Annotated in this window: 42 protein-coding genes and 1 pseudogene (1 of these 43 cut by a window edge); 17 read left to right on the top strand and 26 right to left on the bottom strand. The window is 72.8% G+C overall.

What is annotated here, in order from left to right; all coding sequences use genetic code 11:
• The 3 genes and pseudogenes from ACFW9Z_RS02930 to ACFW9Z_RS02920 form a co-directional block, all read right to left on the bottom strand.
• Positions 1 to 1682: pseudogene (locus ACFW9Z_RS02930) on the bottom strand (ABC transporter permease) (its annotated part extends 8 nt beyond the left edge of the window); the annotation flags it as partial.
• A gap of 1 nt (position 1683) precedes the next feature.
• Positions 1684 to 4995, bottom strand: a complete 3312-nt coding sequence (locus tag ACFW9Z_RS02925; RefSeq protein ID WP_384633307.1) for an FtsX-like permease family protein — start codon at positions 4993 to 4995, stop codon at positions 1684 to 1686.
• 221 nt (positions 4996 to 5216) lie between these two features.
• Complete coding sequence (locus ACFW9Z_RS02920) at positions 5217 to 5621, bottom strand: globin (RefSeq protein ID WP_384633305.1); 405 nt, start codon at positions 5619 to 5621, stop codon at positions 5217 to 5219.
• Positions 5622 to 5731: 110 nt separating this feature from the next.
• Here ACFW9Z_RS02920 and ACFW9Z_RS02915 point away from each other — a divergent pair, with 110 nt between their 5' ends.
• A complete protein-coding gene (locus ACFW9Z_RS02915; protein ID WP_384633303.1) occupies positions 5732 to 6838 on the top strand; it encodes a methyltransferase domain-containing protein in 1107 nt (368 codons plus the stop codon).
• Positions 6839 to 6862: 24 nt separating this feature from the next.
• Here the strand turns inward: ACFW9Z_RS02915 and ACFW9Z_RS02910 are convergent, their stop codons facing one another.
• From ACFW9Z_RS02910 to ACFW9Z_RS02845, 14 genes are all read right to left on the bottom strand, one after another.
• Positions 6863 to 8302 (bottom strand): FHA domain-containing protein, encoded by a 1440-nt coding sequence (locus ACFW9Z_RS02910; RefSeq protein ID WP_384633300.1) that lies wholly within the window; start codon positions 8300 to 8302, stop codon positions 6863 to 6865.
• A gap of 82 nt (positions 8303 to 8384) precedes the next feature.
• Positions 8385 to 9746 carry a VWA domain-containing protein gene (locus ACFW9Z_RS02905; protein WP_384633297.1) on the bottom strand — a complete coding sequence of 454 codons (1362 nt, stop codon included), beginning with the start codon at positions 9744 to 9746 and terminating at the stop codon, positions 8385 to 8387.
• 81 nt (positions 9747 to 9827) lie between these two features.
• Positions 9828 to 11429 (bottom strand): PP2C family serine/threonine-protein phosphatase, encoded by a 1602-nt coding sequence (locus tag ACFW9Z_RS02900; protein WP_384633294.1) that lies wholly within the window; start codon positions 11427 to 11429, stop codon positions 9828 to 9830.
• Between the two features lie 2 nt (positions 11430 to 11431).
• Entirely contained in the window at positions 11432 to 14338 is a 2907-nt protein-coding gene (locus ACFW9Z_RS02895) for a tetratricopeptide repeat protein (RefSeq protein WP_384633291.1), read from the bottom strand.
• Positions 14335 to 15711: a hypothetical protein gene (locus tag ACFW9Z_RS02890; protein ID WP_384633288.1), complete on the bottom strand. Its 1377-nt coding sequence runs from the start codon at positions 15709 to 15711 to the stop codon at positions 14335 to 14337. The genes ACFW9Z_RS02895 and ACFW9Z_RS02890 overlap by 4 nt, the downstream gene beginning before the upstream one ends.
• A 101-nt stretch (positions 15712 to 15812) precedes the next feature.
• Positions 15813 to 16784, bottom strand: coding sequence for a glutamate ABC transporter substrate-binding protein (locus tag ACFW9Z_RS02885; protein WP_384633390.1), 972 nt, complete (start codon positions 16782 to 16784; stop codon positions 15813 to 15815).
• Between the two features lie 113 nt (positions 16785 to 16897).
• Positions 16898 to 18301 (bottom strand): hypothetical protein, encoded by a 1404-nt coding sequence (locus ACFW9Z_RS02880; protein ID WP_384633285.1) that lies wholly within the window; start codon positions 18299 to 18301, stop codon positions 16898 to 16900.
• A gap of 444 nt (positions 18302 to 18745) precedes the next feature.
• A complete protein-coding gene (locus tag ACFW9Z_RS02875; protein WP_384633283.1) occupies positions 18746 to 19720 on the bottom strand; it encodes an N-acetylglucosamine kinase in 975 nt (324 codons plus the stop codon).
• Positions 19711 to 20976, bottom strand: a complete 1266-nt coding sequence (locus ACFW9Z_RS02870; protein ID WP_384633281.1) for a 6-phospho-beta-glucosidase — start codon at positions 20974 to 20976, stop codon at positions 19711 to 19713. Before ACFW9Z_RS02870 ends, ACFW9Z_RS02875 begins: the two co-directional genes overlap by 10 nt.
• A 2-nt stretch (positions 20977 to 20978) precedes the next feature.
• Entirely contained in the window at positions 20979 to 21878 is a 900-nt protein-coding gene (locus ACFW9Z_RS02865; protein WP_384633278.1) for a carbohydrate ABC transporter permease, read from the bottom strand.
• A gap of 3 nt (positions 21879 to 21881) precedes the next feature.
• A complete protein-coding gene (locus ACFW9Z_RS02860; RefSeq protein WP_384633275.1) occupies positions 21882 to 22823 on the bottom strand; it encodes a carbohydrate ABC transporter permease in 942 nt (313 codons plus the stop codon).
• A gap of 6 nt (positions 22824 to 22829) precedes the next feature.
• Positions 22830 to 24161, bottom strand: a complete 1332-nt coding sequence (locus ACFW9Z_RS02855; RefSeq protein WP_384633273.1) for an ABC transporter substrate-binding protein — start codon at positions 24159 to 24161, stop codon at positions 22830 to 22832.
• Between the two features lie 135 nt (positions 24162 to 24296).
• Entirely contained in the window at positions 24297 to 25520 is a 1224-nt protein-coding gene (locus ACFW9Z_RS02850; protein ID WP_384633270.1) for an ROK family protein, read from the bottom strand.
• A 191-nt stretch (positions 25521 to 25711) separates the two neighbouring features.
• Positions 25712 to 26776, bottom strand: a complete 1065-nt coding sequence (locus ACFW9Z_RS02845) for a mechanosensitive ion channel family protein (protein ID WP_384633267.1) — start codon at positions 26774 to 26776, stop codon at positions 25712 to 25714.
• Positions 26777 to 27091: 315 nt separating this feature from the next.
• Here ACFW9Z_RS02845 and ACFW9Z_RS02840 point away from each other — a divergent pair, with 315 nt between their 5' ends.
• A complete protein-coding gene (locus ACFW9Z_RS02840; RefSeq protein ID WP_031122726.1) occupies positions 27092 to 27628 on the top strand; it encodes an HNH endonuclease in 537 nt (178 codons plus the stop codon).
• Between the two features lie 102 nt (positions 27629 to 27730).
• Here the strand turns inward: ACFW9Z_RS02840 and ACFW9Z_RS02835 are convergent, their stop codons facing one another.
• Positions 27731 to 30730, bottom strand: a complete 3000-nt coding sequence (locus ACFW9Z_RS02835) for a beta-N-acetylglucosaminidase domain-containing protein (protein WP_384633264.1) — start codon at positions 30728 to 30730, stop codon at positions 27731 to 27733.
• A gap of 348 nt (positions 30731 to 31078) precedes the next feature.
• On the opposite strand from ACFW9Z_RS02835, the gene ACFW9Z_RS02830 reads away from it, so the two are divergent.
• From ACFW9Z_RS02830 to ACFW9Z_RS02800, 7 genes are all read left to right on the top strand, one after another.
• A complete protein-coding gene (locus tag ACFW9Z_RS02830) occupies positions 31079 to 31390 on the top strand; it encodes a hypothetical protein (protein WP_384633261.1) in 312 nt (103 codons plus the stop codon).
• Positions 31391 to 33601: a 4-alpha-glucanotransferase gene (malQ, locus tag ACFW9Z_RS02825; RefSeq protein WP_384633258.1), complete on the top strand. Its 2211-nt coding sequence runs from the start codon at positions 31391 to 31393 to the stop codon at positions 33599 to 33601.
• Positions 33602 to 33639: 38 nt separating this feature from the next.
• Positions 33640 to 33852, top strand: a complete 213-nt coding sequence (locus ACFW9Z_RS02820; RefSeq protein ID WP_384633388.1) for a hypothetical protein — start codon at positions 33640 to 33642, stop codon at positions 33850 to 33852.
• 176 nt (positions 33853 to 34028) lie between these two features.
• On the top strand, positions 34029 to 34940 hold the full coding sequence (locus tag ACFW9Z_RS02815; protein WP_384633255.1) for a LysR family transcriptional regulator: 912 nt from the start codon (positions 34029 to 34031) through the stop codon (positions 34938 to 34940).
• 64 nt (positions 34941 to 35004) lie between these two features.
• Positions 35005 to 36174, top strand: coding sequence for an allantoicase (gene alc / locus ACFW9Z_RS02810; protein WP_384633252.1), 1170 nt, complete (start codon positions 35005 to 35007; stop codon positions 36172 to 36174).
• A gap of 137 nt (positions 36175 to 36311) precedes the next feature.
• Positions 36312 to 36824, top strand: coding sequence for an RNA polymerase sigma factor (locus ACFW9Z_RS02805; RefSeq protein ID WP_384633249.1), 513 nt, complete (start codon positions 36312 to 36314; stop codon positions 36822 to 36824).
• Entirely contained in the window at positions 36815 to 37462 is a 648-nt protein-coding gene (locus ACFW9Z_RS02800) for a hypothetical protein (protein WP_384633246.1), read from the top strand. Before ACFW9Z_RS02805 ends, ACFW9Z_RS02800 begins: the two co-directional genes overlap by 10 nt.
• Before the next feature lie 189 nt (positions 37463 to 37651).
• Here ACFW9Z_RS02800 and pepN (ACFW9Z_RS02795) read toward each other — a convergent pair whose 3' ends face one another.
• Positions 37652 to 40228, bottom strand: coding sequence for an aminopeptidase N (pepN, locus tag ACFW9Z_RS02795; RefSeq protein WP_384633243.1), 2577 nt, complete (start codon positions 40226 to 40228; stop codon positions 37652 to 37654).
• 161 nt (positions 40229 to 40389) lie between these two features.
• On the opposite strand from pepN (ACFW9Z_RS02795), the gene ACFW9Z_RS02790 reads away from it, so the two are divergent.
• Genes ACFW9Z_RS02790 through ACFW9Z_RS02780 form a run of 3 tightly spaced genes read left to right on the top strand, consistent with a single transcriptional unit; the run spans position 40390 to position 41593 of the window.
• On the top strand, positions 40390 to 40974 hold the full coding sequence (locus tag ACFW9Z_RS02790; RefSeq protein WP_384633240.1) for a DUF1203 domain-containing protein: 585 nt from the start codon (positions 40390 to 40392) through the stop codon (positions 40972 to 40974).
• Between the two features lie 54 nt (positions 40975 to 41028).
• Complete coding sequence (locus ACFW9Z_RS02785) at positions 41029 to 41259, top strand: ribbon-helix-helix domain-containing protein (protein WP_384633237.1); 231 nt, start codon at positions 41029 to 41031, stop codon at positions 41257 to 41259.
• The gene (locus tag ACFW9Z_RS02780) at positions 41246 to 41593 is read left to right on the top strand and encodes a type II toxin-antitoxin system PemK/MazF family toxin (protein WP_384633234.1); all 348 of its coding nucleotides are present in this window, start codon (positions 41246 to 41248) and stop codon (positions 41591 to 41593) included. Before ACFW9Z_RS02785 ends, ACFW9Z_RS02780 begins: the two co-directional genes overlap by 14 nt.
• Before the next feature lie 78 nt (positions 41594 to 41671).
• On the opposite strand, the gene ACFW9Z_RS02775 is transcribed toward ACFW9Z_RS02780, so the two are convergent.
• A complete protein-coding gene (locus ACFW9Z_RS02775) occupies positions 41672 to 42700 on the bottom strand; it encodes an aspartate-semialdehyde dehydrogenase (RefSeq protein ID WP_384633231.1) in 1029 nt (342 codons plus the stop codon).
• Positions 42701 to 42865: 165 nt separating this feature from the next.
• On the opposite strand from ACFW9Z_RS02775, the gene ACFW9Z_RS02770 reads away from it, so the two are divergent.
• Together ACFW9Z_RS02770 and ACFW9Z_RS02765 are read left to right on the top strand one after the other, a co-directional pair.
• Positions 42866 to 43393 (top strand): RNA polymerase sigma factor, encoded by a 528-nt coding sequence (locus ACFW9Z_RS02770; RefSeq protein WP_384633228.1) that lies wholly within the window; start codon positions 42866 to 42868, stop codon positions 43391 to 43393.
• A gap of 2 nt (positions 43394 to 43395) precedes the next feature.
• Positions 43396 to 44154, top strand: a complete 759-nt coding sequence (locus ACFW9Z_RS02765; RefSeq protein ID WP_384633225.1) for a hypothetical protein — start codon at positions 43396 to 43398, stop codon at positions 44152 to 44154.
• Between the two features lie 120 nt (positions 44155 to 44274).
• Here the strand turns inward: ACFW9Z_RS02765 and ACFW9Z_RS02760 are convergent, their stop codons facing one another.
• The 3 genes from ACFW9Z_RS02760 to pepN (ACFW9Z_RS02750) all read right to left on the bottom strand — a co-directional run bounded on the left by ACFW9Z_RS02760 (position 44275) and on the right by pepN (ACFW9Z_RS02750) (position 51789).
• The gene (locus tag ACFW9Z_RS02760; protein ID WP_384633222.1) at positions 44275 to 47583 is read right to left on the bottom strand and encodes a S8 family serine peptidase; all 3309 of its coding nucleotides are present in this window, start codon (positions 47581 to 47583) and stop codon (positions 44275 to 44277) included.
• Positions 47584 to 47845: 262 nt separating this feature from the next.
• Entirely contained in the window at positions 47846 to 48931 is a 1086-nt protein-coding gene (locus ACFW9Z_RS02755) for a hypothetical protein (RefSeq protein WP_384633219.1), read from the bottom strand.
• Between the two features lie 236 nt (positions 48932 to 49167).
• Positions 49168 to 51789 (bottom strand): aminopeptidase N, encoded by a 2622-nt coding sequence (gene pepN, locus ACFW9Z_RS02750; protein WP_384633216.1) that lies wholly within the window; start codon positions 51787 to 51789, stop codon positions 49168 to 49170.
• Positions 51790 to 51988: 199 nt separating this feature from the next.
• Here pepN (ACFW9Z_RS02750) and ACFW9Z_RS02745 point away from each other — a divergent pair, with 199 nt between their 5' ends.
• Positions 51989 to 52639, top strand: coding sequence for a DsbA family protein (locus ACFW9Z_RS02745; RefSeq protein ID WP_384633213.1), 651 nt, complete (start codon positions 51989 to 51991; stop codon positions 52637 to 52639).
• 82 nt (positions 52640 to 52721) lie between these two features.
• The gene (locus ACFW9Z_RS02740; RefSeq protein WP_384633211.1) at positions 52722 to 53069 is read left to right on the top strand and encodes a VOC family protein; all 348 of its coding nucleotides are present in this window, start codon (positions 52722 to 52724) and stop codon (positions 53067 to 53069) included.
• Positions 53070 to 53184: 115 nt separating this feature from the next.
• On the opposite strand, the gene ACFW9Z_RS02735 is transcribed toward ACFW9Z_RS02740, so the two are convergent.
• Entirely contained in the window at positions 53185 to 54099 is a 915-nt protein-coding gene (locus ACFW9Z_RS02735; protein ID WP_384633208.1) for an NAD(P)-dependent oxidoreductase, read from the bottom strand.
• Between the two features lie 59 nt (positions 54100 to 54158).
• On the opposite strand from ACFW9Z_RS02735, the gene ACFW9Z_RS02730 reads away from it, so the two are divergent.
• Positions 54159 to 54602, top strand: a complete 444-nt coding sequence (locus ACFW9Z_RS02730; RefSeq protein WP_384633205.1) for a MerR family transcriptional regulator — start codon at positions 54159 to 54161, stop codon at positions 54600 to 54602.
• Between the two features lie 87 nt (positions 54603 to 54689).
• Here the strand turns inward: ACFW9Z_RS02730 and ACFW9Z_RS02725 are convergent, their stop codons facing one another.
• Positions 54690 to 56093, bottom strand: coding sequence for a flavin monoamine oxidase family protein (locus tag ACFW9Z_RS02725; RefSeq protein WP_384633202.1), 1404 nt, complete (start codon positions 56091 to 56093; stop codon positions 54690 to 54692).
• Between the two features lie 68 nt (positions 56094 to 56161).
• Positions 56162 to 57601, bottom strand: coding sequence for an aldehyde dehydrogenase family protein (locus ACFW9Z_RS02720; RefSeq protein WP_384633199.1), 1440 nt, complete (start codon positions 57599 to 57601; stop codon positions 56162 to 56164).
• Positions 57602 to 57671: the final 70 nt, after the last annotated feature.

Here is a 57671-nt window from a genome sequence, read left to right as displayed (position 1 = left end):
CCGCCGAACGCCGCCGTGGCCAGCGCCAGCAGCAGGGCGAGCAGCGGAAGCGCCCCGCTGCCCTGGGCACGGCCCGCACGGGCCAGCGAGAGGAAGCCGATCGCCCCGCGCAGCCGCGCCATGGGGCGCGCGGCGAGCCGCAGGGGCAGCGGGTAGAGACGTACCAGGACGAGCGCCGCGATCAGCGCGACCAGCACGGGCGCGGCGCTGACCAGCAGGTCGGTGCCGCCCTCGGCCGACGTACCGCGCCGGAGCAGCGCCGTCACGGCGCCGACCGCCAGGACGAGCAGGGTCAGTTCGAGGACGGTACGCCGACGGGACGGGCGGGCGCTCACCATGTCCTCGCGCGCGCCGTGCAGCGTGGGCCGGATGTGCTGGAGCGTCGTGCGCAGGGGGATGGCGACGCAGACGAGGACCCCGACGCCCGCCGCCGCCAGCGCTCCCGGCCACCACCGGCCCTCGCTCACGGCGAGTACCGCGAGCAGCAGCCCGAGCGCGGCCGCCGGAAGTACGGTCACCGCGGTCTCCGCGAGCAGCCGCCCGCCGATGCCCCGCAGGGAGCCGCCCCGCGAGCGCAGCAGAGCCAGCTCGCCGCGGCGGCGGGCGCCGGTGAGGGCGCCCGTCATCAGCAGGACGACGGCGGCCACGGCGCCGATCCCGATTCCGGCGACCGCGATCACGGGGCTGATCGCCTCGCGCATCCGGGCGTTGCCCTCCACGACATCGTCGAGTCCGGTGGAGACCACGGCGGTGCCCCCGGCGACCTCCCGCACTTCGAGCAGCCTGGGGCCGCTCTCCAGGGAGGCGATGACGGACCGCAGCCGGGCACCGTCCGGTCCGGTCAGTGGTGCCGGGTCGGGCGGGATACGCCAGTAGAGGGCGGGCTCGGCGGCCGTGCCCAGGAGCACCGGGCCGGCGTCCTCGGCCAGCAGCACCGAGCCGACCCAGTAGTGCTGGGGGACGGGCTTCGTGGGGTCCGGGACGAGGGAGGGGGAGCGCAGCAGCGGATCGGCGGACCAGTAGCTGCCCTGCGGGTCGCGCGGGGCGACGATGCCGGTGATCCGTACGGTGATGTGCTCGTTGTCCGCGGTGGGCAACGCGATGGTCGCGCCGACCTTCACCTTCAGCTCGTGCGCCGTCTCCTCGGTGACCACGCCCTCCACCTCACGGGAGTCCGCCGTCACCGCGCCCGGCGCCGTCGGCCAGGCCCCGGAGCTGAGCGTGGCGTGCTTCTTCAGCCCCGTCTGCGCCGCGTAGGTGAGCTGCGGCGGAAGCGCCTCGGGCCGCGGCAGCCAGGGTTCGGCCGCCACGATCGCCTTCGTGGAGCGCACTCCGTACGCGACGGACGACGCGTCGGCGCGCAGCGGTGCGGGCAGCGCCTTCAGCAGCTTGCCGCCGACGCGTTCCAGCTCGTGGGCGCGCATCTGGGCCTCCCGCTGGTCCTGCGGCAGGTCGAGACCGGGCTGCGGGGCGGCGACCTCCACGACGCTGCGGCTCGCGTCCGCCGTCCGGATGTCGTGGCGCAGCCCCCTCGTCTCGTACGCGTCCACCGCACGCGGGAACGCGGCGGCGAGGAACGCCGTCACCAGCACCAGCACCGCGAGGGCCGCCGCCGCACCGGGCGCGGTGCGCAGCCGGGTACGTATCCACGGGGCGTTGGCCGCCCGATTGCCGTCACTCATGTCAGTGCTCCCCCTGGTGGCGCAGCGTCACGGCCGGGTCGCCGCGGCGGAGGGCGATCGTCGCGACGATCACGAGCGGCAGGGCGGCGACCCCGGCCAGCAGGACCGCGACCTGCCCCACCGGCAGCTCCACCAGCACCGGCGGAACGGGCCGCTCCGCCTGCCCGGTCAGCACGATGAGCGGGACGACGGCCCGGGTCAGCACCGTGCCGAGGGCCGCCCCGATCAGCAGGGCGAGGGCGATCAGCACGCCTTGTTCGGCGGCGATCATCCGGGCCAGCTTGCGGCGCGGTGCGCCGAGCGCCCGCAGGACGCCGAGCTCCGCCGACCGTTCGCGCCGGGACCCGGAGGCGCTGACCGCGAAGCCGACGGCGGCCAGCGCGGCGGCGACCACGGCGACGGCCGGGAGCGCGGACTGCGGTCCCGCCCCCAGCGGGTCGTCGACCAGCCGCTGGGCGGCCTCCTCGCGGACCAGGACCTGGGCCGGGTCGATGTCCGGCAGGGCGCGCAGGGCCGAGGCCACCTTCGCGGCGTCGCCGGGGGCGGTGCTCAGCCACCATTCGGTCACCTCGACGGAGGCGCCGGGCCGCTCGGCGAGGAGATCGGTCACGGCCTTGAGGTCGAGCAGCAGCCCACCGCCGCCCGCCGACGCGTCCGACGGGTTGCTGAGCTCCCCGGTGCCGGTGGTCGGCAACTGCCGCACCGCCTTCACCAGGGTCACCCGGACCGTGTTCCCGGCCACGGTGAGGTCGACCTTGTCACCCAGCTTCGCGCCCGTGCTCTCCAGGTACGCGTCCGTCGCCACCGCCTTCAACGGCGCGGCCCGCGGCCTCTCCGCCCCGACCCGCAGGGTGGTGGTCGAGTCCCCGGGGAAATCTTCGTTCCACCCCTCGTTCTCGTACGTGAAGACCGGGGCGCCCAGCGTTCCGCCCGGCACCGGAGGCTTCCCCGTCCGCCCCTTGCCGTCCCCGCTGGTCTTCACCACGGCCTGCCAGCGCAGGCCGCCGGAGGGCTCCACCGCACGTTCGTCGCCCGCCGCGGTGACCACCCGGATACCGCTCACCGCGACCCGGCGCTGCTCGGTGCGGAACTGCGGCGGTGCGCCGTCCACCTCGAAGCCGGTAACGGACAGGCCCGCCGCCGACACCGGGATCGATACCGGCAGTGTGCGGCCGTCGACGGGCACGGGGCCGGTCACGACCCGGTGGTGGAGGCCGAACCGGTCCTCCAGGAGCACGGTGAACACCGGCGGCTGGTCCTTCATCCAGAGGTCGGCGTCGATGTCGGTGGGCCTCGGCGGCGGGTCCGTGGTGATCCGCAGGTCCAGCTTCAGCAGGGTGCTGTCCTCGGGCAGGAGGAGACCGGTGCGGGGGCCGGGCTTCGGGGCTATCGCCTCGAACATCTCGCGGCCGGTCCCGTCGGTGAGGTCGGGGCGGATCAGCATCCGCTCGTCCGCGTGCGCGGTGTCCAGGACGACGACCTCGGCCTTGCGCCCGCCGGAGACCTCCACCTCGGTCCGGTAGGCCGGGGCCGCTTCACGTACGCCCTCCAGCGCACGGTAGGCACCGGCTGTGGCCGGGCTGCTTCCGTGGGTGCCCACGAGCCGGACCGATGCGCCGGAGCCGAAGTCGGCCTGGTCGGCCTGCGAGCGGTTCCAGGAGGCGCCCTGCCCGATCGCCAGCATGCCCATCGCGACCGACAGGACCAGCAGCAGCACCGGTCCCGCGCCGCGCAGGGGGCGTCGGCTGAACTGCCAGCCCGCCAGCGCGACGGGCAGCCCGCGGCCCCTGGCCGCCCACCGTTCGGCGAGCTTCGCGGCGGGCGGCAGCAGACGGAGCGTGAGGACCGTTCCGGCGAGCAGGGCCAGCGCCGGGGCGACGACCAGCAGGGGGTCGATCCCGAGGTTGCCGTCCTGGTCGCCGCTGAGCGCCCCGCTGCCGGACTTCGTGGTCTGCCGGTCGAGCTGCCAGTACGCCACCGCCGCGATCAGCAGCAGCCCGAGGTCGGCGCCCGCCCGTACCGGCCCCGGCAGGGAAGCCGCCCGGGCCTTGCGGCCGCCCGCCCCGCCCGCCCCGGCCGTCAGCGACGGCGCCACCACGGCCAGGGCGCAGGCCAGCGCGACGGCGGCGGAGACCAGCCACACGGTGCCGGTCGTGGCCCCGCCGATCTCCAGCCCGATCCGGGAGAGGGTGCTGTGCTCGGCCAGCAGCCCGGTCAGCGGCCCCGCGAGCAGGGGGGCGATCACGGCGGCGGGCACGGCGAGCAGCAGCGCCTCGACGGCCGCCAGCGAGGTGATCCGGCCCCGGGAACCGCCCCGGGCCCGCAGCAGTTCGCGTTCCCCGTCGCGCTCGCTGTTCAGCAGCCGGGCCACGAGCAGCAGCGCGTACGCCGCGAGCAGCACCAGCTGTACCGCGACGATCATCAGCGTGGAGCGGGAGACCAGCAGCGCCCGGTCGAGCTGGTCGAGCACGGTGGGCAGCGACGTCCGCGCGGTGAGCCCGGACGCGAACACGGGCGCGGCGGCCAGGGCCTTGGGGGCCTCGGAGGAGGCCCGGTGCAGGTCCGCCATGGAACCGGTGGTCAGCGTGGAGAAGTCGGCGGTGGCCAGCCAGGCGGTGTCCCCCTTGCCGAGGGCGCCGGAGGTGAGGACCGCGGGGTCGGTGAGCAGGGGACCGTACGTCGTGAAGGCGAGCTTGCGCACCCCGCGCCCGCCCAGCGGGTCGAGCTGCCAGTACGGGTCGGACCGGTCGGCGGCCTCGTAGACGCCGGTGATCAGGACCTTCTGCGGCTTGCCGCGCAGCCGGTCGGTGACGGTGAGCCGGGCGCCCGGCTTCAGCTTCAGCGTCTCGGCGGCGACGGTGGGCAGGGCCACCTGGACCGGCCCGGTGCCCCCGGCGGCGGGCGCCTTGCCCTCGGTGATCCGGATCCGGCCGGGGTCCAGGGCGGCGAAGTGGGTGAGGTCCGGCTCGCCGCGCCGGGCGGCCGGGTCCTGGAGGCTGCGCGGCAGCGCGTACGAGGGGGAGCTCTCCAGCTTCCCCACCGTCACGGGCAGCCCGTCGAAGGCGTCGCGGGCGGCCTTGCGGACGGTGTCATCGGCCTCCGCGCGCTGTTCGTGGTCGACCGAGGCGGAGACGGAGAGGGCCGCGGAGGCGGCCGACCCGTGGGTGAGCGAGTGGCGCAGGGCCGCGTCGCCCACGGAACCGGAGAACGAGGTGAGCGCGGCCAGCACGGAAGTGGTCAGCAGGACGGCGAGGACGGCTGCGGACAGCAGAAGGCGATGAGCCCTCACCCGCAGAAGGACAAAAACCGTCACCTGATCCCCCACCCCGTGAACACCGCATACACACGCCCCCCGACGTAACGGTGATGCTTTCAGAGGCGACAGGGTTCTGGTAACCGCTTACCGGTACACCTTGATCCGATCGTGATCGTTATCCGGAGGAGGAACATCGAATTGCGGAGGCATTCCGGAGATATTTCGGTGGCATCCCTGAGGAATTCGGAGGTATTCAGGGGTATTACGGTCGGAAGTGATCAGTCGGCGGTGTTGACCATCGAGGCGGCGGCGTACGTGAGGTAGTCCCACAGCTGCCGCTCGTGCTCGGGCGCCAGCTCCAGCTCGTCCACCGCGACCCGCATATGGGCCAGCCAGGCGTCATGGGCCGCCCGGTCCACCCGGAACGGGGCGTGCCGCATCCGCAGCCTCGGGTGGCCCCGGTGGTCGCTGTAGGTGCGCGGGCCGCCCCAGTACTGCATCAGGAACAGGGCGAAGCGCTCCTCGGCCGGGCCCAGGTCCTCCTCCGGGTACATCGGCCGCAGCAGCTCGTCGCCCGCGACCCCCTCGTAGAAGCGGCGGACCAGGCGCCGGAAGGTCTCCTCGCCGCCGACCTGCTCGTAGAAGGTCTGCTCCTGAAGCGTGTCGCGCGGAATCTCTGTCACCCGTCCATGGTCGCAGACGCACCGGCGGAGGTCAGGGGTCCTAGGACCAATGGCCCGGACCGCGGCGGCGACGACTCGCCTCCGCCGTCCCGCCGCAGGAGAGTGGAGGCATGGGTGCACACCCGGAAAGCTCCGACCGTCCCTACGACCCCGAGGCCGATCCCGGGGTCGATCCGGGGGCCTCCTCCTCCGAGGCCGGTCCCGAGGCCGGTCCCGGGGCCGGTCCCGAGGCCGATCCCGGGGCCTCCGCCGAAGCCGACCCCGAGGCCGACGAGGCGCGACAGGCGCTGGTGCGGGGCATCGTCGCGCAGGGCGGGCTGACCGACCCCGCCTGGCGTGCGGCCTTCGAAGAGGTGGAGCGCCATGTGTTCGTGCCGTACTACTACGTGCACGGCATCCGGGGCTACGAGCGCCTCTGGGGCGAGGACCCCGATCCCGTACGGCGCCGACGCTGGCTGCGCGGGGTGTACGGGGACGAGGCGCTGGCCACCCGGATGCGGGACGGCGAACTCATCTCGTCCTCCAGCCAGCCCTCGCTGATGGCCCTGATGCTGGAGGCCCTGGACGTACGGGACGGGCAGAGCGTCCTGGAGATCGGCACCGGCCCCGGCTACAACGCGGCGCTGCTCTCCCACCGGCTCGGCGACGCGGCGGTGACCAGCGTCGATCTGGACCCGGAGATCACGGAGTCGGCCCGCGCCCATCTTGCCGCCGCCGGGTACCGCCCGACGGTCGTCACCGCCGACGGGGCCCGGGGCTGCCCGCAGCAAGCCCCGTACGACCGGATCATCGCGACCTGCACGCTGCCCTCCGTACCGCCCGCCTGGCCGGAGCAGTGCTCCCCGGGGGCGCTCATCCTGGCCCCCGTCGCGACCGGACTCGTCCTGCTGGAGGTGGGCGCGACGGCGCACGGCCCGCGCGCCGAGGGGCACTTCCTGCACACCCCGGCGTACTTCGTGCCCCTGCGCGGGGCCTCACCGCTGACCGAACCGGCCGCGCGCCCCGGCGGAGTGCCGAGGCGCGCGATCGGGGACGAGCTCTTCCGGTTCCTGCTGACCCTGACGGCGGGCAGCCTCGACCCGCACGAGGCCCTCTCCCTCTGGGAGCGCGAGGAGCGCCCGCAGCGGGAGAGGTACGGCGTCACGGTCGCGGACGGCGGGCAGTGGGCCTGGCTGGACGACCCGCGGGGGCCGTACACCTGGCCCCTGGGAGGCTGATCTCCGGCTCGTCGAGGACGGGTCTCAGTCCCGGCGGATCGTGATCGTCGTCCACGCCCCGACGTGCACCTGGTCGCCGTCCTGGAGGGGGACGGGGACGTACGGCTGGATCGGGTCCTCGGCGCCGTTGAGCGTGGTGCCGTTGGTGGACTTCTGGTCGACCACCGCCCAGCCGCCGTCCGGCTGCTGGACCAGCACCGCGTGCTGGTGGGAGACGCCCGGGTCCTCCGGCGGCACCGACAGGTCGATGTCGGGGGACTCGCCCGTGCTGTGCCGGCGGCGGCCGATGGTGACCTGGCTCCCGGTGAGCGGCAGGCGCTGCTCGGGGGAGTACGCGGGCAGGTTCAGCCCGGTCGCCTCGGGGCCGCTGCGCTGCATCATCGCCAGGAAGTACTCACGGTCCGGCGCGATGACGGCGGTCCAGGACACAGCCTGCTGCGGCTGGCCCTGACCGGGGCCTTGGCCGGGGCCTTGGCCGTGCTGCGGGCCGCCCTGGCCGAAGCCCTGGTCCTGGCCGCCCTGCTGGTAGCCCTGGTCCTGGCCGTACCCCTGGCTCTGGTCGGGGTGCCCGCCCGGGCCGCCCTGCTGCCGGCTCGGGTACGGGTCCTGCTGCTGGAACGCCTGGGGCGGCTGCGGCGCCTGTGCCTGGGAGGGCGGCGGCAGCATCCAGTCGTCGCCGCCACCGCCACCGTGCGGGGACTGCTGCTGCGGCGGGGCCGACTGCTGCCGGGACGGCGGGAAGGGCGAGGACTGCTGCGGCTCGAACGGCGAGGGGGCCGACTGCTGCTGGTGCGGGGGAGGCCCCTGCTGGAAGACGGGCGGGGGCGGCGGGCCGCCCTGCTGCTGGTTCTGCTGGTTCTGCTGGAACGCGGGCGGCGGGCCGCCGGGGCCGCCCTGGCCGCCGCGCTCGTCCTGGCCGCCGTGCCCGTTCTGCTCCGGGGCGAGCGGTTCGGCGGGACGGTTGACCTGCGAGGGGCGCGAGGCCTGGAACTCGAACGGGTCGTGCTGCGGGGACGCGCCGCCGGGACCGCCCTGACCGCCTTGGCCCTGCTGGTTCCCGGGACCGCCCTGGGACAGGAAGCCGGGCGGCAGGTTGAGACCGGGCGGCGGGCCACCAGGGCCTCCGGAGCCGCCGGGGCCTCCGGAGCCGCCGGGCGTCCCGTGCTGCGGGGCCAGCGGCGTGTACGAGGTCGCCGTGTTGGTGAGGAAGTTCCAGCGGCACTCCTCGCAGTACGGCGCCATCGCCTCGCGGGGCGTGCGGCACTGCGGGCAGAGCTCGGCCTGCATCGTCGGCGGACCGCCGTCGCCGCCGGCGGGCGGCGGGTAGCCGTAGCCGGGCGCGGGGGGCGGAGGAGGCGGCGGGGGCACGGCGCCCGCGGGGGCGCCCGTTCCGGTCATGCGGTGTCCGCAGACCTCGCACCAGTCCTCGGAACCCGACTGGTGTCCGTTCGGGCAGGTCGGCATGTCGGCGCTTCCCCCTCTCCTCGTCCGGCCCCGGGGGCCGTCATGCTGTCGATCGATCGTGACCGTTTGGCCACCGATGCTGCTACTTCTTGACGCGAACGGTCTTGGTCGAGCGCGTTTCGAGGGTCATCTCGTCCGCTTCCGCGACCTTCGCCTTCAGTCGCACAGTACCTGTCGCCGCATCGACGACGTCGACCACCTTCGAAAGCAGTTTCGCAGTGTCCTGGTTCCCGGACGCCGAGGCCAGTTGCACCGCACGGCCCAGCTTCGCCGTCGCCCCGTCGAAGTCGCCCGACTTGCGGGCGTCCAGCCCCTGCTGGATGACCTGGGCCAGCTCCGCCTGCCCCGTGTAGTGCGCGACCTGCGGGTTGATCGAGGTCGACGCCACCATGTCGTCCGTCCACACCGCCCGGACGAGCCCCTGCGAGAGGACCTGCGGAGCGGCCGCGCCCGAGGGGTCGGGCAGGATCAGCGAGACCCGGGCCGCCAGCATCTCCTGGCCGATCCCGGCCTCGGGGACCCGGACGCACACGTGGTAGTCGCGGGACTCGTCGCCCCAGGAACCGGTCGGGTAGTCCCCGGCGCGCGGGCCCGCCTCGGTGCGGCGGCCGGTCAGGTCCTCGACCGTGGGCGCCACCTGTTTCACGAACCGGATCTCCACCCCGACGGGCGTCCAGAGCCGCAGCGCCACATCCGCGACCTCCTTGCCCATCGCGTTCTCCATCATCCGCGTGAAGTCGGCGGCCAGATGCGAGGGGTCGGCGACGATGTCGGCGGTGCCGAGCAGCGCGGAGGCGATGGAGGTGACCTCCTTCACCTCCCAGTCGGTGCCCACGCCCCGGGCGTCACAGGTGAACCGCCCCGCGCAGGAGTCCAGCGCGGCCCGCAGGTCCTCGGGCGCCTCGTGCTCGTTGCGGCCGTCGGTCAGCAGGATGCCGTGGCGGATGTCGACATCGGCGGCGGCCAGCAGCCGGTCGGCCAGCCGCAGCCAGGTGCCGATCGCGGTGCCACCGCCCGCGCTCAGCTTCCGCAGGGCCTCCTTCGCCCGGGCCTTCGTCAGCGCGTCGGCGACCGCGAGCTGCCCGTTGCCCGGGTAGACCTCCTTGGCCACATGCGTCCCCGCGACCACCGAGAACCGGGTGCCCTCGCGCAGGGTGTCGATGGCCGCCGCCGTCGCGTCGCGCGCGTTGCGCATCTTCGTGGGCGGGTAGTCCATCGAACCGGAACAGTCGACCATCAGCACCACCGCGGCGTTCGCCGCCTGCCCCGGCCCGTACCCGGAGGAGGCCGCCGCACCGGCCAGCGGGATACCGCCGGTGGTGCCGCCGCCCGTCGAGGTGACGGTGACGATCGCGTTGACCTCGCGGCCGCCCTCGGGCAGGAACGCGTTCTGGTACACCTCGACGGAGAACTGCGGCACGTTCGACTTGGAGAAATTGGCCATCGGATCGGCTCCTCGAAGCTCCACACGGACAGGGGGCAGTGACCCGGACAGAGAAGGTGACGCGGCTCGGTGCGCGGCGGCTCACACCGTCTCGCTTGCCGATCCTGCCCCTTGCGGCTCCACGGCGAACGGCAGCAGAGCCACTGTTACGTTGTCGTGGCCCCCGCCGTCGAGCGCGTGGCCGACGAGCACCTGGGCACCGTGCAGCGGGCGCCGGTGAGCCTCCGGAGGCACGGCGGCGGCCATCTCCTCGGCGGATTCCGCGTAGTTCCACAGGCCGTCCGTGCAGACCACCACCAGACCGGGGCGGTCCGGCTTGAACGAGGCGGTGTGCGGCTCCAGTTCGTAGGAGTCGGCGCCGAGCCAGCCGGTGATGGCGTGGGCGCGCTCGTCCGCGTACGCCTCCGTCTCGTTCATCAGGCCCGCCGCCACCATCTGCGCGGCCCAGGAGTCGTCCTCGGTGAGCCGGGCGGGCGGGCCCGAACGGTCGTCCGGCACCCAGTAGACCCGGCTGTCGCCGACCCAGCCGACGACCAGCAGACCGCCCGCCATGATCGCGCCGACCAGGGTGCAGGCCGGGGCGTTCTGATGGCGGTGCGCCTCGGGCCCGGCGGCCCCCGGCTGGACCTGGGCCAGGGCGTTGACGGCCTCGGACGCGGCGACGATCGCCTCGTGCATGGCCTGTTGCGGGTGTGTGCCGCGCGGCAGGGACTCCAGCAGCGCCTCGTTGGCGGCGACCGCGGCGGCGGCCGACGCCTCGTCGGGCCGGCTCGCGGAGGAGACGCCGTCGCAGACGATCGCGACGACGGCGGGCGAACCGTCCGGCAGCGCGGTCGAGGAGACCGCGAAGGAGTCCTCGTTACGGTGGTGGCGCAGGCCCCGGTCGCTGACGGCGGCCACCGAGCCGAGCTCCTGCTCCATGTGGTCGCGCTCGCGCGGCTGGGCGTGCCCGCAGTTCTCGCAGTACCCGTCGGGGTCGACCCGGCCCGACCGGCAGGCGACACAGACCTTCGTCCCGGCGGCGGGCGTCGGGGTGGGCTCCGCCGTACGGGGATCGGGAGCGGCCAACGCGAAGTCACCCGAGCCGTCGGGGACTTCGGCGCGAGCCTGCCCGGCACTCGCGCGTTCGGCGTGTGCGTGGGAGGGCTCCGCGGCGGCCGGGCCCGTCGCCGCCCGGTCGTCGTGGCGCACCGGGGGAGTCGTCGGCAGCGGCCTGCCGCCCGAGTCCGTACCGGGCAGGTCCGTCGCCCGGTGCACGGGCGCGGGCACGGCGGAACTGTCCACCTCGGAGGCGGCGGGCCACTGCACGGCCGCCGGGGGCGGCACGGGCGCGTCAGGCGCGTCGGGGGCGTGCGCGGGCGGGGTCGGGGGCGGCCCGGCAGGCGCGGGAGGGGCCGAAGCTGCTGGTGCTGCCGGGGGTGCGGTAGGTGTCGGCGGGGCCGCCTGGGGCCCGGTGGGTGCGGGCGCGGGCGTATGCCGGGCCGCCGGTGGTCCGGCGGGTGCGGGCGGAGCCGCTGGTGCCGCCGGGGGCACCGTGATGGCCATCGTCGGCCGGTCGTCGGGGCGGGTCGGCACGGCCGAGAGGTCGTAGCCGCACGCGCCGCAGAACCGGTCGCCCGAGGCCGGCGGCTCCTCGCAGCCGGGGCACCTCGCCAGGGCGGGCTGCTGGTGGCTCTCTGACATCTTCACACCCACGTCCGGGGGCGGAAACGGTTGGCCCGCTCCACCAGTTCGATCCTCTCGTCGCCCCGCTGCGCGAGCCGGGCGAGCATGCGGTACGAGCGCTCCAGGCCCAACCGCAGTCCCCGCTCGTCCAGTTCGGCGTCGAGCAGCTTCCGGACAGCCGGAGGTTCGTCGTCCGATTCGCCCGGCGGCGGGGCACCGGGACTACCGGAGAGTACCCAGTCCAGCGCCTTGCCCAGTACCTCGGTCGTCAACTGCTCGCGGCGCACCGGGTCCAGACCGAACCCGGTCAGCGCCGCCACCTGCGCCCCGGCGGCCGTCAGATCGGTCAGCAGGGGCTCGGCGGGGTCACGCTCCCGCAGCCGCGCGCGGACGGCGGCGACCCGGGCGGCGGTGTAGTGGATCGACGCCTCCGGCACCGACTCCAGGGAGTGCGCCGAACCCGACCGGTCACCGGCGGCGATCTGCACCCGGGCCAGCCCGAACGCGGCGCTCACGAAGCTCGGATCGGTCGCCCAGACCAGGCGGTAGTACTCGGCGGCGTTGTCCAGCTGGCCCAGCACCTCCGCGCAGATCCCCAGCGCCAGCTTGGGCGCGGGCTCCCCGGGGAACGCGTCGTACACCGCGTCGAAGGAGAGCGCCGCGATCTCGTGGTCACCGGTCACCAGCGAGGTGACGCCCCGGTACCAGACGACCCGCCAGTCGTCCGGGTGCCGCTCCTCCAGAGCGGTCAGCGCCCGGACGGCGGAGTCCAGCTCTCCCATCTCCAGCAGGGCCCACAACTCCCGCAGCCGGGTCTCCAGCGAGCCCACGGGGACCGCTCGCAGGGCCACGATCAGCTCGGCGGGGGCGGCGGCCATCAGCCCGGCGAGGAACCCCGCGTTCGGGTCGTTCGCGTCGACCCGGGGGACCGGCAGCGCCAGGGTGGTGGCCCGCGCGTCGAACAGGGCCAGCCGGACGCCCCCGGCCGCAGCCCCGAACGGGCCGTACGGGCCACCGGGGTTGACCTGCACGCCGGGGCCGGGCGCGGCGGGGCCGGGCGTGGCCTCCCGGGGCGCGGGGACCTGGGCGTGCGGGGGCGCGGGGGCGTGCGGCGGGGGTGCGTACGCCGCTGCCGGGCCGCCCGCCTGGGGACCGGCGTACGCACCGGAGCTCGCGCCCCCCTGCGGACCGCCCCGCACATGGGTCGCCGCCGCCGTCAGCGGAGCCGCCCCCGGCGCGGGCCACGCGCCCGTCCCCGGACCGGACGGCTGCCCGCCCACCGGCAGCGCCCCCGCCACCGCCGACGACACGGCCCCGGGAGCAACCGGCACCGCCCCGCCCTGACCCGGCACCACCCCGCCCTGCCCCGGAATCCCCGGCAGTGGCCCCGCACCGCCCTTGCGGCGGCCGAAGCGTCCGCCACGCCCCGAGGCTGCCGCCCGCGCGCCCAGCCGGGACACGTCGTCCACCTGCTCGGCGAACAACTCCGTGTCCGTCACCCGCAGTTCCGTACCGAACAGCGTCGAAAGCGCCGGTCTCGGCCGCCCGCTCTGGAGCGCCACGACCTCGCGCAGCACCCCCGTCAGCTGCTCGGCCATCTCGGAGGCGGAGGCGAACCGCTGGTCCGGGTCCGGGTCGGTGGCCCGGACCAGCAGGCGGTAGAACGACTCGTAGGTGCGGAACACCTCGATGTTGTCGGGGTCCGGCAGCGAGTCCACGAAGACGTTCGTGTACCCCTGGAAGTCGAAGGTGAGGACCGCCAGCGTCCGCGCCACCGTGTACAGGTCGGAGGCGACCGACGGGCCGACCTCGGCGACCTCGGGGGCCTGGTAGCCGACGGTGCCGTAGATGGCGGACTCGTCGTCGTCCATCCGGCGCACCGCGCCCATGTCGATCAGCTTGAGCTGGTCCTCGGTCTGGATCGCGTTGTCGACCTTGAAGTCGCAGTAGAGCAGGTTGCGGCTGTGCAGATGGCCGAGCGCCTCCAGCGCCTCGATCCCGTACGCGCAGGCCTGTTCGACCGGGAGCGGGTCGCGTTTGCCGGCCGGGGTGCGGCGCTGGTTGGCGATCTCCTTGAGCGCCTTGCCGCCGACGTACTCCATCACGATGTACCCGTCCAGCGAACCGGTCCGCTGGTCCAGGTGCTCCACGAAGTTGTAGATCCGCACGATGTTGGCGTGCTCGATCTCGGCGAGGAAGCGGCGCTCGGAGATGGCCGCCGCCATCGCGTCCTGGTCGCCGGTGTCCAGCAGGCCCTTGAGGACCACCCAGCGGTCCGAGACGGCCCGGTCCACCGCGAGGTAGACCCAGCCGAGCCCGCCGTGCGCCAGACAGCCCACCACCTCGTACTGGCCGTGCACGATGTCGCCGCCGGTCAGCTTCGGCACGAAGGAGTAGGGGTGGCCGCACTTGGTGCAGAACCCCTCGGTGCGGCCCGGCCGCTCCCCGCGCGAACGGCCCACCGGGGCCCCGCAGTCCGAGCGGGAACAGAACCGCTTGCGCTCGGGCACCTCCGGGTTCTCCATCACCGCCGTACGCGGGTCGGGCCGGGGCACGTCCGGGACCTGCACCAGGCCGACGCCGAGCCGGCCCCGGGTGGAGGAGGCGGCCGACGAGCCCGAGGAGCGCACCGAGACCGAACGGGAGGCGGAGGAGCCGGAGAGCGAGCGCGACAGCCGCCCCGACACCGAGCGCCGCGAGGTCGAGGAACGCGACGAGGACCGGGCGGAGGCGCGGGAGCCGGAGCGCTGCGAGGAGCTCTCGCGCCCGGCCGCCCGGCCGCCGCCCGCGATCCCGGTGGGCGGCGAGGAGACCATGCCCGTGGGCGAGACGACCGGGGCCAGGCCGCAGGTGTCGCAGTACAGCTCACCGCCGCCCATGTCCTCGTAGGCGCCCTCGCACGCCGGGCGCTGGCACTGCGTACTCATCGTGTCCCTCCCTGCTCGCCCGGACCGCTGCCGTCCGGCCCGCCGTCGCCCCGCCGGTCCTCGGGCCCCTCGGGCCGCTGCGGTGTCAGCAGCTCGGCCACCGCCTGCTGGTAGCGCAGCACGGTCTGTTCGGCCACCCGCAGATCGCACGGCGCGCTCCACAGCATCCGGCGCGCCACGTCGTACCGCTCGATCAGCAGCGGGTCCTCCGCCAGCCCGTGCCGGGCCACCTTCGCCTTGTACGCGTCCAGCCGGCCGCGCAGCTCCGCGCGGACCGCCAGCGGCGCCGTCACCGAGGTCAGCGACTCGCGGGCACGCAGCAGCTCGTCCTCGGCCTCCTCCTCCAGCGACTCCAGGAGGGGGGAGAGCCGGTGCCACTGGGCGCGCCTGCGGTACTCGGCCGCGGCGGCCAGCCGCTCCTGGAGGGCGGTCGGCGGCCCGCTGACGGCGGGCACCTCGGAGGCCGCGATCTTGGCCAGCACCTCGCCGCGCGCCGCCCGCGCCTCGGTCAGCGTGCGGTCGGCCCGCGAGAGGACGTCCCGCAGCCGCATCAGCCGCGCCTCGGCGTCCTGCCGCACCGCGAGCACCGCCTCGATCTCCCGCCGTACGTCCTCCAGGGCGCGGGCCGCCCGGTCGTAGCGGGAGGTGTCCGGGCGTCCGCCGCCGGGTGCGGCGCTGCCTGGCCCCGGCAGCCAGAACGCCAGCGGGTCGGAGATCACCTGGACCCGCAGCGTGGTGAGCTCCTCGGTGATCTCCTCCAGATCGTCCCCGGCCGGGTGTTCACCGGGCCGCACCCCGACCGAGTGGGCCAGCGAACGGGTCCGGTGCAGCTCGGCGGCGAGCAGGTCGATCCGGGCGGGCAGCGCCGACCAGACGGAGTCGGAGGCGACGACCATGTCCAGCGACCGGGCGTACAGCTCGTTCATCCGGGCCACCAGCTCCTGGAGCGAGAACCGCTCCGAGAGCAGGGCCGGGCCGGTGGCCGAAGAGGCCGGCACCGCACCCGGGTTGGCCACGGTGACCGCGTCCCCGCGCAGCAGCCCGGTCAGGGCGGCCAGGTCCTCCCGGTTGGGGTACCGGCGGCGCGCCCGTATCTCCCTGGCCTCCTCCAACGCGCCCGCGTAGGCGTCGAAATACCCCCACAGCAGCGTGATCGACTGCTCGGTCGTGGCCCAGCGCTCCCGGGTGAGGCCGGTCAGCTCGGCGCCCTCCAGGAGGCGGCGGCCCGCATGGTCCTGCAGGGCGAGGAGCGAGGTCTCGATGGCCTCGTGCTCCGCGCCGAGCCGGGCCAGCGCACGGTCCGCCTCGTCCCGGTCCATGACCGGGCCGGGGGGCCTCCCCGCGAAGCTGGGGAAGGATCCCGCGACACCCATCGATCACCTCTCCGCTCTCGCCGCCGGGCCGGTGGGCCCGGACGGGGTCAGTTGCTCCGGTCCTTCGTGCCCCGGTCCGTACGCGATCCGGCGCGCCGCCGTCACTCGCTGCGGTACTTGGGGTCCGGTGGCGCCGTGATGCCGGGGAGCCCGGCCGCCAGCCACTTGCGGTACGACACCATCCAGGCGCTGTCCTTCCCGCCCGCGCGGTAGTCCACCAGGACCTTGTTGACCCGGGCCACCAGGTCGTCCGCGCCCTTCTTCGCCGCGACGCCGTAGTACTCGGTGGTGAACGGCCCCGCGCCCTTGAGGGCCACCGCCGGATCCTGCGCGGCCTGCCCGGCGCCCAGGGCGTTGTCCGTGAGGACGGCGTCGACCTCGCCGAGCTGCAACCGGACCAGGCAGTCCAGCTGGTTGGGCACGGTCAGCCGGTCCGCGTCGCGCTCGGTGCCGTCGAACTCGTCCTTGAATATCGCCCCGTACGACTTCTTCTCCAGCGCCTCGTACGCGGTGGTGCCCTCGCCGGAGCAGACCCGCCGGCCCTTCAGCGATCCGTCGTACCCCGTGATGGGGGAGTCCTTGGGGGCCAGGATCTGCTGCCCGGTCTCGAAATAGGCGGTGGAGAAGGAGACCTGCTCCAGCCGCTTGCAGTTGATGGTCATCGTCCGCACGACGACATCGACCCGCTCGCTCTCCAGGGCGGCGATGCGCTGGTTGGTGGGGATGGCCCGGAAGATCACCGCGTTCGGGTCGCCGAGGATGTCCTTGGCCAGCGCCCGCACCAGGTCGATGTCGAACCCTTCGAGCTCACCGCTGTACGGGTTGCGGTAGCCCCAGCGGTAGCTGTTCTGGTCGACGCCCGCGACCAGCTTGCCGCGCGCCTTGATCTTCGCGATGCCCGGTCCGTCCGCCGCCGACGGCGGCAGGCTCGCCTCCGGATCGGTGCACGCCTCGGCCCGCACCGGGACCGTCGCCGCCGCGCTGCCCACCGGGCCCTCCCCGGCGCTCCCGCCCTCGTGCCGGGAGAGCGGCAGCAGGGTGAGCGCGGCGGTGATCACGCACGCCACCGCCATCCCCGCCACACCGCCCCAGCCGCGCAGCCGACCGCGCGGCCCGCCGCCCGGCGCGGAGCGGCGCCGCGCCCATGCCCAGGTCCGTGTCTTCGCCCCGGCCATCGCTGCCCCTCTCACCGGTACTCCGAGAGCCTGCGGTTGACCCCGAGGATCGCGGCGACCGCTCCCAGCACCGCCAGCGCGGCGGCCCCTGTCGGCAGCCCGCGCAGGGCCCCGCGCCCGTCCTCGGCGGCCGCGGTGAACTCGCCCTGCTCATGGGCGAGCGCCTTCCGCAGCGCGGTGTCCACCTGGTGGAAGGACTGCCCCGTGGAGTCCTCGGCCCCGATGATCTGCTTCAACGCACCGTCGTAGTCGCCCTGGTCGTCGGTGGCGCGGGCCTTGCGGTGGCGGTCCTGCCATTCGGCGACGCTCTTGGCGGCCTCGGCCACCGGAGCGCGCCCGCTGTCGTTGTCCGCGAGCCGCTCGGCCTTCTTCAGCTGTCCGTCGAGGGCCTTCATGCCCGTGGTGTAGTCCGTCTCGTACTGGTCGGCCGAGCCGTCGGCGGTCAGCACGGCGCCGCGCGCCACCAGGGTGAGATTCTCGTTGGCGCGCGCCTTCAGGGAGTTGATCCGCGCGTTGTTGAGGACATCGAGCGACTGCTGCCCGTGCACCATCGCCGAGCGCAGTTCGGCGCGGGCCACCGTGTGTCCCACCGCCAGCCAGAGCAGCACCACCGATGCGGCGGCCGTCGCCACCAGCAGCCCGTGGTTGAACACCCGGTTGGTACGGCGGTAGTTGCGGCGCTGCATCCACACCAGCGCACCCAGCACCACGAGCCCGGCGGCGAGCGAGAGGAAGGGCCACCGCCGGGCCTCGGCGGCGTCCCGGTCGAGCCGGCCCGTCTCCGCCGCGTACAGCCGCTCGGCGGCCGGCAGCAGCTCGGTGCTCATCTTCTGGTTGGCGTACCGGAGATAGGCGCCGCCCAGCGGCAGCCCCTGCCGGTTGTTGGCGCGGGCCCGCTCGATCAGACCGGTGTAGACGGGCAGCAGCTCGTTGAGCGTGGTGATCTCCTGCCCGGAGCTGGTCGAGGAGTCGGTGTTCGCCGCCGCCTTCACCAGCAGCCGGGCCGCTTCCTCGATGTCCTTGCGGTACTGCTCCAGCACGTCCTTGGGCTCCTGCGCCCCCGCGAGGAAGCCACTGGCCGCCATCGTGTCCGCGTCGGCGAGTGAGCGGTAGATGTTCGCCGCGTCCGCGCTGAGCGGCTGGCTGCGCCCCACCACGTCGTCGGCGGCCGAGGCCCGGTGCGAGATCTCCAGCGCGGTCACCGCCCCGAACGCCACGACCAGCAGCGCCAGGAGGGCCCCGATGATCTGGAGGCGGCCCGGCTCGGTCGTCGCCACGGCGCGCAGCCGACGGCTCTGCTCGGCCCAGGCGGACCGGCGCTGTGCGGGCAGGCGCTGTATGGGCAGGCCGGTGGGAGCGGGCGCCGGCTCCGGCGCGCGCTGCGTCTGCGGGCCGCCCTGCGGCAGCTGTGTCACTCGACCTCCCCCTCGGTCACTGACGGCGGACCGGACCCCGGCGCACGGCCAGAAGTATGGCCGCAGCCAAGGACATCCACATCAAGAACGCCTGGATCCTGTCATCGGTCAACGCATTCGATCAGGGCCGAAGCAGCCGATCAAGGCGATCGGCGCAAGGTGCCCCGATACATCCCCATAAGCGAAACCGGCACCGTCGCCGGGCTCTTCGCACCGCTCCGGGTCCGCCCCGAGCCTCCCCCGACCGTCCAGCCATCCCCACGCGTTGCGGACTCCCCATCAGGTACACGAGCGGGGCCCCCGATCGGTTCCCCGCCCGCTCGCGTTCCCCCGAACGAGGGGCGCCCGCCGCACGGACGCGACAGGGCACCTCGCCGCGCAGACGCGACAGGGCACCCCGCCGCACGCATGCGACAGGGCGCCCCCGACCCGGAGCCTCCGTGCTCAGGCGTACTGCTCCCGCAGCCGCCGGTGGACCTCCGGCGCCGCCCCCGTACGGTCCAGGCCCAGCAGCGCGGCCCCCAGCACCGGCGGTTCGGACACCACCCGCACCACCGCCTTCGGGGCGCGGGCCGCGAGCAGTTCGGCGATCCGGTCGTTCAGCTGCGGATGGCGCGCGGCCAGCACACTGCCGCCGAGCAGCACCGGCGCCTCCTCCTCCAGCAGTCCGAGGCGGGTCAGCGCCACCGACGCCATCGCCACCACCTCCTCGGCCAGCCGCTCCACCAGCGCGGCCGCCACCGCGTCCCCGGCGGCGCCCGTCGCGAACAGCACCGGCGTCAGCTCGTGGCGCCGGGTCAGGGGGATCGCGCCCCGGTGCAGCGCCTCGATCAGCGCGTACATCGAACCGAGCCCGAAGTGCCCCGGCAGCGTACGCACCAGCTCGGTCGGCTCGCCGCGCCCGTCCTCGGCGCGGGCGGCGAACCACAGCGCCTCCTCCGCCAGCCCCGAACCGCCGCCCCAGTCACCGGATATCCGGCCGATCGCGGGGAAGCGGGCGGTCCGCCCGTCCGGCACCATGCCCACGCAGTTGATCCCGGCCCCGCAGACCACCGCGACGCCCCGGGGCTCGTCCACCCCGGCGCGCAGGATCGCGAAGGTGTCGTTGCGCACCTCGACCGACGCGCCCCAGCCACGGGCCTCCAGCGCCTCGGTCAACTCGGCCTCCTCCACCGGAAGATCGGCGTTGGCGAGACAGGCGGAGACATGACCGAGGGCACCGGGCGGGGAGGTCAGGGAGGCGACGGCCCGCTCCAGCGCCGAGCCCAGTACGTCGAGCGCCGCGTCCACCCCCACCACGGGCGGCTGGAACCCCCCGCCGCGGGCCGTGGCGAGGACCGTGCCGTCCGTACCGATCAACGCCACATCGGTCTTGCTGTTGCCCGCGTCGACGGCGACGACCGAGACGTTCACGCCCACGCCAGGTGCTCCCGGTTGTGCGCGATCAGCCGGTCGGTGAGCTGGTCGGCGTAGTCGTACTGTCCGATCAGCGGATGGGCGAGCAGTGCCTTGAAGACCCGGTCCCGGCCTCCGCGCAGCGCGGCTTCCAGGGCGAGGTCCTCGTACGCCGTCACGTTGGCGATCAGACCGGCGTACAGCGGGTCCAGCGCCGGGACGGCCAGCGGCACCGCGCCCTCGTGGCCCACCCGGGCCTGCACCTCGATGACCGCGTCGTCCGGGAGGAACGGCAGCGTCCCGTTGTTGTACGTGTTCACCACCTGGACCGGTGAACCGCCGCCGCCCAGCAGGGAGGCCGCGAGGTCCACCGCCGCCTCCGAGTAGAACGCGCCGCCCCGCTTGGCGAGCAGCTCCGGCTTCTCGTCCAGCGTGGGGTCGCCGTACAGCGCCAGCAGCTCCTTCTCCATCGCCGCGACCTCGGCGGCCCGGGACGGCTTCGTCCCCAGCTCCCGTACGACCTCGTCGTGGGCGTAGAAGTAGCGCAGGTAGTACGAGGGCACGACACCGAGCCGGTCCACGAGCTTCCGTGGCATGTGCAGGTCGTCGGCGATCGCCTCGCCGTGCTCGGCCAGCAGCTTCGGCAGTACGTTCTCGCCGTCCGGGCCGCCCAGGCGCACGCCCAGCTCCCAGGTGAGGTGGTTGAGCCCCACATGGTCGAGGTGGACCTCGGAGGGGTTGACGTCCAGCAGCCGGGCGAACTTGCGCTGGAAGCCGATCGCCACGTTGCACAGCCCGACCGCCTTGTGCCCGGCCTGGAGCAGGGCGCGGGTGACGATGCCGACCGGGTTGGTGAAGTCGATGATCCAGGCGTCCGGGTTGGTGCGGCGCACCCGCTCGGCGATGTCCAGGACGACCGGCACGGTCCGCAGTGCCTTGGCGAGGCCGCCGGCGCCGGTGGTCTCCTGGCCGACGCAGCCGCACTCCAGCGGCCAGGTCTCGTCCTGGTTCCGCGCGGCCTGTCCGCCGACGCGCAACTGGAGGAGCACCGCGTCGGCTCCGGCCACGCCTGCGTCCAGGTCGGTCGTGGTGGTGATCCTCCCGGCGTGGTCCTGCTTGGCGAAGATCCGCCGGGCGAGGCCCCCGACCAGCTCCAGCCGGTCGGCCGCCGGGTCGACGAGGACGAGCTCCTCGACCGGCAGCGTGTCGCGCAACCGGGCGAACCCGTCGATCAGTTCAGGGGTGTAGGTGGATCCGCCACCCACTACTGCGAGCTTCATTATCAGCCCTTTACTCCGGTCAGTGTGACGCCCTCGACGAATGCCCTCTGGGCGAAGAAGAAGACGGCGATCACGGGGGCCATGACCAGAACGGTCGCGGCCATGGTCAGGTTCCAGTTGGTGTGGTGCGCGCCCTTGAAGGACTCCAGTCCGTAACTGAGGGTCCAGGCGGCCGGGTTCTCGGAGGCGTAGATCTGTGGTCCGAAGTAGTCGTTCCAGGCGGCGAAGAACTGGAAGAGGGCGATGGCCGCGATACCCGGCTTCGCCATCGGCAGGACGACCTTGATCAGCGTACGGAACTCACCGCAGCCGTCGACCTTGGCCGCGTCCAGGTATTCGTTCGGGATGGTCAGAAGAAACTGCCGCAGCAGGAAGATGGAGAACGCGTCACCGAACGCCATCGGGATGATCAGCGGCCACAGCGTGCCGGAGAGGTCCATCTGCTTCGCCCAGAACAGGTACATGGGGATGATCACGACCTGCGGCGGCAGCATCATCATGGAGATGACGAGCATCAGCGACAGCTTGCGGCCCCGGAAGCGGAACTTCGCCAGCGCGTACGCCACCGGGATCGACGACACCACGGTGAGTACGGTGCCGAGCCCCGCGTAAAGGAGGGTGTTGCGCCACCAGATGAGGAAGCCCGGTGTCTCGAAGACCTGTTTGTAGTTGCCCCACTCCCAGGTGTTGGGGGTGAGATCGCGGGTCAGCGCCTGCTGGTCGCTCATCAGCGAGGTGAGGACCACGAAGACGAACGGCAGCACGAAGAAGAGCGCGGCGGCGACCCCGAGCGAGTGGACGGCTATCCAGTGCAGCAGCGCCTTGCGGCGCGCGGTGCGGGCGGCGGGCGTCGGCGGGTCGGCCGCAAGAGGTGCGCCGGGCTTGTCGAGGAGTTGGGTCATGGCTCAGTCACCGGCCTGGATCAGGTTGTTGCGGCCCCGCATGAGCAGCGCGGTGAAGGCCATGGCCAGGGCGAACAGGATGAGGGCGACGACACAGGCGGCGCCGTAGTCGAAGCGCTGGAAGCCGAGGTTGTAGACGAGCTGGGGGAGCGTCAGTGTCGACTTGTCGGGGTAGCCGGGTTCGAAGGACTGGCCGGAGCCGCCGATGACCCCGGAGGCGACCTTTCCGGCGACGAGTGGCTGGGTGTAGTACTGCATCGCCTGGATGACGCCCGTCACCACCGCGAACAGCACGATCGGCGAGATGTTCGGCAGCGTCACGAAGCGGAACTTCTGCCAGGCGGAGGCACCGTCGAGCTCGGCCGCCTCGTACTGCTCGGTCGGCACGTCCAGCAGCGAGGCCATGAAGATGACCATCAGGTCCCCGATGCCCCAGACCGCGAGCATGGTGAGGGCCGGTTTGGACCAGGTGGCGTCGTTGAACCAGCCGGGCGTGGGCAGCCCCAGGTCCCCGAGGATGGAGTTGACGGGCCCGGTGCCTGGGTTGAGCAGGAAGACGAAGGCGAGCGTCGCGGCGACCGGCGGGGCCAGGTAGGGCAGGTAGAACAGCGTCCGGAAGACGCCCGTACCCGTCTTGATCTTTGTGATCAGCAGGCCGATCCCGAGCCCGAAGACGACCCGGCAGGTGACCATGACGACCACCAGCCAGAGCGTGTTCCACAGGGACGGCCAGAACATCGGGTAGTTCTCGAAGACGTACGTCCAGTTCGTCAGCCCGTTGAAGACCGGCGCCCCGAACCCGTCGTACTCCGTGAAGGAGAAGTAGACCGTCGAGACCATCGGGTACGCGAAGAAGACCGAGAACCCGATCAGCCACGGCGACATGAAGGCCGCGTTCCGCAGCGCCGATCTGCGGCGCTTGGAGCGGAGTGTGTGCGTCGTCATCGGGTGCTACTTGGCCTTGGCGATGTCGGTGTCGATCTGCTGCGCGGTCTTCTCCAGACCGGCCTGGAGGTCCTTCACCGCGCCCTTCTCGTACTGGTAGCCGAAGTCCTGGAGGGTCAGCTGGTACGTGGCGCCGTTGACGGCTCCGTCGGAGGTGCTGGACTCCGGGTGCTGGGCGATGTCCAGGAAGGTCCGGAAGCGCGGGTCGAACTTCAGATCGGGCGACTTCAGCGCCTCCAGGGTGGAGGGCACGTTGCGGATGCCGTTGGAGAAGGCGACGACCGCCTCGGTGTCGCTGGTCATGTACTTCACCAGCTCCCACGCGGCGTTCTGCTTCCTGCTGGCCGGGGCGATGCCCACGATGGTGCCGGAGAGGTAGCCCTTGCCGTAGCTGTCGGCCTCGTCGTCGGCGACGGGCATCGGGGCGACCCCGATCTCGAAGTCGGCCCCGGCGTCCTCGGCCATCCCCAGCCGCCACTCGCCGTCCAGCTGCATGGCCACCTGGCCGGTGTGGAAGGGGTGCTCGGCGCCCCACTCGTCACCGAAGGTGCCGCGGTACTTCTCCAGCTTGTCGTAGCCGCCCAGGTCGTCCACGAGCTTCTTCTGGAACGTGAACATCTTGGCGAACGCCGGGTCCTTGGCGATGTTGGACTTGCCGTTCTCGTCGAAGTACGCGTGCTTCCACGAGGGCATGTAGTGGCTGACGACGGTCTCGTAGCCGTGGAAGTTCGGCATGAAGCCGAGCTGCTGGTAGCTGTCGCCCTTCTCCACCGTCAGCTTCTTGGCCACGCTCGCCAGTTCGGACATCGTCTTCGGCGGCGCGGTGATCCCGGCCTTCTTGAAGGCGTCCTTGTTGTAGTAGAGGCCGTAGGCGTCCGTGAGCAGCGGCAGGGCGCACCGCTTCCCCTCGAACTGGGTGTAGTCGAGCAGGATCTGCGGGAACGTCTTCTCCAGGTCCAGCTTCGACTTCTCGATGAACGGCCCCAGATCGGCGAACGCGCCCGACGAGCAGAACTTGCCGACGTTGGCGGTGGTGAAGGAGGAGACGACGTCGGGCCCGTTCGAACCGCCCGCGCGCAGCGCCTGGTTGAGCTTGTCGTCGTTGATGTTGCCGGAGACGTTGACCTTGATGTTCGGGTGGGCCTTCTCGAACCGGGCGATGTTGTCCTTGATCGCCTTCACCTCGGCGGGCGAGCTCCAGCCGTGCCAGAAGTTGATGGTGGTCTTCGCCTTGGGGTCGTCGGTGGCCCCGGCCTCGCTCTGGCCGGTACACGCGGTGGCGAGCACCGAGATCGCGGCGACGGCGACAGCGGTGGTGGTGAGACGGTTTGTGCGCATGACAGAACTCCCAGGGACGGGGAAGAGACGCAGACGGCAGGGACGGGGCGGTGCGTGGTTCCGTGCGAGGCGGGGACGGCGTGGGGCGTGGTTCAGCGCGTGGCAGGGACGGTGTGGGGTGGCGCGGTGCGGGGTTCAGCGCGAGGTGTCGAACACTTCGTCGCGGGTGTCGGCCAGCGCCCTCTCCAGGGCGCCGCGCAGCACGGGGGTGCGGTCGATCTCGCCGACGACCAGCCGGGGCCGGGAGGCGGCGAGCTCGGCCAGCTCGGACTGGATGAGGGAGCGCAGGACCTCGCCGCCCGCCGCGACCGCCCCGCCGGAGAGCACGATCAGCCCGGGGTCCAGGACGGCGGTGACGGAGGCGAGGCCGGTGGCGAGCCGCTGGGCGTACTGGCGCAGCAGCTCGGTCAGCGCCTCGTCCCGCCCGTACGCTTCGGCCGCCCGCTCCAGCAGGGCGGCGGCGGCCTTGGCGTGGGGCTGCTGCGGGGTGTCGATGCCCAGCGACTTCGCGATCCGGGGCACCGCCTGGGCGCCTGCCAGCTCCTGGAAGCCGCCGCTGTTGGCCTTGACGACCTGGCGTACGAGAGGGGTGCCGGGCACCGGCAGGAAGCCGACCTCGCCCGCGCCGCCGGTGAAGCCGCGGTGCAGGCGCCCGTTGATGACGAGGGCGGCGCCGAGGCCCTCCTCGTTCCAGAGGAGTACGAAGTCCTCATGGCCCCGGGCCGCACCGAGGCGCTGCTCCGCCACGGCGACCAGGTTGACGTCGTTCTCGTACTCCACCGGCATCGGCAGGAACGCGGCCAGCTCGTCCAGGAGGGTGGGGGAGTGCCAGCCGGGCAGGTGCGAGGCGTACCGCAGCCGCCCGGTGCCCGGGTCGAAGGCGCCCGGGGTGCCGATGACGACCCGGTGGATGTCGGCGCGGGTGAGCCCGGCCTCCTTCGCCGCGCCGTCCAGCGCGTCGGCCACCTGGCGCACCACGCTGTCGGCGCGCCGCCCCGGTGTCGCGAGCTCGAACTGCCCGACGCTCGCCCCGGTCACGTCCGCGACGGCGGCGACGATCCGTCGGCTGTTCACATCGAGCCCGGCCACATGGGCGGCGCGCGCGTTCACCGTGTAGAGCTGCGCGTTGGGCCCGGGGCGCCCCTCGCTGGTCCCGGTGGCGACGACCAGACCGGCCGCCTCCAGCCGGGCCAGGAGCTGGGAGGCGGTGGGCTTGGAGAGGCCGGTCAGCTTGCCGATCCGGGTGCGGGAGAGGGGGCCGTGTTCCAGCAGCAGATCGAGGGCGGCCCGGTCGTTCATGGCCCGCAGCACCCGGGGGGTGCCCGGTGTGCCGGGAGTGCCCGGAGTGGTTCCCGCCATCGTGGATGCACCCACCTCTGTTAGGAAAGTTTCCTATTCTGTGAGGACCGTAGGACGTGGGCCACCGGACCGTCAATGGGGACCGCCCGTCCGGCAGTCAAAGTGTTACCTCGCACACGGACGCCCCCGCCTGTCTCCCGGGGTTCCGGGGCGGGCGGGGGCGTCCGTGTGCGAGGCCGTCTGCGGCGGGCCTACTTGCTCAGCCTGGTGGGCGGCGGTATCGGCGTCGCGGCCAGGGACTGCGGGGAGGTCGCCGAGGCGTACGCCGAGGGGGCGGCCACCGCGGCCGTCGGGTCCGCCGCGGACTCGGCCTCCGCCGAGGGCTCCGTGCCGATCATCCGGATGCCCGCCTCGTCCAGCGCCTGCTTGATGCGCCAGCGCAGCTCGCGCTCCACGCCCGTCGACTTGCCCGGCATCGTCTTCGCGGAGACCCGGACCGTCATGGAGTCCAGCAGGACCGCGTCCAGGCCGAGCACCTCCACCGGACCCCACAGCCGCTCCGACCAGGGCTCCTCCTTCGCCATCGCCTCGGCGCAGGTGGTGATCGCCTCGCGGACGTGCTCCAGGTTCTCCGTGGGGCGCACGGTCACATCGACCCCGGCGGTGGACCAGCCCTGGCTGAGGTTGCCTATCCGCTTCACCTCGCCGTTGCGGACGTACCAGATCTCGCCGTTGTCCCCGCGCAGCTTGGTGACCCGCAGCCCCACCTCGATGACCTCGCCGGAGGCCACCCCGGCGTCGATCGTGTCGCCGACCCCGTACTGGTCCTCCAGGATCATGAAGACGCCGGAGAGGAAGTCGGTGACCAGGTTCCGGGCGCCGAAACCGAGCGCCACACCCGCGACACCGGCCGAGGCGAGCAGGGGTGCCAGGTTGATCTTGAAGGCGCCCAGCACCATCAGCGCGGCCGTTCCCATGATCATGAACGAGGCCACCGACCGCAGCACCGAGCCGATCGCCTCCGAGCGCTGCCGTCTGCGCTCCGCGTTCACCAGCAGACCGCCCAGCGCCGTGCCCTCCACCGCCTGGGCGCTGCGGTTCATCCGGTCGATGAGGTTGGTCAGGGCGCGCCGGATCAGATAGCGCAGCGTGATCGCGACCGCCACGATCAGCATGATCCGCAGACCGGTGCTCAGCCAGGTGGACCAGTTCTCCTCGATCCACCCCGCGGCGTTCCCGGCCTGTTCGGCGGCTTCCTCCAGCGAGCCGACCGGCTCGGATGACGGGGTTGCGGCCAACAGGGCGGACAGGGACACGGTGGGGACCTCCAGAGGGACGACGGCTGACCGACAAGAGTAACGAAGCCGGGGGAGTGGATCGTTGCCGTCATCGGGAGAGAGACGGCTCTCACCGGGGACACGTGTGCTGTGGCCGATCGCACAGTGCGCACGGCCGCCCAGGTGGGACACCTCTCCGGGGCCCGGCGGGCGTCCGTCGCGCCGGAGGGTGAGAAAAATCCTCCCGGCCCGTTACCCGTACGTGGTGGCGCTTTGACCAGGCATGAGGAGAGACTGAGATCGGATCGTCCCGGCGCGAGCCACGCGCCGCCGGCGTACAAGGAGGCATCCACCGTGCCGCACGTCCTGGTTCTCAACGCGTCGTACGAGCCGCTCGGCGTCGTACCGCTCCGCCGCGCACTCGTCCTCGTTCTGGAGAACAAGGCGATCTGCCTGGAGGAGACCGGCGCCTTCCTGCACAGTGCCACCCGTGCCGTGCCCGCACCCAGTGTGGTCCGGCTCAAGCGGTTCGTACGGGTCCCCTACCGCGGCCCCGTCCCCCTGACGCGCCGGGCCCTCTTCGCCCGGGACGGGGGGCGCTGCATGTACTGCGGGGCCGCCGCGACCAGCGTCGACCACGTCATCCCGCGCAGCCGGGGCGGACAGCACGCGTGGGACAACGTGGTGGCCGCCTGCCGCCGCTGCAACCACGTCAAGGCCGACCGCCATCTGCCCGAGCTCGGCTGGCGGCTGCGCCATCAGCCCGCGCCGCCGACCGGCCTGGCCTGGCGGATCATCGGGACCGGACACCGCGACCCGCGCTGGCTGCCGTACTTGCAACCGTTCGGCGCGGACGACGTGATGGCCCGGATCGACGGCGTTTCCGCCTGAGACCGGGCCTTCGTCGTCCGCCCGTCTGCCCCCGCCCGCCTGCCCAGGGGCGGCTGTACGGCTTTGTCCGCGTCCGTCGGGGGCCCGTGGCGTGGGTACGGCTCAGTCCTCGGGAGGCGCCTCGACGACCGCGTACGCCTCCACCGACCAGAGCGAGTAGCCGTACTCGGTGGCCCGGGCATCGCCCTGCACCCGGATGAACCGGGTGTCCTTCGCGTCCATCCGCACCGACTCGCGCCCGCCCCGGCCCTCCTGGACGGTCGCGGCGGTGCGCCACGTGCGGCCGTCGGCGGAGACCTGTACGCGGTAGCGGGAGGCGTACGCGTCCTGCCAGGACAGCACCACCTGCCCCAGCCGCACCGGCTGGGCGAGCTCGGCCTGCCACCACGCGCCGTCCTCGGCCGGTGAGGACCACCGGGTCGCCGGGTCGCCGTCGGAGGCCGCCGCCGCGGGGAAGTCCGGGGTCTCGTCGGCGGAGGAGGAGACCACGGCCGTACGGGCCAGATCCGGGCCCCCAGTACGCGGGAAGGCCCGCACGGTCAGCGTGGACTCCTGGCCGCCGAAGGTCAGCGGAACCTCGTACTCACCCGCCGGGGTGTCCGCCGGAACGGTGATGTCCACGGGCACCGACGTACGCGATCCGCGCGGCACGGTCGTCTGCTTCGGGACCCGCACCTCGATGCCCTTGGGGGCCTTCGCGGTGAGCGCGCCCTTCACCTCGGCCGGACGCCGCCCGGCCAGCCGCGCCACGGCCCGCTGCGACTCGCCGCCGATCTCCGCGTCCGTCTCGCCGCGCGCCAGGTCGAGCGTGGCGGCGGGCTCGTCGCCGAACCACGGCACCAGGGCGCGCAGCCGGGGGGAGCCCACCAGGACCGTGGGGGCCGTCGGCAGGCTGGGGCTCAGATAGGAGGGGTGTACGTTCCGGGCGCCCTCGGGCACGGTGACCCGTACGGCGTCCGCGCGCAGCCCCTTCGCGGCGGTCTGGGTCCAGCCGGTCGGCGACAGCCGCCCCAGCGTCCGCCAGCCCTCGCCCGGCACATGGGCCTCGACGACCGCACCGGCCAGGGCCTGACCGGGCTCGGCGAGCGCCGTCACGGCCTCCACCGGGCGGGCCCGGTCGAGGCGGACCGTATAGCTGTGCGCGTCCCGGGTGACCCGGCCGCCCGCCCGGTCGATGCCGTTCCAGCCGTCGGCGGCCTTCTGGGCCCGGTCCAGGAAAGGGTCGAGCACGCCCTTGCCGACCGTCGCCCGGCCGACCGCGATCTCCTGCCGCAGCGGCTCCAGCGCCAACTGCGCCCGCCAGGCGGCCGCCCCGTCGCCGCCCGCCTGGGCCTGGAGCAGGTCCACGGCCAGCTCACCGGCGCGGCCGTAGCGGGCCAGCTGCTCGGTCCATGGGCGCACCTCGTCGGCGAGCCGCCCCTCGGCGGGCGTGGCGAGCCGCTCGGGCGTCTGCCGCATCACGGTGAAGGCCGCCCGCAGCTCGCGCGCCGCCCGGTCGCGGACCGGGGCGGCGGCCGCCCGGGACTTCCAGAACGCGGCGAACAGGGGCTGGAGATAGGCGGACTCCTGCGCGCCGAGCACCGAGTCCGCGCTGTTGCCCGCGAGCGCCCGCAGCGCGTCCCGGACCCGCGCGTCGCCGCCCGCGAGGTCGTCGATCGCCGCCTGCCAGGACTCGTCGGGGCGGTACCCCTTCGGGTTCCAGGCGAAGTCGGCGGCGGTGAAGAGCGGGATGCGCGAGGCGGACGCCTGCTCCATCGCGTTGGCCAGCAGCGCCGCCGAACCGCTCGCCACCGCCGGGTCCCGGCCGGTGTACGGGCCCAGGAAGATCCGGTCCTGGGCGTAGTCGTTGACCGGGTAGTTGTCCATCGTCACCAGCGGATGGCCGAACGCGGCGCGCGCCCCGGCCAGCTCGCCCCCGGTGATGGTCTTCGGTACGACCCCGACGCCGGTCCAGGCCACCTGCACCCGGTCGTCCAGCTCGGCGGCGAGCGCCGTGCGGTAGTCCGTCGCCCCGTCCTGGTAGAACTCCGTCGGCAGCACCGACAGCGGCGCCGCGCCCGGGTGGCGCTCCTCCAGGTGCCGGGCGACCGCACCGGCCACCCGGGCCTGCGCACGCGCCGCCGCCTTGGGGCCGTTGCCGAACGTCTCGGCGTCCAGGTCGCAGTGCCACTCGCTGTAGCTGACGTCCTGGAACTGGAGCTGGAAGACCCGCACCCCCAGCGCCCACATCCCGTCGATCTTCTTCGTCAGCGCCCGGACGTCCTGGTCGGAGGCCATGCACATGGCCTGGCCCGGAGAGACGGCCCAGCCCAGCGTCACATGCTCGGCACGCGCCTTCTCCGCGAGCGCCCGGAAGTCGGCACGCTTCTCGGCCGGGTACGGCTCGCGCCAGCGGGCCAGCCGGTAGGGGTCGTCGCCCGCCGCGTAGAGGTACCGGTTCTGCTTGGTGCGCCCCATGAAGGCGAGCTGCGAAAGCCGCTCCTCCTGGGTCCAGGGCTGTCCGTAGAACCCCTCGGCCATGCCGCGTACGGCCGTGCCCGGCCAGTCCCGCACCACGACCCCGGCCACGGACCCGTCGCGCACCAACTGCCGCAGGGTCTGGACCGCATGGAACAGGCCGTCCTCGCCGAGCCCGTCCAGGGCCACGGTGGCGCGCCCGGCGACCTCGCCCGAGGCGATCCGGTAGCCGCCCGTGGGCAGGTCGGCGCGGTCGGGGGCGCGCAGCGCCCGCAGCGCCTCCCCGGCGCCCGGACCGCCGATGCGGACCAGCGGCCCGCGCCCCGGCAGGCTCTCGTGGACGGTGGCGACCCCGGCCACGCGCAGCAGGGAGCGGAGCTCCGCCACGGCGTACGGATCGGCGTCGGGCGAGGCGACGACGGTGGCTTCGGTACCGAGGGGCAGGGCGGGCCCGGTGCCCTTGATGCTCTGGGGCCGGGGCCACACGGAGGGCACCTGCGCGCCCGCGGCGCGGTCGGGCGAGGTGGCGGGGGGTTTCCCGGGGTCCGCGGGGGCGGCGGTCGCGGCCGGCACGAGGGGGCCCAGCAGCCCACCGATCACGGCTACGGCCACGGCCGTGGCCTGCTTTCTGCGCCCGAACCGCACGTCGCGCTCCCTGGGAAGGACCTGGTGGGGTCCGAGCCCACCACCCGGGCGCGAGGGTGTCAATGCGCGTGGCTGTTCTGCCGGATTTGCCGGGAATAGTGACACCTTCGCGCTTGGTGGGGCTGGTGTGGCCGACGGGACTGGCTGAAAACGGCCCATACCTGCCGCACGGGGGAACGGAATGTGACCTACGGCACGTTGGGCTCGTTGTCCGAAGGTGTACGCCGTCATTCCGAAGGCGTACGCCCGTCATGACGCCATGTGTGACGGGTGGGTCACGTCCAGGTCTGCGCATGCGAGGTCTGGGTAGGTCCTCAGGGTCCTGTTCTCCATGGCCAGGAGGCCACCATGCCCGCAGCCGCGCAGCTCCTGCTCTCCGCCCTCTCCAAACAGGTACCCGCCCAAGCCGATCCCGCACCTCTGACCAGCGCACTTCCCCTTGCCGATGTCGCCCACCTGATCAGCGGGCCGCCGCTCGCCGATGTCTCCCTCCTGCTCGGTGAATCCTCCTTCGCCGACGCCGCACCGCTGACCAGCGAGCCCCCGCTCGCCGACGCCACCCCGCTCACGAGCGAGCCTCCGCTCGCCGCCGTCGCCCCTCTGACCAGCGAGCCGACCGCACCCGGCACCGCAGGGGGCATGGAGTTCCCAGGAGTCTGAATGGGCTTGTCCCGGCTCGCCGCACTGCACGGTGTCGCCACCTCCTACTCCCCGTCCCCGGATGTCACGGTGTCCGTCCCCGACGACACGGTCATCGCCGTGCTCGCCGCGCTGGGCGTGGACGCCGGCACCCCGGAGGACGTACGGAGGTCACTCGTCGCCGCGGAGTCCCGCTCGCGCCTGCTGCCGCCGACCGTGGTGGTCTGGGCCGGTGAGCCGCTGCCGCCCGCGCTGACCGGACTGCTGCCCGGCTCGACCGTCACGGTCGAGCCGGAGCCGGCGGCCGGTGGGCCCCCGGCGCCCGCCACTTCGTGGAGGGTGCCGGAGGGGGCCTTGTCCGGGACGCTGCCGGAGGCCGTCCTGTCCGGGGAGGCCGGGGAGGTCACGGCCGGGGCTGGGGAAGTCACGGACGCGACCGGCCGCCCGCCCGCCACCCCCGCCGGGTGGACCGAGCCCCCCTACGGTGTCCACCGCCTCCACGTCCGTACGCCCGGCCACCAGGAGGCCACCGCCACCCTGGTCGTCGCCCCGGCCCGGGTCCCGCAGCCGCCCGAGCGCACCCACGGCTTCCTGGTCCAGCTCTACTCCCTGCTCTCCGCCCGCTCCTGGGGCATGGGCGACCTCGGCGACCTGGCCGATCTCGCCGCCTGGGCCGGGCGCACCCTCGGCTCCGGGTTCGTCCAGGTCAACCCGCTGCACGCGGCCTTCCCCGGCCGCCCCACCGACCCGTCCCCGTACCGCCCCTCCTCGCGCCGCTTCCCCGACCCCGTACATCTGCACGTCGAGTCGATCCCGGAGTACGGGCAGGTCCGCGACCGCGCCGTCCTGGACGACCTCCGGCAGGACGCCGCCGCCCTCAGCGAGGCCGTGCTCAACAAGGGCGCGCTGATCGACCGGGACGCCGTCTGGGAGCTGAAGCGGCAGGCACTGGAGCTGATCGTCGGGGTGGAGCTCACCCCCGGCCGTCGCGCCGCCTACTGCGACTTCCTCGCCGAGCAGGGCCAGGCACTGGAGGACCACGCCCTGTGGTGCGCGCTCGCGGAGGTGCACGGGCCCGACTGGCACGGCTGGCCCGAGCCCCTGCGCGACCCCCGCTCCCCGGGCACCGCCCGCGCCCGCTCCGCGCTGCTGGACCGGGTCGACTTCCACTGCCGCCTCGCCTGGCTGACCGCCACCCAGCTCGCCGACGCCCAGCGGGCCGCCGAGGACGCCGGGATGGAGATCGGGATCGTCCACGACCTGGCCGTCGGCGTGCACCCGGCGGGCGCCGACACCTGGGCCCAGCAGGACGCCTTCGCCCACGGCATGTCCGTCGGCGCGCCCCCGGACGCCTTCAACGCGCGCGGCCAGGACTGGGGGCTGCCGCCCTGGCGCCCCGACACCCTCGCCGCCACCGGTCACGCCGCCTTCCGGGGCCTGCTGCGCGGTCTGCTGGCCCGCGCGGGCGCCCTGCGCATCGACCACGTCATGGGCCTCTTCCGGCTCTGGTGGGTGCCCGAGGGGAGCCCGCCCACCGACGGCACCTATGTCGCGTACGACGCCGAGGCGATGCTCGCCGTCCTCGTCCTGGAAGCCCACCGGGCCGGTGCCGTGGTCGTCGGCGAGGACCTCGGCACCGTCGAGCCCGGCGTCCGCGAGGCGCTCGCCCGGCGCGGGGTGCTCGGCACCTCCGTGCTCTGGTTCGAGCGCGACTGGGACGGCACCGGCCGCCCGCTGGCCCCCGAGCGGTGGCGGCGCGACTGCCTGGCCACCGCCACCACCCACGACCTGCCCTCCACCGCCGCCCGGCTGACCGGCGACCATGTGACGCTCCGCCACCGCCTCGGCCTGCTCACCCGCCCGCTGGAGCAGGAGCTCACCGAGGACGTCACCTCCACCGCCGAGTGGCTGGCCCTCCTGGCCCGGCTGCGGATGCTCCCCGAGGGCGACGGCAACGAGGAGGCGGCCGTCCGTGCCGTCCACCGCTTCCTGAGAGCCACCCCCGCCCGGATGGTCGGCGTCTGGCTCCCCGACACCGTGGGCGACCGCCGCCCGCAGAACCTCCCCGGCACCTGGGACCAGTACCCCAACTGGCGGCTGCCCATCGCCGACCCCGAGGGCCACCCCGTCACCCTGGAGGAGATCGCCGCCTCGCCCCGGCTGCACGCCCTGATGGAGGTCCTGCGCCCCGGAAGAGCCCGTACGGCACCCCCGGGCGAGCGTCGCGCCTAGGCGTTCGCTACGTTGGCACCGTGGACAAGAAGAACGCTATGCGCGCCGGCGTCGTTGCGGCCGGGACGACGCTGATGATGATGCTCATGTCGGCCCCGGCACTCGCGCTGGTCCGGGACGACGGTGACGACCCGGGCCCGGGCCTGAGTGCGATGGAGACCATCGGTCTCTACGTCATCGCGCCCATTGCCCTGTTCCTGGCGATCACGGCCCTGGTCATGGTCCTGGACAAGTCCAAGAAGCAGGTCTGACCCGTACGCAGGTCCGATCCGCACACGTACGCAGGTCTGACCCGTACCCGTACGCAGGTCCGATCCGCACACGTACGAAGGGTGCGCCGCCGGTAGCAGCTACCGCGCGGCGCATCAGCGTGTCCGGCGCCGGACGGGGGCGGTCCCGCCCTGTGGGTCCCGGGTAGGTTGCGGCCATGACCGAGTGGGACGTCAAGAAGCTCCGCATCCTGCGCACCCTGCGCGACCACGGCACGGTGACGGCGACCGCCGAGGCGCTCCTGATGACCCCCTCCGCCGTCTCCCAGCAGCTCACCAACCTGGCCAAACAGCTCGGCGTCGAACTCCTGGAGCCGCAGGGCCGCCGGGTCCGCCTCACCGACGCCGCCCACCTCGTCCTGCGCCACGCCGAGGCGGTCTTCGCCCAGCTGGAGCGGGCGGACGCCGAACTCACCGGCTATCTGCGCGGCGAGGCGGGCGAGGTCAGGGTGGGCGCCTTCTCCACCGCCGTGCCCGCCCTCGTCGTCCCCGCCGTGCGGCTGCTGCGCGCCGAGGGCTGCCCGGGACCGGACGTACGCGTACGGGAGGCCGAGGCGGCCCAGGCGTACGAGCTGCTCACCGCGGGCGAGGTGGACCTGGCCCTGTCGCTGGCCGCCCACGCCCCGACCGCCCGCGACCCCCGCTTCACCCTCTTCCCGCTGCTCGCCGACCCGCTGGACGTGGCGCTCCCGGCCGCCCACCCGCTGGCCGGAGCGCCCGCGCTGCGCCTCGCCGACCTGGCCGCCGACCGCTGGATCTTCGGCGGCTCCGGTCCCTGGTCCGAGATCACCACGGCCGCCTGCGAGGCGGCGGGCTTCGTCCCCGAGCAGGCCCACAGCGCCGCCGGATGGACCGCGATCCTCGCCCTGGTCGAGGCGGGCATGGGCATCGCGCTCGTGCCCCGGATGGCCTCCCGGGAGCAGCGCCGCGAGGGCGTGGTGATGCGGGTCCTGGAGGCGGACCAGCCGCGCCGCCATGTGGTGGCGGCGGTCCGCCACGGGGCGGAGACGGGCCCGGCGGTGGCCCGGGTGCTGTCGGCACTCACGCGCGCCGCGCGATCATTCAGCTGAGCTGAACGATATCTGCGAAAACTTTCGATGGACCTGATGGGTCCGGTGGCGCGAAGGTAAGGACATGACCTTCGACGCGAACGAGACCACATGGCAGAACCCCGCATCCCAGAACCCCGACGCCGACCCCCACGCCAATGACGCCGCGCCCTACGGCGGCGGCGACCCCTACGCCGACTACCGCGAGGCCGGTGACCTCCCCTTCACCGAGCTGGTCGACCTCGCCGACCGCCGCCTCGGCGCGGGCGTGATCGCCGCCAACGACGAGTTCTTCGCCGAGCGCGAGAACCTCCTGATCCGCGAGCGGGCCGTCTTCGACCCCGAGCACTTCGGCCACAAGGGCAAGATCATGGACGGCTGGGAGACCCGCCGCCGCCGTGGCGCGGACGCCGGCCACCCCTTCCCGGCCCCCGAGGACCACGACTGGGCGATCGTCCGCCTCGGCGCCCCCGGTATCGTGCGCGGCCTGGTCGTGGACACCGCGCACTTCCGGGGCAACTACCCCCAGCGCGTATCGGTGCAGGCCACCGCCGTGGAAGGCGCCCCGGGCCCCGAGGAGCTGCTCGCCGACGAGGTGAAGTGGGAGGAGATCCTTCCGCCCACCCCCGTACGCGGCCACGCGGCCAACGCCTTCGAGATCACGAGCGGCCGCCGCTACACCCACCTGCGCCTGTGCCAGCACCCCGACGGGGGCATAGCCCGCCTCCGCGTGCACGGCGAGGTCGTCCCGGACCCGGTCTGGATCGCCGCGCTCGGCACGGTCGACCTGATCTCGGTGCTCAACGGCGGTACGTACGAGGACGCCTCCGACCGCTTCTACTCCTCGCCCACCCAGATCATCCTGCCCGGCACCTCCCGCAAGATGGACGACGGCTGGGAGAACCGCCGCCGCCGGGTCCGCGACACCAACGACTGGGTCCGCTTCCGCCTCCCCGCCCAGGGCGCGGTCCGCGCGGTCGAGATCGACACCGCCTACCTCAAGGGCAACTCCGCGGGCTGGATCGCCCTCCAGGGCCGCAACGGCGACACCGGCGAGTGGTTCGAGATCATCCCGCGCACCCGCCTCCAGCCCGACACCCTCCACCGCTTCGTGCTCCGCGCGCAGGCCGTCGTCACCCACGTCCGCCTGGACGCCTTCCCCGACGGCGGGGTGGCCCGGATGCGGCTGCACGGCGGCTTCACGGAGTCCGGCACGGCCGCGCTCACCCGCCGCTACGAGGAGTCGGGCACGTAACCCCGTAACTCTCCGGTCGGCACCCCCAGTTCCCGCCCGGCGGACGGCTGCGCTCCTGCGCCCGTCCGCCGGGCGGTCTCCATGGAAAACTCCCTTCGGTCGGTAAGGATGCGCCGGGTCCACGACATACAAAGGGTGTGGAGACCTTGAAGAACGGGCGCGACCGCGCGGCACGGTTCACCGCCCTGTACACCCGCAACCATCCGCGCGTCGCCGCCTTCGTCCTCCGGCGGTCGGGGGACACGACCGCCGCCGAGGAGCTGACCGCTGAGGTCTTCCGTACGGCCTGGGAGCGCATGGTCGGCGGCCAGGAGGTGGGGACCGGCTGGCTGTTCGTCACCGCCCGGAACCTGCTGAGCAACCACTACCGTTCGCAGGCGCGCCTGGCCGAGCTGCACCGGCACATAGCCGAAGGGCTGGACCGTGCGCCGGCGTCCGGCCGGGACAGTGCCGTGCTGGCCGCGCTCGACCGGTTGCCGTCCCACCACCGTGAAGTGCTGTTGCTGAGCTATTGGGACGGGCTCAGCGCCGCGGAGGCCGGGGAGGTCCTGGGCTGCGGGGTGTCGGCGGTATGGGTCCGGATGCACCGGGCCCGCAAGGCGTTCCGTGACGTTTGCGATCTTCCTCAGGAGCCGGTCCGATGCGCGTGAAGAAGCTGATCAGGAACGCCGATCCCGTACCGGCCCCGGCGGCCGGGGGCCTGTCGGCGCGGGCCGCCGAGGAACTCGCCCTGCTGGTGGGGCCCGAGGCCGGGCCTCCACCCGCAGCGGCCCGCCGCCCGCGCGCCCGGGCCTTCCTGACCGCCGCGCTCGCCTGCGTGGCCGCCGCTGTCATCGGGGGCGTGGCCTTCCTCCTGGCAGCGGTGGACGGTGCGGATCCGGGCGGTGTGATGGCCGACGAGGCCTACTACGCCACCACCGCCGAACTGGAGGGGGCGGCGGACGTGATCGTACGGGCGAGGCTCGGCGCCGGGCGGGAGGAGACCGGCGACGGCTCCACCGGCACGGTCGCGACGGCCGAGGTGGTGGCCACGGCCAAGGGCGAGTTCACGGGCGACGCGCTCACGGTGGCGTACGCGCCGAACGGTTCGGGGCCCGAGACCGCCGGACTCACGGCGGGCCGGGAGTACGTCTTCCTGCTCGACCGGGGCGACGACGGCCACTACTACCTGGTGAACACCACACAGGGCTGGTACGGCGTCGAGAACGGCCGGAAGGCGGTAGCGGGGGACGACAACGACGTGGCGCTCAGCCCCCGGGTCGCGCGGGAGCTCCGCATCACGCAGTGAACGGAGCCCGTCAGCAGACCCGCGCGCGGGCGTACGCCGACGACACCCGCGCGGGCGCGCGCCGACGGAGACGAACGCGCGCGCTGACGGAGACCGAACGCGCGCGGGCGTACGCCGGACGAGCCGCGGGCGTACGCCGAAGGGGCGCCCCCTCCGCCGTAGCGAAGAGAGCGCCCCCCAAGTGGTGCGTTACGCGGTGGCCGCCGCCGCGTCCGCCGCCTGGGCCTTCAGCGCGCGCTCCACGCCCGACCGGGACTCCGACATCAGCCGGCGCAGGGCCGCGCTCGGCTCCGCCGAGGCCAGCCACGCGTCCGTGGCGTCCAGCGTCTCCTGGGAGACCTGGAGCGCCGGGTAAAGGCCCACGATGATCTGCTGGGCCATCTCGTGGCTGCGCGAGTCCGAGACCTCCTTCACCGAGGCGAAGTACTTCTCCGTGTACGGGGCCAGCAGCTCGCGCTGATCCGACTGGACGAAGCCGCTGATGACCGCCTCCTGGAGCGAGTTGGGCAGCTCGCCCGACTCCACGACCGAGGCCCACGCCTGGGCCTTGGCCTCCTCCGAGGGCTGCGAGGCCCGCGCGGTGGCCGCGTGGCGCTCGCCCGCCGCCGTCCTGTCGCGCTCGTACTCGGCGGTGATCTCCTCCTCGTCGAGCAGGCCGACGGCCGCCAGCCGCTGCACGAACGACCAGCGCAGCTCGGTGTCGACGGTCAGGCCCTCGATGGACTCCGTACCGTCCAGCAGCGACTGGAGGAGGTCCAGCTGCTGCGGGTTGCGGGCCGTCGCCGCGAAGGCACGGGCCCAGGCCAGCTGGTGGTCGCTGCCCGGCTCCGCCGCCCGCAGGTGCGCCAGCGTCGCGTCCGTCCACTGGTTGAGCGCGGCCTCACGGGTCTCCGGGGCCGCGTACAGGTCCAGGGCCAGCTTCACCTGACGGTGCAGCGACTGGACGACACCGATGTCCGACTCCTTGCCGATGCCGGAGAGCACCAGCGCGAGGTAGTCCCGGGTGGCCAGCTCGCCGTCGCGCGTCATGTCCCAGGCCGAGGCCCAGCACAGGGCGCGCGGCAGCGACTCGGTGAAGTCGCCCAGGTGCTCGGTGACGACCCGCAGCGACTCCTCGTCGAGGCGGACCTTTGCGTACGACAGGTCGTCGTCGTTGAGGAGGATGACGGCCGGGCGGGCCCTGCCCTCCGGGAACGGCACGGTGGTGCGCTCGCCGTCGACGTCCAGCTCGATCCGGTCCGTACGGACGAGCTTGCCGTCCTCGTTCAGGTCGTACGCGCCGATGGCGATCCGGTGCGGGCGGAGCGTCGGCTCGCCCTTGGCTCCGGCGGGCAGCGCCGGGGCCTCCTGGAGGACGGTGAAGGAGGTGACGCGGCCCTCGGCGTCGGTCTCGATCTCCGGGCGCAGGATGTTGATCCCGGCCGTCTCCAGCCATGCCTTCGACCAGGTCTTCAGGTCACGGCCGGAGGTCTTCTCCAGCGCGCCCAGCAGGTCGGAGAGGCGGGTGTTGCCGAAGGCGTGCGCCTTGAAGTACGCCTGCACGCCCTGGAAGAACGCGTCCTTGCCGACGTACGCCACGAGCTGCTTGAGCACGGATGCGCCCTTGGCGTACGTGATCCCGTCGAAGTTGACGAGGACGTCCTCCAGGTCCTGGATGTCCGCCATGATCGGGTGCGTGGAGGGCAGCTGGTCCTGGCGGTAGGCCCAGGTCTTCATGGAGTTGGCGAACGTGGTCCAGGAGTGCGGCCACTTCGAGCCCTCGGCGTCCGCCTGGCAGGCGATCGAGGTGTAGGTGGCGAACGACTCGTTGAGCCAGAGGTCGTTCCACCACTCCATCGTGACGAGGTCGCCGAACCACATGTGGGCCAGCTCGTGCAGGATCGTCTCGGCCCGCACCTCGTACGCCGCGTCCGTCACCTTGGAGCGGAAGACGTACTGGTCGCGGATGGTGACCGCGCCCGCGTTCTCCATCGCGCCCGCGTTGAACTCCGGGACGAAGAGCTGGTCGTACTTGGCGAACGGGTACGCGTAGTCGAACTTCTCCTGGAACCACGTGAAGCCCTGCCGGGTGACGGCGAAGATGTCCTCCGCGTCCAGGTACTCCGCGAGCGAGGGACGGCAGTAGATGCCGAGCGGGACGGACTGGCCGTCCTTCTCGTAGCTGCTGTGCACCGAGTGGTACGGGCCGACGATGAGCGCCGTGATGTACGTGGAGATGCGCGGCGTCGGCTCGAAGGTCCAGACGTCGTCCTCGGGCTTCGGCGTCGGCGAGTTCGAGATGACCGTCCAGCCGGAAGGGGCCTTCACGGTGAACTGGAACGTGGCCTTCAGGTCCGGCTGCTCGAAGGACGCGAACACGCGGCGGGCGTCCGGCACCTCGAACTGGGTGTACAGGTAGGCCTGCTCGTCGACCGGGTCGACGAACCGGTGCAGCCCTTCACCGGTGTTGGTGTACGCGCAGTCGGCGACGACCTTCAGCTCGTTGGCGCCCTCGCTCAGCTGCGGCAGCGCGATCCGCGAGTCGCGGAACACGGCGGCGACGTCCAGCGCCTCGCCGTTGAGCACGACCTCGTGGACGGCCGGGGCGACCAGGTCGATGAAGGTCTCCGCGCCGGCCTCCGCGGAGTCGAAGCGCACGGTGGTCACGGACCGGTAGGTGCCGCCCTCCTGCGCTCCGGAGAGGTCGAGATCGATCTCGTACGCGTCCACGGTCAGCAGGCGCGCCCGCTCCTGTGCCTCTTCGCGGGTCAGATTCGTGCCAGGCACGCGGTCATCTCCTTGGTGTGCTACTTGTATGCGGCGGTTTTGCCCATCCTTCCATGGGTGACGCGCATAGAGGATGCCCGGCGGACCATCCCGTCCGTGGACCCCAGCGCGATGTCCGATTTCCGCCGGACTCGGGCGCCGGGCCGGAGCAGGCTCGAACCATGACTGGAACCACGCCCCGAACTACTACCGGGACCACGCCCCGAAGCACCACTGGGACCACGCCCCGAAGCACCACTGGCGCCACGACCCGATACGAACCCCGCCCCATCGCCCCCGCCGCCCTCGCCGGACTCCGCGTCACCGACGACGCGGGCCGCCCCTGTGCCCCGTACACCGATACGGAGGGCGGCGCCCCGCTCCGCTGCTGTCTGCGCGGCAGCGAGCCGGGGGAGCGCATCGCGCTGGTCTCCTACGCCCCGCTGCGCCTCTGGGCGGCCGGGACCGGGGCGACCCCGGGGGCGTACGACGAGCAGGGGCCCGTCTTCATCCACGCCGAGGAGTGCGCGGGCCCGGACCCGGCGCGCCCGGGCTACCCGTTCACGCGCCCCGGCGCCCTGCGTACGCTCCGCCGCTACGACGCGCGCGGGCACATCGCGGGCGGCCGGCTCCTGGAGATCCCGGCCGAGGCGGAGAAGGGGTTCGACGCGGCCTTCGACGAGGCGTTCGCGGACCCGGAGGTGGTGCTGGTGCACGTACGGGCGGTGGAGTACGGGTGCCTCCACTTCGAGGTGCGGAGGCCCTGAGGATCCCGCCGTCCGCGGTGGCAATCGGGTGCCACCCTGGGTAGCATCAAGGGTATGAAGATTAGTGTGAGCCTGCCGCAGGAGGATGTCGCCTTCGTCGACGAATATGCCGCGAGGACCGACGCGGATTCCCGGTCCGCGGTGATACACGCCGCTATCGAGCTGTTGCGCGCCTCGAACCTTGAAGCCGACTACGCGGAGGCTTTCGCGGAATGGGACAAGAGCGAGGACGCCGAGTTCTGGGACCGGGCCTCGGGCGACGGGCTCACCGATGCGGCGCGGTGACATCTACCTGATCGACTTCGAGCCGGTCCGGGGCAACGAGGCGAACAAGGCCCGCCCGGCGCTGATCGTGTCGAACGACGGGGCCAACGCCACCGTGGAGCGGACGGAGCGCGGTGTCCTCACAGTCGTGCCCATCACCTCCAACACGGCACGCGTCTTCCCCTTCCAGGTCCTCCTGCCGGCGGCCGAGTGCCACCTCTCGGTGGACAGCAAGGCCCAGTGCGAGCAGGTGCGCGCCGTCTCGCCGCAGCGGCTGAAGCACCGCATCGGCAAGGTCCCCCGGCAGCGCATGGCCGAGATCGATACGGCGCTGCGCCGCCACCTCGCCCTCTGACGGGCATGCGGAGGGGCGGCCACCGGTGTGCTCCGGTGGCCGCCCCTTCCGTACGCGTACGCGAGTGCGCGCCGCGGGTCAGCCCTTCAGCTCGGCCGCCACCAGCTCCGCGATCTGCACGGCGTTGAGCGCCGCGCCCTTGCGGAGGTTGTCGTTGGAGACGAAGAGCGCGAGGCCGTTGTCCACGGTCTCGTCGACCCGGATGCGGCCCACGAAGGAGGCGTCCCTGCCCGCAGCCTGGAGCGGGGTCGGGATCTCCGAGAGCTCGACGCCCGCGGCGTCCTTCAGCAGCTCGTAGGCGCGCTCGACACCGATCGGGCGGGCGAAGCGGGCGTTGATCTGGAGCGAGTGGCCGGAGAAGACCGGGACCCGGACACAGGTGCCGGAGACCTTCAGCTCCGGGATGTCCAGGATCTTGCGGGACTCGTTGCGGAGCTTCTGCTCCTCGTCCGTCTCGAACGAACCGTCGTCCACGATCGAGCCCGCCAGCGGCAGCACGTTGAAGGCGATCGGACGCTTGTAGACGCCCGGCTCGGGGAAGTCCACGGCCTCGCCGTCGTGGACCAGCTTCTCGGCGTCGGCGACCACCTTGGACGCCTGGCCGTGCAGCTCGGAGACCCCGGCGAGACCGGAGCCGGAGACGGCCTGGTAGGTCGCGACGGTCAGCGCTTCGAGACCGGCCTCGTCGTGCAGCGGGCGCAGCACGGGCATGGCGGCCATCGTGGTGCAGTTCGGGTTGGCGATGATCCCCTTGGGCCGGACGCGGGCCGCGAGCGGGTTGACCTCGGAGACGACGAGGGGGACCTCGGGGTCCTTGCGCCAGGCGGAGGAGTTGTCGATCACCACGGGGCCCTGGGCGGCGACCTTCTCGGCCAGCGCCTTCGAGGTCGCGCCACCGGCGGAGAACAGCACGATGTCCAGCCCGGTGTAGTCGGCCGTGGAGGCGTCCTCGACGGTGACGGCCCGGCCCTTCCAGTCGATCGTGGAGCCCGCGGACCGGGCGGAGGCGAACAGCCGCAGCTCGTCGACCGGGAAGTCCCGCTCGGCCAGGATCTTGAGCATGACTGTGCCGACCTGACCGGTGGCGCCGACGATTCCGACCTTCACTGGGACTCCTCTGTTCGTGTGCGCGGCCCGTTTGCCGCTCCATGATGCGTATGTCCGGGCCCGCCTTGTCCAATCCATTGTCCGACCTGCGGACTTCCACGGACGGGGCCGAACGTTTCGTCGTCCCCGGGCGTCGGAGGGGAAACATCTTCGGGGGAGGCAGCCGTGCCGGTGAGGAGAGAACGGGGCCCGGGCGATCCGCTCGGCCCCGCCCAGGTGGACCGGGTCCGGGCCGTCCTGTCCCTGGGCGGGGTCCCGTACGCGGACCTCCAGGACGGGGTGCAGCAGATACGGCTGCGCCTGCTGGAGCGCGCCGCGCGGGGCCAGGAGCCACCGGGCGACCTGGGCGCATGGTCGGCCGTGGTCGCCTCGAACCTGGCCGCCGACTGGCACCGGGGGCGGGGCCGCCGGGAGCGGGTGGCGGCCCGCCTCGCCGCTCTGGACCCGCCCGGCGGGGCCACGGAGGGCGGCCAGGAGGCGCGGCTGCTGGCCCTCGCGGTCGCTGCCGGGCTCGACGCACTGCCGGGCCCGCAGCGCCAGGCCCTGGTGCTGCGGTTCTACGCGGACCTCTCGGTCCCGCAGATCGCCTCCGAGCTGGGGATTCCGCAGGGCACGGTCAAGAGCCGGCTGTACGCGGCGGCGCGCACGATGCGGGAGCGGCTGGCACCGCTGCACGCGGACGGGGTGGTGTGACGATGAACACGGACGATGAGTACGGAGACGGCCGGGACTTCGCGGACAACGGTCGGAACTTCGCGGACAACGGCCGGGACTTCGCGGACAGCCGCGAGCCGGACGCGCTCATGGCCGTACTGCTCGGGGAGCCCGCCCCGGAGGGCGACGGTCCGGCCGCACGCCGTCATGAGGAGGCCCGGCAGGACATGGAGGTGCTCGGCGCACAGCTCCGGCTGATCGGTGACCGGCTGGGGGCGTCGGCCCCGGGGACGTACGAGAGCGCCGCGACGGCTCCCCGTGTTCGCCTCCTGAGCCTCCCGCGCCGGGGAAGGCCCCGGGGGCGGACCCTCGCGCTCGCCGCCTGCGCCCTGGTGGTCACCGCGCTCGCCGGGGCCGGTCTCCTCCGGGCGATCGCGACCTCCGCCGAGGAGGAGGGCTATGCGGCCAAGCTCTCCGAGGACGGCATCGTGGCGTGCGCGCGCCTCGTGGTGGACGGCACGGTGCTCCGTACCGAGCGCGTCGCGCAAGGGGTGCGGGTGGTGCTGGACGTCGAGCGCTCCCTGAAACCGGAGCGGGCACCCGCGCGGGCCGCCTTCCTGGTGCCGGGCGAGGAGGCGGACCTCTACCGGCCCGGGACCCCGGTGACCGTCGTGGTCTCCCGCTTCCCGGACGAGCCGGTCACGGCGTACACGCGGGACGGCGAACGCGCGGACGCCTGGGACCGGCTCTCGGCCGCGCTGCCGGCCTCGCGGGGGCTGGAGTGCCCGGGGCGGGGGTGACCGGGGACGTACGCCGGGGCGGGGCTGACCGGGAACGTACGGCGGGGCGGGCGCTCCTCACGAGCACCCGCCCCGCTGTCGATCACGATGGATCAGAGCCCATCAGCTGCGATCGGTCCGCTATGGCGTGACCTTCTCGATCACGACGCTGCCGGTGCCCGCGGCCGTGCCGCGCGCGTTGACCAGCTGGACCTCACCGAAGAACTGCCGCCCCTCGGGAGCCGCACCGGCGACCACGACCTCGGCGCCGACCTGCGCCGAAGCGCCGTTCGCCAGGTTGTAGGTCTTCGACGCGTCGACCTTCAGGGTGCCGAGCGAGGCCGAGTAGTACACATCGCGGTAGTCGTACGTGGTCGACCCGGACGGAACCGAGTAGCCCTCGACGATGACCGTGTACGTACCGGCGGCCGGGTTGGCCAGGCTGACCCGCTCCTCGGAACCGGCGGTGGTGCCGCTGCCGACCTGCGTGGCGCCCCGGAAGACGTACAGGTCGAGGTCGGCGTTGGCGTCCGACGTACCGCCGATGGCGAAGTCGAGCTTCTCGACGCCCGCACCGATGGTCACCGTGGTCTGCCGGGTCTGGCCGGTGGAGATCGACGGCTTGTCGACCTTGGCCGAGCCGAGCGCGCCGCCCTTGAGCTTGCCCTCAAGAGCCGCCGCGCCGTTGGTGACCTTCCAGTTCACCGCGGCCGGAGCGCCGATCTTCGCCTCGGCGATGGTCTGCACCGCCGGGTCGAAGGAGGCGCCGAGGATCGAGACGTCCAGCTTGAACGGGTTGTCCAGCAGCGGCGACGTACGGCGCGACTCGACCTCGATCTCCCACACGCCGGGATACGGGTCCTTGTAGGACCGCACGTCCGGACGGCAGACGTTCGCCGGGTTCTCGTAGTTCGGGTAGCAGTTGACCGTGGAGGTCGGGTCGACCGGCGTCCCGTACGGGTGCAGGGCGATGAACCGGGTCTGGCTGCCCGAGCGCAGCGCGCTGAGGGCGACCTCAAGGGTCTTGGCGCCCTCCGGCACGTTGAAGAAGTACGAGGTGGTGCCGTTGCGCTGCACCGAGCTCGAGTTCTTGAACGCGTAACCGGGGTGGCTCAGCTCGTTGGCGACGACGACCGTGGACAGGACCTGGTGGTCGATGCCGATGGTCTTGCTGTCGTCCAGCTCCAGGATGGCGCTGTGCACGCCCGCCTTCTTGGCCTTCGCCGTGACCTTGAGCTTCACCGGGACGTCGAGCGGCAGCGAGACGTACTCGGGGCTGCTCAGCTTGAAGGTGCCGTTGTTGTTCTTCCACGACAGCTTGTGCTGGACGTTGCGGTCGGGGCCCGTGGTGCGGGTGACGACGATCTCGTAGACCTTCGTCTCGCCGACCTTGAGGCCGCCCTCACGGTCGTAGAGACCGGTGCCGAAGCCCGGGTCCTTGAGCGCGAAGTCGATCGCGGTGTCGACCGGGGCCTTGACCTTGTACTCGTGCGCCGGGTTGCCCTTCTTGGTGAGGAGCTTCCAGGCACCGACGATGTCGATCAGACCGGAACCCTGGGCGTGCGCGGGCACGTCCTTGATGTGGGTAGCCGAGCTGGTCAGCGCGACCCGGAGGTCGGCCGGGGGCACTTCCAGGCCCTTCTGCTTCGCGGCGGAGAGCAGCAGGGCGGCCGCACCGGCGGCCTGCGGCGAGGCCATCGAGGTGCCCTGGAGCATCGAGTAGCCGGCCGGCAGGGCGTAGCCCGCCTCCCTGACCGGACCGCCCGCGGCCCAGGTCTGGGTGGTGTTGATCGCCGCACCCGGGGCCGAGATGGTCGGCGTGAAGCCGCCGTCCTCACGCGGACCGCGCGAGGAGAAGGGGAGCAGGTCGTACTTCTTGGTGACGTTGGAGCCGTAGTTCGCGGCCCACGTCTCCTTGGAGATCGACGCGCCCACCGAGACGACGTGGTCGGCCAGGGCCGGGTCGCCGATGGTGTTGAGGCCCGGGCCGCTGTTGCCGGCCGAGATGACGAGCTGGACGCCGTAGATGTCGATGAGGCGCTTGTAGAGCTCGGCGCGGGCGTTGTTGCCGTCGTTCAGCGGCGGCAGGCCGCCGATCGACATGTTGACGATGTCGACACCGCGGTTGACGACGAGGTCGATCATGCCCTCGGTCAGCGCGATGTTGGTGCAGCCGCCGGACCAGGTGCAGGCGCGCGAGGAGACGACCTTGGCGCCGGGCGCCGCGCCGTTCATCTTGCCGCCGAACAGGCTGTTGGCCGCGGTGATGCCCGCGACGTGCGTGCCGTGCGAGCCCTCGATGACACCGATGTTGACGTAGTCGGCCCGGGCGCCCGCCGCGTTGTAGACGACGTTCTTACGGGTCTCTACGACGAACGGGATGCGCTCGACGACCTCGGTGCGCGGGTCGTCCTCGCCGAAGTAGGCGACGTGGAACTTCTCCTTGTACGGCTTGAGGGCCTTGTCGTCGGAGAAGTCCGCGTTCTCGTTCAGGTCCACCCGGACGGTGCCCTTGACCGGGTCGTACAGCACGCCCCACACGTCGGTGGTGTCACCGTCGCGGTTGAGGTCGCCCGCCATGTCGCCGCCGGTGGTGGCCGCCTCGGCGAAGGTGGCGAACTTGTAGCTGCCCGCCGGAGCCGAGTACGTCTTGCCGCCGGCCGTGAACGTCGGACCGGTGACGGTCTGCGACATCCGCAGCCAGGTGCCGTCGCCGTCGTTCACCGGGTCGGTCGCGGTGACCCAGTCGACGATCTTGCGCTCGCCGGTGGTGGTCTTCTTCAGCGCGGGGTGGCCGAGGTCGACACCGGAGTCCAGGACACCGATGGTGATCCCTCGGCCGTCGGCCTTCGGGTTCTTCTCGACGAACTCGACCGCACCCGTCTCGAAGGACGGGTTGTACGGGTTGGCGGCCGGGGTCTTCTTGCCGGGGGCGGGGTAACTGCCCGTGGCCTTGACCTGCTTGGCCCCCGCGGCCCGGTCGCCCGAGGGCGTCGGGTCGTCCAGCTTGATCTCCTGCTTGAGATCGATGCCGAGGACGGACTTCAGCTTGGAGGCCGCCTCGATGGTGGCCTCGGCGGTGCTGGTCGGCACCGTCGCCCGGACGTAGCCGAGCTTGTCGTAGGTCTGGCCGAGCACGGAGCCCTTGACGGCGTCCAGCTGCTCGGTGACCTGCTCGGTCGCCCCCGGGGTGGTGGCGATCATCATCGTGATGTTCTTCTCGCCCTTGGCTTCGGCCTTGGCCAGAACCTCGGCGTCGGCCTTGCCGAGCTTGTCGCCCCGGTCGCTTGTGGCGGCCGGTTTGACGGGTGCCGGTGCCGGGTCGTCGACGGCGAACACCGGCGCGGCGCTGGAGGCCGCGAGTGCGGCAGCCAGGCCGGCGGCGGCCGCGATGCGCACGGCACGTCTCGTCCCGGATATGGAGCTGGGGGATTCCTTGGTCATCAGCATCCCTGTAATCGAAAGAGAGAGTCCGGAATTCGGTACCGGATGACCGCTCAGCCTGTCGTAAATGACAGAGGTTTGTGGAGAGTTGACGGAGACGAGACAGGTACATGGCATAGATCCGCCACGGGGAGCGATGCGTCACGCGGGATGAATGAGGCGAAAGCGCGTGCTGGAACCACCCATTCCGGCCTGTGGTCCGGACCAGTGGCACCGGTCACCCCTCGCGCCCCGCCGCCGGTCGCACCCGGAACACCTCGTTCCCCTCTCAGCGCGGCAGCACCACGAGGTACGCGGCCGGCTCCCGGTCGTCCGCCGCCATCAGGGCCGTACGCACCACCGTGGCCTGCTGGTCCATCGCCTCGCGCAGCTTCCTCGGGGTGAGGTGGACGACCGTGACCCCGAGCCGTTCCAGCCGCTCCCGCTTGGCGGCGTACGCGGACCACTGCGGGTCCTCCGCGCGCGCCGGGCCCTGGTTCCCGCCCCGGCGCCCTTCTTCCGGCACACCGAACCGGGGCGCCCGGGTGTCCAGTTCGACGGCGACGGCGAGATCCGGCCAGTACGCGTCGACCCCGCCCAGCTCCGGCCCGCCCGGCAGCCGCAGGCCGACGTTCCACAGCGGCTCGGGCAGCCCGTGCTCGCGCACCATCGCGTACAGCCGCGCCTCCGCCGCGGCCCGCCCCTCCGCCAGCAGCGCGTCCACCGCACCCACCACCGCGGGCCGCCCCAGCAGCTTCGCCGCGCTCAGCTCCCGCACCACGGCGGCCGGTTCGCTGTGTCCGGCCCGTACGGCCTCGGTCAGCAGCCGCGTCACCTCCGCCGCGTCGCCCAGCCCCGCCACCGCGTCGGCCAGCGCCCGCTCCACCGGGGCGACGGGCACCCCGGCCAGCCGCACCGGTGCGGGCGGCGCGGCCCCCCGCACCACCTCCACGAACCGGGTGGAGCGCAGCCGCCGGGTGCGCGGCACCAGGACGTCGATGCGGTGCAGCGAACCCAGGTCCGGCGCCGAGGCGAAGCCATACAGCGCGAGCGCCGCCAGACCGGTCACCATCGCCTCGCCGAACCCCGGGTCCGACGGCTCCGGGACCGTACGCCGGGAGGAGACCGGCGGGCGCCCCGCGTACAACAGCGCGCCGTGCAGCCGCTCCTGGCCGCTGGGCGCGCCCGCGTGCAGCAGGTAGACCCCGGGGAGCAGGTGCTGCCAGGGGCCGCCGGGCAGGCACTGTGCGGAGGTCTGCGCGGCGGAGACGCCCCGGGCCCGGAGCTGGGCGGCGGACAGGACGCGGTGCGTCACGTCCTGGAGGTGGTGCAGGGGGCGGGGGAACAGGGGCGAGAGCGGGGTGTTCTGGGTCATGCCCGATGATTTCCCGCCAACCCAGGGTGCCCTAACCCCTGTTACACGCCCGTCGACAATTCCGGACAACGCCGCCCTAAAGTACGGGCGTTCGAGGACCGAAAAGGGCTGTCGCGCGGGAAATGGGGAGGGGGCGCGCCGGGCGGGTGTACGAGCGCCGCTTTCACGCCGCGCACACACCGAGCCCACGCGCCCCCTGGGGAGCCCTTGTGCCTGTGCCTTCTCGGGGGTTGTGGTCACGCACCCCGGACCGTGGTCACCCCCGAGGCGTCGCACTCCTGGCCGCGCAGCGCCCGTGCCAGATCGTCCCGGGCCTCCAGGACCAGCCGGCGCAGCGCCGGAGCGGCGTCCGCGTGGCCGGTCAGCCAGGCGTCGGTCGCCGCGAGGGTCTCCGGGCTGTCCTGGAGGCCGGGGAAGAGCCCCCTCACCACATGCATGCCGATCTGGATGGACCGCTCCGCCCAGACCCGCTCGATCACCTCGAAGTAGCGGTCCGCGTACGGGGCCAGCAGCTCCCGCTGGGAGGGCTGGTCGAAGCCCGCGATCGTCGCCTCCACCAGCGCGTTGGACAGCTTGTCCGACTCCACCACGGCCGCCCACGCCTGCGCCTTGACCGCCTCCGAGGGCCGCGAGGCCAGGCACCGTACGTGGTGGCGCTTGCCGGACGCCGTGTCGTCGCGGGCCAGTTCGGCGTCGATGGCCGCCTCGTCGGCCACACCGTGCGAGGCGAGCGGGGAGAGGAAGGCCCAGCGCAGCTCCTGGTCGACCTCCAGGCCGTCGACCCGGGCCGTGCCCTCCAGCAGCCCGCCCAGCAGCTGGAAGTCCGCCTCGGAGCCCGCGACGGCCGCGAAGAAGCGGGCCCAGGTCAGCTGGTGCTGGCTGCCCGGCTCGGCACCCCGCAGCTCGCGCAGCGCGCCCTCGGCCAGCGCCCGGCCGCCCTCCTCGCGCCAGTCGGGGGCGGCGTAGTGCACCAGCGCCGACTGCGCCCAGGCGTGCAGCATCTGGAGGACGCCGATGTCGGTCTCCCGCCCGGCGTGGGCCAGCACCAGGGCGACGAAGTCGCGGGCCGGCAGCAGCGCGTCCCGGGTCAGGTTCCACAGGGCCGACCAGCACAGGGCGCGGGCCAGCGGGTCGGTGACGGAGCCCAGGTGGTCGCGGAGGGTGGCGAGGGACCCCTCGTCGAAGCGGATCTTGCAGTACGTGAGGTCGTCGTCGTTGACCAGGATCAGATCGGGCCGCTCCGCCCCGGCCAGCTCCTTCACCACCGTGCGCTCCCCGGCCACGTCCACCTCGGCGCGGGCGTAACGCGTCAGCTCGCCCTCGGGCGTGATCCGGTAGAGGCCGACCGCGACCCGGTGCGGGCGCAGCTCCGGGTGGGAGGCGGCGGCCTCCTGGACCACCACGAGCTCGGTCAGCGCCCCGGCCGCGTCGTACGTCGCGACGGGGGTGAGCACGTTGACCCCGGCGGTCTGGAGCCAGGAGCGGGACCAGGCCGTCATATCGCGGCCGGAGGTCTCGGCGAGCACCGAAAGAAGGTCGCCCAGGGTCGTGTTGCCGTACGCGTGCTGCTTGAAGTAGCGCCGCGCGCCCTCAAGGAAGGCGTCGCGTCCCACGTACGCCACGAGCTGCTTCAGTACGGAGGCGCCCTTGGCGTACGTGATCCCGTCGAAGTTCAGCTTGGCGTCCTCCAGGTCACGGATGTCGGCCGTGATGGGGTGCGTGGAGGGCAGCTGGTCGGCGCGGTAGGCCCAGGCCTTGCGGTTGTTGGCGAAGGTGATCCAGCCGTTGGTGAAGCGGGTCGCCTCCACCATCGAGAAGGAGCCCATGAAGTCCGCGAAGGACTCCTTCAGCCACAGGTCGTCCCACCACTCCATGGTGACGAGGTCGCCGAACCACATGTGCGCCATCTCGTGCAGGATGACGTTGGCGCGCCGCTCGTAGGCCGCCGAGGTGACCTTGCCGCGGAAGATGTACTCCTCGCGGAAGGTGACCATGCCCGGGTTCTCCATCGCCCCGAGGTTGTACTCCGGCACGAACGCCTGGTCGTACTTCCCGAAGGGGTAGGGGTAGTCGAAGTTGTCGTGGAAGAAGTCCAGGCCCTGCTTGGTGACCAGGAAGACGTCGTCCGCGTCGAAGTGCTTGGCCAGCCCCTTGCGGCACATCGCGCCGAGCGGGATCTCCAGGGTGGTGCCGTCGTCGAACGTACGGGTGTAGTGGTCGGTCACGTAGTGGTACGGACCGGCGACGACGGCCGTGATGTACGTGGAGATCGGCTTCGTCTCCGCGAACCGCCACACCCCGTCCTCGTGCGACTCCTCGGCCCCGTTGGACCAGACCCGCCAGCCGGCCGGCGCGGTCACCTGGAAGCGGTAGGGCGCCTTCAGGTCCGGCTGCTCGAAGTTGGCGAAGACGCGGCGGGCGTCGGCCGGCTCGTACTGCGTGTACAGGTAGACCTCGCCGTCCTCCGGGTCGACGAAGCGGTGCATGCCCTCACCGGTCCTGCTGTACGCGCACCGGGCGTCGACCACGAGGACGTTCTCGCCCTCCAGGAGCCCGTCCAGGGCCACCCGGGCCCCGTCGAAGACGGCAGCCGGGTCGAGGGCCTTCCCGTTCAGCGTCACGGCGTCCACACCCGGCGCCACCAGGTCGGCGAAGGTCGAGGCGCCGGCCCGGGCGGAACGGAACCGGATCGTGGTCAGCGACCGGAACGTACGCGGACCGGCGTCACCGTCGCCCCCGTCGGCCCCCTCGGGCTCGCCGACGGCGGAACGCAGGTCGAGCTCGACCTCGTAACCGTCGACGGTCAGCAGCTCGGCCCTCTTCTGGGCCTCGTCGCGGGACAGGTTTTCACCGGGCACGGGCACTCCTTCGTGACGCGCGTCATGTGTCGTGTTCGAACCCATTGATCCTTGCACGCGTCCCGGAGAGCCGGTATCCGGTATGCGGTCCGACCGGATCCGGTATGCGGCCGGGCCGGAGAGCCCCGTACGGGAATGGGAGACCCCCTGGGAGGCGTTCACGACCGCAGCAGCAACAGGCACTTTCCTGAGGAGAGACATGTCCCCGAACACCGCGGCGAACGGCAAGACCCCGGCCGACTTCTGGTTCGACCCGCTCTGCCCGTGGGCGTGGATGACCTCCCGCTGGATCCTGGAGGTCGAGAAGGTCCGCGACATCGAGGTCCGCTGGCACGTGATGAGCCTCGCCGTCCTGAACGAGGACAAGCTGGACGACGTGCCCGAGGAGTACCGCGAGATGCTGGCCACCAAGGCCTGGGGCCCGGTCCGGGTCGTCACCGCCGCCCAGCAGCTCCACGGCGACGAGGTCGTCGGCCCGCTCTACACGGCGCTCGGCACCCGCTTCCACAACAACGGCGAGGGCCCCACCCTTGAGGCCGTCGCCGGTGCCCTCAAGGACGTCGGCCTGCCCGCCGAGCTCATCGAGTACGCCGACAAGGACACGTACGACACCGAGCTGCGCGCCTCCCACAAGGAGGGCATCGACAAGGTCGGCCAGGAGGTCGGCACCCCGGTCGTCGCGGTGCCCGGCGCGGACGGCGAGCAGATCGCCTTCTTCGGCCCCGTCGTCACCCCCGCCCCCAAGGGCGAGGAGGCGGCGAAGCTCTGGGACGGCACGCTGCTGGTCGCCTCCATCCCCGGCTTCTACGAGATCAAGCGGACCCGCACCCAGGGCCCGATCTTCGACTGACCTCCGCCTTTGGAGGGCCTCGGGCCGGGAGCGCGGACGTGCTCCCGGCCCGTTGTCAGTGGTGGGTCGTACGGTGAGGACCATGCGAATCTCACCGGAGATGATCACGATCGACTGCCCCGACCCCCAGACGCTTGCGGCCTGGTGGGCCACGGCGCTGGGAGTGGAAGGCACGCAGGACTACGACGAGTTCGTCGTCGTCCCCGCCACCCCGCTGATCCTCGGCTTCCAACGGGTGCCCGAGCCCAAGGCCGTCAAGAACCGGGTGCACATCGACTTCTCGTCCCCCGACCGCCCGGCGGACGTGGAGCGCCTGGTGAAGCTGGGCGCGACGGTGGTCGGCGAACACACGGGCGAGCCGGGGTCGTGGACGGTCCTCCAGGACCCTGAGGGGAACGAATTCTGTCTGGGGGACGCCGGGATGCACTGACGAGCGGGCGGCGGGCCTGGACCCCGACCCCCTGCCCCCGGAGGAGGTGGCGGGCATCCTGGCCTTCGCGGGGCAGGGGGAGCTGGGGTCGGTGTGCAGAGCGCGCAGGCCGTGATCAGGCAGGCCGCGCGGCCGCCGCCTTCTTGAAGACCTCGAACACGGCCAGGTAGTTCGAGCCGCCATGGCCGTCGTCGATGGCCTGCGCCGCGATGTCCCGCATCAGCCGGGGCTGTTCGGCGTGCACGCCCTGCTCCACGCAGGTGCGGGTGATGTGGTCCAGCGCGTTCAGGTTCATCTCCATGGTGCCGAGGTCGCCCGGGTAGTGGCCCGCTTCGAGGGCGGGCGCCTGCTCGATCAGGGTCGAGTTCACCACCGTGGGCAGGAACCAGTCGACCGCGAGACGGGCGAACTCCTCCGTCGGCACGCCCGCCGAGCCGGTCAGCGCGGTGGCGTGCAGGAACCCGTTCATGGTCGCGTACATGAGGCCGAGCAGTGCCACGTTGTGGAGCACGGCGAGCCCCGGGTCGTCGCCGAGGTACCGGGGTTCGCCCAGGCTCTCCAGCGTGGCCCGGTGGGCGTCGAAGACCGCGCGCGGACCGCTGTAGAGGAAGACGGACTCCGGTTCCCCGACGAGAGGCGGCGGCACCATGATCGCGCCGTCCAGATACCCGGCGCCGCGCTCGGTCGCCCATACGGTTGCCGCGTGCGCTTCTTTTGGCGTACCGGAGTTGAGGTTGACCACGGTCCGGCCCGCCACCGCTCCGGCGGCGGGATCGAGCACTTCATACAGCGACGCGTAATCCTTCAGGCATACGAGGGTGAGAGGACTGGCCGACACGGCATCGGCCACGGACGCCCCGAGGTGCGCGCCCCGGGAGACGAGATCGCGGGCCTTCTCGGAAGTGCGGTTCCAGACGGTGGTGGGATGGCGGTTCCGCAACAGGGTTTCGGCGAGGGCGAGCCCCATGGGGCCGAGGCCGATGACGGTAACGGGCGTACGCGTGAACTGTGTTGATGGCTGATTCGTCATGCGGGATAGACTGCGGTCTCACACCGGTGTGAGAGTCAACCGAACGTGGTGGTCGTCACATGCGCATGGGGGAGTTCTCCCGACGGACCGGCGTCAGCCAGCGGTCGCTGCGCTATTACGAGGAGCAGGGCCTGCTCCAACCGGCCCGCCGCCCCAGCGGCTACCGCGAGTACGGGGAAGCGGACGTCGTCGCCGTACGGGGCATCCGCATGCTGCTGGCCGCCGGTCTCAACACCGCCACCATCGCCGAGCTGCTGCCCTGCATGGTCGACGAGGACCGCATCCTGGAACCGGCCTGCTCCAGCGCGCTCCCCTTCCTGGACCGCGAGCGGGAGCGCATCGACGAGGCCGTCACCGGCCTGCTCGCCGCCCGCGACCGGCTGGACGCGCTGATCGAGAGCACGGCGGTGGCGGGGGTGACCGACGAGGAGGCGTGCGCGGCGGTGTCCGGGCTCGCGAAGGGGCGCACGGGGACGGGCGGATCGCGGGCCGTCCGTACCTGATCCACCGGACACTCCGGGGCGCCCCCCTCGGAGCGTCCGGCAGGGGTCGGACACGCCCGCCCGCCCGCCGTCAGGAAGCCGAAGGCGTCAGGAGGCCGAAGGCGTCCGGGAGCGAGGATGCGGCAGCGCGGCGGCGACTTCGCGGGCCGCGCGCAGACCCGACGCGATGGCACCCTCCAGGTACCCCGCGTGCTCGTCGGCCGTCTCCGAGCCCGCCCAGTGGATGTTGCCGAGGGGCGTGTGGGGCAGGGGCATGATCCCCTCGGTGGTCCCCGGCTCCGGCAGGACGACATAGCCGCCGCCCGCATGCTCGTCGAGGTGCCAGGCCTTCTCGTACCAGCCCGTCGGCTCCAGGACGCCGGACCCGAGGTGCGGGACCAAGGGGGCGAGCAGGGCGTGTCGGCGGCCTTCGGCGTCCAGGCTGTCCAGTGCGCGCGCCTCGGGACCGGCCACGAGCGTGCACAGGTGCCCCGGGCCGCCGGGCGCGGTGGTGTCGAACACGGCCCGGCCGGGGGAGTCCAGCACCAGGAACTCGGCCCGCCCCCGCTCCCGTTCCTGCTCCCGCTCCCGCCAGAACGGTCGCTCGTACACCGCGATGGCCTTGTACACGGACCCCATGTACGTGTTCCGCTCCAGCGCGACCCGGCTCGCGGGCAGCGGCGGGTGGTGCTCGATCCGGGCCGCGACCGGCGGCGGCACGGTGACGACGGCCTTCGCCGCCCGGAACGCGCCGGACGGGGTGTGCACGGTGACCCCGTGCTCGTCGCGGACGACGGAGGTGACCTGCTGCCCCGTGCGCACGCGCGGACCGAGTTCGGCGGCGAGCCGGTCGGTGAGCGTCCCCACCCCTTCGACGAGCAGGGAGTCCTGAGCCCCGCCCCTGGTGGAGAGGATGGTCCGTACTCCGCCCTGCTGCCGGACCATCCGGGCCGCCGCGTGGACGGAGTACCGGTCGAGGTCGGCCGTCCAGGAGATCGACGCGATCACCTCCAGGAGCCTGCGCGAGGTGCGCCCGGGCAGCCTGCGCAGCCACGCGTCGAGCGTGGCGCCGTTCCACCGGTCCGGGGTCCCGGTGAGCGACAGCACGCCGAGCCCGGCGAGGGCGGCCCCGGCGGGCAGCACCGACGGCGAGGCGACCGGCAGCTTGCGGCCCCGGTCGATCACCTGGGGCAGCGTCCCGGTGCGCATCTGGTACCTGACGGCCCCGAGCTCGCTCGCGAGGGCCATGATCCGGTGGTGATCGTGCCCGATCCACTGCCCGCCGAGATCGAGCCGGGACCCCAGGGCCGTCGTCTCGGCCATGACGCGTCCGCCGATCCGGTCGGCGGCCTCCAGGACGATGACCTCGATGCCACGGCGGCGCAGATCGCGGGCGGCTGTCAGCCCCGAGAGCCCGGCCCCCACGACGATCACCGCCGCGTCAGGCTCTGCCGATTCCTTGTCCGGCTTCCTATACGCTGCCGCGTCATCCATGGGGTTGTCGTTCAGCATGCATCTCACCCTTCGGGGAGGCTCGATCACGTGGAGGGGTGTGGACGGAAGGACAGGCAGGGGTCTCCTCACCCGTACCGCATCAGACGCTTGACCAGCCGCAGCCCGAGGCCGGTGAACGGCGGCTGCACCAGGCGCAGGGTGTCCGGCGTGAGCGGCTTGCGCAGCACGGGCTTGAGGTGGGAGAAGGCGCGCCAGGAGTGGGCGCCGTGGTACGCGCCCATACCGCTGGCACCGACCCCGCCGAACGGCAGCCCGGTCGCGGCGACATGGACGAGACCCGCGCCGTGGGCCACCGCGCCGGACGAGGTCTGCTGCTCGAAGAGGCGGCGGGTGCGGGCGGAGGAGCTGAAGACGTACAGGGCGAGGGGCTTGTCCCAGCCGTTGACCACCCGGACGGCCTCCTCGGCCGACCCGACCGCGACGATGGGCAGGACGGGCCCGAAGATCTCCTCCCGCAGCACGGGGTGGGCCGCGTCGGGCCCCACGGCCGGCCGCTCGCCGCCGGACGGTACGAGCACCACCGTGGGGGCGATGTACCGCTCGGCCCGGTCGTGATCACCGCCGATGACAACATCCGCCCCCTCCAACAGCCCGACGAGCCGGTCGAACTGCCGCTCGTTGACGATCCGGCCGTAGTCGCGCCCGGTACGGGGATCGGCGCCCCACAGATCGGCGACGGCGTCCTTCAGGGCGTCCACCAGCGCAGGGACCCGGTCGGGGGTGGTCATCACGTAGTCCGGGGCCACGCACGTCTGACCGGCGTTGGTGAACTTGGCCCACGCGATGCGCCGCGCCGCCTGCCGCAGCCGGGCGTCGTCGTCGAACCAGACGGGCGACTTGCCGCCCAGCTCCAGCGTGACCGGCGTCAGATGCTCGGCCGCCGCCCGCATCACGATGCGTCCGACCGTCCCGCTGCCGGTGAAGACGATGTGGTCGAACCGCTGGGCCAGCAGCTCCGTCGTCTCCGGAACCCCGCCCTCCACGACCCGTACGGCACCGTCGGGAAAGTACCGGGGCACGAGCCGGGCGACCAGCGCCGAGGTGGCGGGCGCGAGCTCGCTCGGCTTGAGGACGGCCGTGTTGCCCGCGGCCAGCACCCCGGCCAGCGGATCGAGCAGGAGCTGCACCGGATAGTTCCACGGGGCGAGCACCAGCACCACGCCGAGCGGCTCGGACACCAGCCGCGCCCGGGCCGGCCGCAGCGAGGCGGGCACCGGACCGCGCCGGGGCCGCGCCCAGCGCCGCAGGTGGCGCAGAGTGTGGTTGATCTCCGCGAGGGTCACGCCGATCTCGGTCAGCTGTGCTTCGCCGCTGCTCTTGTGCAGATCGCTCCAGAGGGCGGCCTCGAAGGCGGGCTCGTTCTCGGTGAGCATCGCGCGCAGCGCCCGCAGACGGCGGACGCGGGCGGCCAGGGGGCGGGTCGCACCGGAGTCGAAGAGCCGGCGCGCCCCGGACACGGCCGCACGGGCGGGGGAGGAGAGCTCGGGTGAGGTCGTCGTGGACATGGAACCACCGTACCTAAATCCGAAACGGATGCTTTTCGTTTACGGTAGCGGAGGCGGGAGTGACACACCA

This window comes from Streptomyces sp. NPDC059452 (assembly GCF_042750035.1).
Taxonomy (GTDB): Bacteria; Actinomycetota; Actinomycetes; order Streptomycetales; family Streptomycetaceae; genus Streptomyces.
This window is presented reverse-complemented; position numbering and strand designations above follow the sequence as displayed.

What these genes read in the sequence shown, in the direction of transcription:
- ACFW9Z_RS02915 (WP_384633303.1), top strand. Translation starts at nt 5,732, where the DNA reads ATGGGTGCACACCCGGAAAGCTCCGACCGTCCCTACGACCCCGAGGCC.
- ACFW9Z_RS02910 (WP_384633300.1), bottom strand. Translation starts at nt 8,302, where the DNA reads ATGCCGACCTGCCCGAACGGACACCAGTCGGGTTCCGAGGACTGGTGC.
- ACFW9Z_RS02905 (WP_384633297.1), bottom strand. Translation starts at nt 9,746, where the DNA reads ATGGCCAATTTCTCCAAGTCGAACGTGCCGCAGTTCTCCGTCGAGGTG.
- ACFW9Z_RS02900 (WP_384633294.1), bottom strand. Translation starts at nt 11,429, where the DNA reads ATGTCAGAGAGCCACCAGCAGCCCGCCCTGGCGAGGTGCCCCGGCTGC.
- ACFW9Z_RS02895 (WP_384633291.1), bottom strand. Translation starts at nt 14,338, where the DNA reads ATGAGTACGCAGTGCCAGCGCCCGGCGTGCGAGGGCGCCTACGAGGAC.
- ACFW9Z_RS02890 (WP_384633288.1), bottom strand. Translation starts at nt 15,711, where the DNA reads ATGGGTGTCGCGGGATCCTTCCCCAGCTTCGCGGGGAGGCCCCCCGGC.
- ACFW9Z_RS02885 (WP_384633390.1), bottom strand. Translation starts at nt 16,784, where the DNA reads ATGGCGGTGGCGTGCGTGATCACCGCCGCGCTCACCCTGCTGCCGCTC.
- ACFW9Z_RS02870 (WP_384633281.1), bottom strand. Translation starts at nt 20,976, where the DNA reads ATGAAGCTCGCAGTAGTGGGTGGCGGATCCACCTACACCCCTGAACTG.
- ACFW9Z_RS02865 (WP_384633278.1), bottom strand. Translation starts at nt 21,878, where the DNA reads ATGACCCAACTCCTCGACAAGCCCGGCGCACCTCTTGCGGCCGACCCG.
- ACFW9Z_RS02860 (WP_384633275.1), bottom strand. Translation starts at nt 22,823, where the DNA reads ATGACGACGCACACACTCCGCTCCAAGCGCCGCAGATCGGCGCTGCGG.
- ACFW9Z_RS02855 (WP_384633273.1), bottom strand. Translation starts at nt 24,161, where the DNA reads ATGCGCACAAACCGTCTCACCACCACCGCTGTCGCCGTCGCCGCGATC.
- ACFW9Z_RS02850 (WP_384633270.1), bottom strand. Translation starts at nt 25,520, where the DNA reads ATGGCGGGAACCACTCCGGGCACTCCCGGCACACCGGGCACCCCCCGG.
- ACFW9Z_RS02830 (WP_384633261.1), top strand. Translation starts at nt 31,079, where the DNA reads ATGCCCGCAGCCGCGCAGCTCCTGCTCTCCGCCCTCTCCAAACAGGTA.
- malQ (WP_384633258.1), top strand. Translation starts at nt 31,391, where the DNA reads ATGGGCTTGTCCCGGCTCGCCGCACTGCACGGTGTCGCCACCTCCTAC.
- ACFW9Z_RS02820 (WP_384633388.1), top strand. Translation starts at nt 33,640, where the DNA reads ATGCGCGCCGGCGTCGTTGCGGCCGGGACGACGCTGATGATGATGCTC.
- ACFW9Z_RS02815 (WP_384633255.1), top strand. Translation starts at nt 34,029, where the DNA reads ATGACCGAGTGGGACGTCAAGAAGCTCCGCATCCTGCGCACCCTGCGC.
- alc (WP_384633252.1), top strand. Translation starts at nt 35,005, where the DNA reads ATGACCTTCGACGCGAACGAGACCACATGGCAGAACCCCGCATCCCAG.
- ACFW9Z_RS02800 (WP_384633246.1), top strand. Translation starts at nt 36,815, where the DNA reads ATGCGCGTGAAGAAGCTGATCAGGAACGCCGATCCCGTACCGGCCCCG.
- ACFW9Z_RS02790 (WP_384633240.1), top strand. Translation starts at nt 40,390, where the DNA reads ATGACTGGAACCACGCCCCGAACTACTACCGGGACCACGCCCCGAAGC.
- ACFW9Z_RS02785 (WP_384633237.1), top strand. Translation starts at nt 41,029, where the DNA reads ATGAAGATTAGTGTGAGCCTGCCGCAGGAGGATGTCGCCTTCGTCGAC.
- ACFW9Z_RS02780 (WP_384633234.1), top strand. Translation starts at nt 41,246, where the DNA reads ATGCGGCGCGGTGACATCTACCTGATCGACTTCGAGCCGGTCCGGGGC.
- ACFW9Z_RS02765 (WP_384633225.1), top strand. Translation starts at nt 43,396, where the DNA reads ATGAACACGGACGATGAGTACGGAGACGGCCGGGACTTCGCGGACAAC.
- ACFW9Z_RS02760 (WP_384633222.1), bottom strand. Translation starts at nt 47,583, where the DNA reads ATGCTGATGACCAAGGAATCCCCCAGCTCCATATCCGGGACGAGACGT.
- ACFW9Z_RS02755 (WP_384633219.1), bottom strand. Translation starts at nt 48,931, where the DNA reads ATGACCCAGAACACCCCGCTCTCGCCCCTGTTCCCCCGCCCCCTGCAC.
- ACFW9Z_RS02745 (WP_384633213.1), top strand. Translation starts at nt 51,989, where the DNA reads ATGTCCCCGAACACCGCGGCGAACGGCAAGACCCCGGCCGACTTCTGG.
- ACFW9Z_RS02740 (WP_384633211.1), top strand. Translation starts at nt 52,722, where the DNA reads ATGCGAATCTCACCGGAGATGATCACGATCGACTGCCCCGACCCCCAG.
- ACFW9Z_RS02735 (WP_384633208.1), bottom strand. Translation starts at nt 54,099, where the DNA reads ATGACGAATCAGCCATCAACACAGTTCACGCGTACGCCCGTTACCGTC.
- ACFW9Z_RS02730 (WP_384633205.1), top strand. Translation starts at nt 54,159, where the DNA reads ATGCGCATGGGGGAGTTCTCCCGACGGACCGGCGTCAGCCAGCGGTCG.
- ACFW9Z_RS02725 (WP_384633202.1), bottom strand. Translation starts at nt 56,093, where the DNA reads ATGCTGAACGACAACCCCATGGATGACGCGGCAGCGTATAGGAAGCCG.
- ACFW9Z_RS02720 (WP_384633199.1), bottom strand. Translation starts at nt 57,601, where the DNA reads ATGTCCACGACGACCTCACCCGAGCTCTCCTCCCCCGCCCGTGCGGCC.